General features: G+C 36.0%; 52 protein-coding genes (1 of these 52 running past the window's edge). 33 read left to right on the top strand and 19 right to left on the bottom strand.

What is annotated here, in order from left to right; all coding sequences use genetic code 11:
- Positions 1-98: 98 nt before the first annotated feature.
- Positions 99-314: a hypothetical protein gene (locus BW932_RS11085; RefSeq protein WP_076387576.1), complete on the bottom strand. Its 216-nt coding sequence runs from the start codon at positions 312-314 to the stop codon at positions 99-101.
- A gap of 208 nt (positions 315-522) precedes the next feature.
- Between BW932_RS11085 and BW932_RS11090 the strand changes: the two genes are divergently transcribed.
- The 4 genes from BW932_RS11090 to BW932_RS11105 all read left to right on the top strand — a co-directional run bounded on the left by BW932_RS11090 (position 523) and on the right by BW932_RS11105 (position 5,339).
- The gene (locus tag BW932_RS11090) at positions 523-1,140 is read left to right on the top strand and encodes a TetR/AcrR family transcriptional regulator (RefSeq protein WP_076387577.1); all 618 of its coding nucleotides are present in this window, start codon (positions 523-525) and stop codon (positions 1,138-1,140) included.
- The gene (locus BW932_RS11095) at positions 1,124-2,437 is read left to right on the top strand and encodes a TolC family protein (protein WP_076387578.1); all 1,314 of its coding nucleotides are present in this window, start codon (positions 1,124-1,126) and stop codon (positions 2,435-2,437) included. Before BW932_RS11090 ends, BW932_RS11095 begins: the two co-directional genes overlap by 17 nt.
- A gap of 89 nt (positions 2,438-2,526) precedes the next feature.
- The gene (locus tag BW932_RS11100; protein ID WP_076387579.1) at positions 2,527-3,645 is read left to right on the top strand and encodes an HlyD family secretion protein; all 1,119 of its coding nucleotides are present in this window, start codon (positions 2,527-2,529) and stop codon (positions 3,643-3,645) included.
- A gap of 113 nt (positions 3,646-3,758) precedes the next feature.
- Complete coding sequence (locus BW932_RS11105) at positions 3,759-5,339, top strand: DHA2 family efflux MFS transporter permease subunit (protein WP_076387580.1); 1,581 nt, start codon at positions 3,759-3,761, stop codon at positions 5,337-5,339.
- Between the two features lie 126 nt (positions 5,340-5,465).
- Here BW932_RS11105 and BW932_RS11110 read toward each other — a convergent pair whose 3' ends face one another.
- From BW932_RS11110 to BW932_RS11125, 4 genes are read right to left on the bottom strand one after another with little or no spacing between them, the layout of a single operon-like run.
- Positions 5,466-7,049 (bottom strand): patatin-like phospholipase family protein, encoded by a 1,584-nt coding sequence (locus tag BW932_RS11110; RefSeq protein WP_084566510.1) that lies wholly within the window; start codon positions 7,047-7,049, stop codon positions 5,466-5,468.
- Entirely contained in the window at positions 7,046-8,119 is a 1,074-nt protein-coding gene (locus BW932_RS11115; protein ID WP_076387581.1) for a hypothetical protein, read from the bottom strand. The genes BW932_RS11110 and BW932_RS11115 overlap by 4 nt, the downstream gene beginning before the upstream one ends.
- 11 nt (positions 8,120-8,130) lie before the next feature.
- On the bottom strand, positions 8,131-9,726 hold the full coding sequence (locus tag BW932_RS11120; RefSeq protein ID WP_076387582.1) for a S8 family peptidase: 1,596 nt from the start codon (positions 9,724-9,726) through the stop codon (positions 8,131-8,133).
- A 12-nt stretch (positions 9,727-9,738) separates the two neighbouring features.
- On the bottom strand, positions 9,739-10,614 hold the full coding sequence (locus BW932_RS11125; RefSeq protein WP_076387583.1) for a caspase family protein: 876 nt from the start codon (positions 10,612-10,614) through the stop codon (positions 9,739-9,741).
- A gap of 230 nt (positions 10,615-10,844) precedes the next feature.
- Here BW932_RS11125 and BW932_RS11130 point away from each other — a divergent pair, with 230 nt between their 5' ends.
- The gene (locus tag BW932_RS11130) at positions 10,845-11,408 is read left to right on the top strand and encodes a YitT family protein (RefSeq protein ID WP_245820726.1); all 564 of its coding nucleotides are present in this window, start codon (positions 10,845-10,847) and stop codon (positions 11,406-11,408) included.
- A gap of 214 nt (positions 11,409-11,622) precedes the next feature.
- Here BW932_RS11130 and rlmF read toward each other — a convergent pair whose 3' ends face one another.
- Together rlmF and BW932_RS11140 are read right to left on the bottom strand one after the other, a co-directional pair.
- Positions 11,623-12,591, bottom strand: coding sequence for a 23S rRNA (adenine(1618)-N(6))-methyltransferase RlmF (rlmF, locus tag BW932_RS11135; protein WP_076387585.1), 969 nt, complete (start codon positions 12,589-12,591; stop codon positions 11,623-11,625).
- A gap of 148 nt (positions 12,592-12,739) precedes the next feature.
- The gene (locus tag BW932_RS11140) at positions 12,740-13,642 is read right to left on the bottom strand and encodes a magnesium transporter CorA family protein (RefSeq protein WP_076387586.1); all 903 of its coding nucleotides are present in this window, start codon (positions 13,640-13,642) and stop codon (positions 12,740-12,742) included.
- A 91-nt stretch (positions 13,643-13,733) separates the two neighbouring features.
- On the opposite strand from BW932_RS11140, the gene BW932_RS11145 reads away from it, so the two are divergent.
- Positions 13,734-14,756 carry a 3-oxoacyl-ACP synthase III family protein gene (locus tag BW932_RS11145; protein ID WP_076387587.1) on the top strand — a complete coding sequence of 341 codons (1,023 nt, stop codon included), beginning with the start codon at positions 13,734-13,736 and terminating at the stop codon, positions 14,754-14,756.
- Positions 14,757-14,784: 28 nt separating this feature from the next.
- Here BW932_RS11145 and BW932_RS11150 read toward each other — a convergent pair whose 3' ends face one another.
- Positions 14,785-14,973 carry a hypothetical protein gene (locus BW932_RS11150; RefSeq protein WP_076387588.1) on the bottom strand — a complete coding sequence of 63 codons (189 nt, stop codon included), beginning with the start codon at positions 14,971-14,973 and terminating at the stop codon, positions 14,785-14,787.
- Positions 14,974-15,190: 217 nt separating this feature from the next.
- Between BW932_RS11150 and ppdK the strand changes: the two genes are divergently transcribed.
- Entirely contained in the window at positions 15,191-17,941 is a 2,751-nt protein-coding gene (gene ppdK / locus BW932_RS11155; protein WP_076387589.1) for a pyruvate, phosphate dikinase, read from the top strand.
- 63 nt (positions 17,942-18,004) lie between these two features.
- On the opposite strand, the gene BW932_RS11160 is transcribed toward ppdK, so the two are convergent.
- Positions 18,005-18,847 carry an isoaspartyl peptidase/L-asparaginase gene (locus BW932_RS11160; RefSeq protein ID WP_076387590.1) on the bottom strand — a complete coding sequence of 281 codons (843 nt, stop codon included), beginning with the start codon at positions 18,845-18,847 and terminating at the stop codon, positions 18,005-18,007.
- An 88-nt stretch (positions 18,848-18,935) separates the two neighbouring features.
- Positions 18,936-19,823, bottom strand: coding sequence for a cyanophycinase (locus BW932_RS11165; protein WP_076387591.1), 888 nt, complete (start codon positions 19,821-19,823; stop codon positions 18,936-18,938).
- Positions 19,824-20,030: 207 nt separating this feature from the next.
- Here BW932_RS11165 and cphA point away from each other — a divergent pair, with 207 nt between their 5' ends.
- From cphA to BW932_RS11200, 7 genes are all read left to right on the top strand, one after another.
- Positions 20,031-22,661, top strand: a complete 2,631-nt coding sequence (cphA, locus tag BW932_RS11170) for a cyanophycin synthetase (protein WP_076387592.1) — start codon at positions 20,031-20,033, stop codon at positions 22,659-22,661.
- 155 nt (positions 22,662-22,816) lie between these two features.
- The gene (gene dnaX, locus BW932_RS11175; RefSeq protein WP_076387593.1) at positions 22,817-23,902 is read left to right on the top strand and encodes a DNA polymerase III subunit gamma/tau; all 1,086 of its coding nucleotides are present in this window, start codon (positions 22,817-22,819) and stop codon (positions 23,900-23,902) included.
- A 107-nt stretch (positions 23,903-24,009) separates the two neighbouring features.
- A complete protein-coding gene (locus BW932_RS11180; protein ID WP_245820728.1) occupies positions 24,010-24,495 on the top strand; it encodes a hypothetical protein in 486 nt (161 codons plus the stop codon).
- 41 nt (positions 24,496-24,536) lie between these two features.
- Positions 24,537-25,604: a chorismate mutase gene (locus BW932_RS11185; RefSeq protein ID WP_076387594.1), complete on the top strand. Its 1,068-nt coding sequence runs from the start codon at positions 24,537-24,539 to the stop codon at positions 25,602-25,604.
- Between the two features lie 9 nt (positions 25,605-25,613).
- Positions 25,614-26,390, top strand: coding sequence for a Fic family protein (locus BW932_RS11190; protein ID WP_076387595.1), 777 nt, complete (start codon positions 25,614-25,616; stop codon positions 26,388-26,390).
- Position 26,391: 1 nt separating this feature from the next.
- Positions 26,392-27,318 carry a ribosome small subunit-dependent GTPase A gene (rsgA, locus tag BW932_RS11195; protein ID WP_076387596.1) on the top strand — a complete coding sequence of 309 codons (927 nt, stop codon included), beginning with the start codon at positions 26,392-26,394 and terminating at the stop codon, positions 27,316-27,318.
- 179 nt (positions 27,319-27,497) lie between these two features.
- Positions 27,498-27,917 (top strand): nucleoside-diphosphate kinase, encoded by a 420-nt coding sequence (locus tag BW932_RS11200; protein WP_076387597.1) that lies wholly within the window; start codon positions 27,498-27,500, stop codon positions 27,915-27,917.
- Positions 27,918-28,194: 277 nt separating this feature from the next.
- Here BW932_RS11200 and rpe read toward each other — a convergent pair whose 3' ends face one another.
- The gene (gene rpe / locus BW932_RS11205; RefSeq protein WP_076387598.1) at positions 28,195-28,845 is read right to left on the bottom strand and encodes a ribulose-phosphate 3-epimerase; all 651 of its coding nucleotides are present in this window, start codon (positions 28,843-28,845) and stop codon (positions 28,195-28,197) included.
- Positions 28,846-28,892: 47 nt separating this feature from the next.
- Positions 28,893-29,969: a M42 family metallopeptidase gene (locus BW932_RS11210; RefSeq protein WP_076387599.1), complete on the bottom strand. Its 1,077-nt coding sequence runs from the start codon at positions 29,967-29,969 to the stop codon at positions 28,893-28,895.
- 56 nt (positions 29,970-30,025) lie between these two features.
- Here BW932_RS11210 and BW932_RS11215 point away from each other — a divergent pair, with 56 nt between their 5' ends.
- A complete protein-coding gene (locus BW932_RS11215; RefSeq protein ID WP_076387600.1) occupies positions 30,026-30,733 on the top strand; it encodes a DUF4294 domain-containing protein in 708 nt (235 codons plus the stop codon).
- Between the two features lie 2 nt (positions 30,734-30,735).
- On the top strand, positions 30,736-31,527 hold the full coding sequence (locus tag BW932_RS11220) for a S1/P1 nuclease (RefSeq protein WP_076387601.1): 792 nt from the start codon (positions 30,736-30,738) through the stop codon (positions 31,525-31,527).
- Here the strand turns inward: BW932_RS11220 and BW932_RS11225 are convergent.
- Together BW932_RS11225 and mnmD are read right to left on the bottom strand one after the other, a co-directional pair.
- The gene (locus tag BW932_RS11225) at positions 31,522-31,938 is read right to left on the bottom strand and encodes an NUDIX domain-containing protein (protein ID WP_076387602.1); all 417 of its coding nucleotides are present in this window, start codon (positions 31,936-31,938) and stop codon (positions 31,522-31,524) included. The two genes, BW932_RS11220 and BW932_RS11225, sit on opposite strands and share 6 nt — an antisense overlap.
- Positions 31,939-31,992: 54 nt before the next feature.
- The gene (gene mnmD, locus BW932_RS11230; RefSeq protein ID WP_076387603.1) at positions 31,993-32,679 is read right to left on the bottom strand and encodes a tRNA (5-methylaminomethyl-2-thiouridine)(34)-methyltransferase MnmD; all 687 of its coding nucleotides are present in this window, start codon (positions 32,677-32,679) and stop codon (positions 31,993-31,995) included.
- Positions 32,680-32,763: 84 nt separating this feature from the next.
- Between mnmD and BW932_RS11235 the strand changes: the two genes are divergently transcribed.
- The 3 genes from BW932_RS11235 (at position 32,764) to BW932_RS11245 (ending at position 35,580) form a co-directional block, all read left to right on the top strand.
- Positions 32,764-33,837, top strand: a complete 1,074-nt coding sequence (locus tag BW932_RS11235) for a branched-chain amino acid aminotransferase (protein WP_076387604.1) — start codon at positions 32,764-32,766, stop codon at positions 33,835-33,837.
- Positions 33,838-33,934: 97 nt separating this feature from the next.
- A complete protein-coding gene (locus BW932_RS11240) occupies positions 33,935-34,444 on the top strand; it encodes an FKBP-type peptidyl-prolyl cis-trans isomerase (protein WP_076387712.1) in 510 nt (169 codons plus the stop codon).
- 83 nt (positions 34,445-34,527) lie between these two features.
- A complete protein-coding gene (locus BW932_RS11245; protein WP_084566511.1) occupies positions 34,528-35,580 on the top strand; it encodes a peptidylprolyl isomerase in 1,053 nt (350 codons plus the stop codon).
- Between the two features lie 333 nt (positions 35,581-35,913).
- Here BW932_RS11245 and BW932_RS11250 read toward each other — a convergent pair whose 3' ends face one another.
- Positions 35,914-36,741 carry an ion transporter gene (locus BW932_RS11250; RefSeq protein ID WP_076387606.1) on the bottom strand — a complete coding sequence of 276 codons (828 nt, stop codon included), beginning with the start codon at positions 36,739-36,741 and terminating at the stop codon, positions 35,914-35,916.
- A 59-nt stretch (positions 36,742-36,800) separates the two neighbouring features.
- Between BW932_RS11250 and BW932_RS11255 the strand changes: the two genes are divergently transcribed.
- The gene (locus tag BW932_RS11255; protein ID WP_076387607.1) at positions 36,801-37,898 is read left to right on the top strand and encodes a Nif3-like dinuclear metal center hexameric protein; all 1,098 of its coding nucleotides are present in this window, start codon (positions 36,801-36,803) and stop codon (positions 37,896-37,898) included.
- Between the two features lie 4 nt (positions 37,899-37,902).
- Positions 37,903-38,682, top strand: a complete 780-nt coding sequence (locus BW932_RS11260; protein ID WP_076387714.1) for a zinc ribbon domain-containing protein — start codon at positions 37,903-37,905, stop codon at positions 38,680-38,682.
- A gap of 364 nt (positions 38,683-39,046) precedes the next feature.
- Here BW932_RS11260 and BW932_RS11265 read toward each other — a convergent pair whose 3' ends face one another.
- Positions 39,047-41,266, bottom strand: coding sequence for an NADP-dependent isocitrate dehydrogenase (locus BW932_RS11265; RefSeq protein WP_076387608.1), 2,220 nt, complete (start codon positions 41,264-41,266; stop codon positions 39,047-39,049).
- Between the two features lie 280 nt (positions 41,267-41,546).
- On the opposite strand from BW932_RS11265, the gene tpx reads away from it, so the two are divergent.
- The 11 genes from tpx to gcvP all read left to right on the top strand — a co-directional run bounded on the left by tpx (position 41,547) and on the right by gcvP (position 50,393).
- The gene (tpx, locus tag BW932_RS11270) at positions 41,547-42,044 is read left to right on the top strand and encodes a thiol peroxidase (protein WP_076387609.1); all 498 of its coding nucleotides are present in this window, start codon (positions 41,547-41,549) and stop codon (positions 42,042-42,044) included.
- Between the two features lie 122 nt (positions 42,045-42,166).
- Complete coding sequence (locus BW932_RS11275; RefSeq protein WP_076387610.1) at positions 42,167-42,583, top strand: SRPBCC domain-containing protein; 417 nt, start codon at positions 42,167-42,169, stop codon at positions 42,581-42,583.
- A gap of 11 nt (positions 42,584-42,594) precedes the next feature.
- Positions 42,595-42,939 carry an iron chaperone gene (locus tag BW932_RS11280; RefSeq protein WP_076387611.1) on the top strand — a complete coding sequence of 115 codons (345 nt, stop codon included), beginning with the start codon at positions 42,595-42,597 and terminating at the stop codon, positions 42,937-42,939.
- 22 nt (positions 42,940-42,961) lie between these two features.
- Positions 42,962-43,825 carry a VOC family protein gene (locus BW932_RS11285; protein WP_076387612.1) on the top strand — a complete coding sequence of 288 codons (864 nt, stop codon included), beginning with the start codon at positions 42,962-42,964 and terminating at the stop codon, positions 43,823-43,825.
- A gap of 10 nt (positions 43,826-43,835) precedes the next feature.
- Positions 43,836-44,258, top strand: a complete 423-nt coding sequence (locus tag BW932_RS11290) for an SRPBCC family protein (protein ID WP_076387613.1) — start codon at positions 43,836-43,838, stop codon at positions 44,256-44,258.
- 12 nt (positions 44,259-44,270) lie between these two features.
- The gene (locus tag BW932_RS11295; RefSeq protein WP_076387614.1) at positions 44,271-44,711 is read left to right on the top strand and encodes an SRPBCC family protein; all 441 of its coding nucleotides are present in this window, start codon (positions 44,271-44,273) and stop codon (positions 44,709-44,711) included.
- A gap of 155 nt (positions 44,712-44,866) precedes the next feature.
- Positions 44,867-45,421 (top strand): RNA polymerase sigma factor, encoded by a 555-nt coding sequence (locus BW932_RS11300; RefSeq protein ID WP_143745554.1) that lies wholly within the window; start codon positions 44,867-44,869, stop codon positions 45,419-45,421.
- 11 nt (positions 45,422-45,432) lie between these two features.
- A complete protein-coding gene (locus tag BW932_RS11305; protein WP_076387616.1) occupies positions 45,433-45,765 on the top strand; it encodes a hypothetical protein in 333 nt (110 codons plus the stop codon).
- Positions 45,766-46,004: 239 nt separating this feature from the next.
- Positions 46,005-46,274: a hypothetical protein gene (locus BW932_RS11310; RefSeq protein ID WP_076387617.1), complete on the top strand. Its 270-nt coding sequence runs from the start codon at positions 46,005-46,007 to the stop codon at positions 46,272-46,274.
- Between the two features lie 298 nt (positions 46,275-46,572).
- Complete coding sequence (locus BW932_RS11320; protein ID WP_076387619.1) at positions 46,573-47,223, top strand: J domain-containing protein; 651 nt, start codon at positions 46,573-46,575, stop codon at positions 47,221-47,223.
- A 308-nt stretch (positions 47,224-47,531) separates the two neighbouring features.
- On the top strand, positions 47,532-50,393 hold the full coding sequence (gcvP, locus tag BW932_RS11325) for an aminomethyl-transferring glycine dehydrogenase (protein WP_076387621.1): 2,862 nt from the start codon (positions 47,532-47,534) through the stop codon (positions 50,391-50,393).
- Between the two features lie 90 nt (positions 50,394-50,483).
- Here the strand turns inward: gcvP and BW932_RS11330 are convergent, their stop codons facing one another.
- Entirely contained in the window at positions 50,484-51,584 is a 1,101-nt protein-coding gene (locus BW932_RS11330; RefSeq protein ID WP_076387623.1) for a hypothetical protein, read from the bottom strand.
- A 464-nt stretch (positions 51,585-52,048) separates the two neighbouring features.
- On the opposite strand from BW932_RS11330, the gene dgt reads away from it, so the two are divergent.
- Complete coding sequence (gene dgt, locus BW932_RS11335; protein WP_076387625.1) at positions 52,049-53,404, top strand: dGTP triphosphohydrolase; 1,356 nt, start codon at positions 52,049-52,051, stop codon at positions 53,402-53,404.
- Here dgt and BW932_RS11340 read toward each other — a convergent pair whose 3' ends face one another.
- A complete protein-coding gene (locus BW932_RS11340) occupies positions 53,405-55,195 on the bottom strand; it encodes a hypothetical protein (protein ID WP_076387627.1) in 1,791 nt (596 codons plus the stop codon).
- A gap of 2 nt (positions 55,196-55,197) precedes the next feature.
- On the bottom strand, positions 55,198-57,671 hold the 3' portion of the coding sequence (locus BW932_RS11345) for a S8 family serine peptidase (protein WP_076387630.1). 373 nt of this gene lie beyond the right edge of the window; the window shows 2,474 of its 2,847 coding nt (coding positions 374-2,847); the start codon falls outside the window, past its right edge; its stop codon occupies positions 55,198-55,200.

Here is a 57,671-nt window from a genome sequence, read left to right on the forward strand (position 1 = left end):
GAAATTCATAAACAACTATCTGATTATCAATCATAAATATACAAATTATCACCATAATAACCAAAAAAAATCCGCCTCAGTTGTGAGACGGATTCATTTTATGCTGCTTTTTTAGAAGCCTTTTTCTCTTTGCAATCTTTCTTATCCATTTTGCAATTTTTGTGATCTTTCATATCGCAAGTTTTTGCCATTTTTTTATCGTCCATTTTGCATTCCTTTTTATCTTTTCCGGCGCAGCAATCTTTTTTTGGAGTCTCTTGAGCAAATGCGGCGGTGAACGCTGTAAATGCAATCACTGAAAGTATTTTTTTCATATCGTTTTGATTAATATTGGTTTAACGTCTTTCAAAGTTAAATTATTTTTTGAAATTTCGAGGCTTTTTACAATAAATTTCACCCAATAAAATATATGATCAGATTATTCGATGAAAAATTTAGTCAGAAACAATCCAAAAAAATCAAACGTTTGATTGATTTTTTTGGATAATAGTTTACCTTTGCACCTTCAAAATCATCAAAATCATGATTTCAAAAGAAGAAAATATTTTATTTAATGCTGAAAAACTCTTTGCTGAAAAGGGTTTCGACGGAACTTCGATTAGAGAGATTTCAAAAGAAGCCCAAGTAAATGTTTCGATGATCTCTTACTATTTTGGTTCAAAAGAAAAACTGTTTGAAAAAATTTTTGAATATCGAATGAACGAAAGTCTTTCATTTGCCAAAGATGTTTTGGCTGATCAAAAGATGAATGAATGGGAAAAATTAATTGCGGTGATCAATCGGTACATCAGTCGTGTCAAAACGCTTAAGACATTTTACCTCATCATGCAACGAGAGCAACTGACAAACAAAAATGAACATATTGTAAAGTTTTTGAATGAATCTAAAATGGGATTTCTGGAGATTTACAGACAGTTGATCGCATCGGGTATTCAAAATAAAGTTTTCACCAAAGCTCCACGCTTAGAATTTATTCATTCTACCATTTCGGGAACAATTTTCAGTGCCTTAAATTCCTTACCGATTTACAAGAACTTTTATAAAGGTGACGAGGAATATGAGAATCTTTATTTTGAAGACCTCAACAATCACATTAAAAACGTTTTAAAATACCTTTTAGGTTATGAAGAAAATATATAAATCACTTTTTTCACTGTCATTTTCAGTCCTTGCGATTACTTTACAGGCTCAGGAAAAGAAATCACTTACTTTGGATGAAGCCGTGATGCTCGGAATTCAAAATTCAAAAAATTTAAAGATTGATGAAGCAAAAATTCAAGAGGCGACCGCCAATTATTTGGAAGCAAAAAACAATCGTCTTCCCAGTTTAAAAGTTTCGGGAAGTGCTTTGGCTCTTGCAAATGCAAATGTAGATTTGAAAATTTTGCCACCTTCTGCAGGTGGAAGTTCGCCGAAAGCAAATTCGGCATTTTACGGAAATGTTGCTGCTTCGTTACCAATTTTTGCGGGTGGAAGAATTAAATACGGAATTCAATCTGCACAATACTTAATTGAAGCTTCGAAATTGAGCAGTGAAAATAATAAAGTCGCGATCGCCTATAATGTTTCGCAAGCCTACAACAATCTTTTCAAAGCCAACCAAGCTATTAAAGTTTTAGAGGAAAACCTTTCTGCGTCTCAAAAAAGAGATCAGTCTTTTCAGAAACTTGAAGACAATGGAATTATTCCTCGAAATGATAAGTTGAAAGCTAACTTGCAAACATCAAACATAGAATTGCAGCTGCTTGATGCTCAAAATAATTTCAGCATTGCAAATATCAATATGGATTTGCTATTGGGACTTCCCGAATCTACAGAAATTCAAATTGACGAAAATTATATTGCGGAACTTTCAGAAAATCGTCCCGTTACCTTTTACCTCGATCAAGCTACAGGCAACCGAAAAGATTTGCAGGCGATCAGCTATCAAAGAAAAGCCGTCGAACTTGGGATTAAATCTGCAAAAGCCGAAAATCTTCCGACCATCGCTTTAACAGGAGGTTACTTTGCAGCCGACGTTCCGAAAATTCTTACGATTTATAATGCTGCCAATATTGGAGTAGGAGTACAGTATAATATTGACAATCTTTGGAAGAAAAACTCAGCTTTGCTAAAAGTACAAGCTCAGAAAAAAGAACTTTCTGCAACCAACGATTTACTTGCCGATCAAATTAAACTGGAAGTCAATAGAGATTACCAGAATGCCCAATTTGCGAAGAAAAAAATTATAGTTTATGCAAAAGCAGCAGATCAGGCAAATGAAAATTACCGCGTGACCAAAAATAAATTTGATAACGGTTTGGCGACCATCACCGAACTTTTAGATGCAGATGCCGCTCAAATTACAGCCAACGTAAATGTTGTCAATGCAAAAGCAGATGCCGCACTTATGCAAAGGAAATTGCTGCAAACTTCGGGAATACTCATTCTAAAATAGAAACAGCGGAGTTCCTTTTTAAAAATTAAGAACAAAAGCAGTCTTTAATGTTTCAAAAAAAAATATAAATAAAAACAGAAAATTATACAATGGACGATCATAACACCCAAGAACAACCCGAACTTTTCCCAGAATCTAAGAAAAAGAAAAGCTATGTTTTTCCTATTATTTTAGTAGCAATATTAATTGTTGGAGGATTTTTCGGATACCGATCTTATTCCTTCGGCCAAACTCACGAATCTACTGATGATGCACAAATTGCCTCTAATATGAGTCCTGTAATTTCAAAAATTTCTGGTTATGTAACAGAAGTTCATGTGAAAGATAATCAGTTTGTAAAAAAAGGTGACACATTGGTGATTTTAGATAACAGAGATCAAAAAATGGCGCTAGAATCGGCACAAGCTGCATTGGGAACGGCGAGAAGTAATATTTCTACCGCAAAAGCAAGCACGAATGCTGCGTCCCAAAACATCAATTCTACAAATGCTGCCATTGCAACGGCAACTGCACAAATTGAAGCGGCAAAAGTAAATGTTTGGAAAACTTCGCAAGATTTAAAAAGATACAGCAATTTGGTAAAAGATCATACCATTACACAACAGCAATATGAAACTGCTTTAGCAGCGAAACAATCTGCTGATCGGCAATTGCAGGTTTTGGTTGATCAAAGAAATCAGGTTTCCCAGCAAACAGGAATTGTCAATTCTCAAACCGCGGCAAGTTCCGAGCAAATCGGTGTGGCTAGTTCGGTCGCGAAACAGAGAGAAGTAGATGTTGAAAATGCTAAATTGATGTTGTCTTATACCATTATTTTAGCACCAGAAGACGGCTTTGTTTCAAAAGTTTCTACTCAAAAAGGACAGTTTGTTCAAGCAGGATCTCAATTATTTAGTTTGGTGAGAGACAACAGTGCGTGGATTGTCGCTAATTTTAAAGAAACGCAGCTCGCTAAAATGGTTGAAGGACAAAAAGTTGATGTAGAAATCGATGCTTTTCCCGATCATCAATTCGAAGGTGTTGTAAGTTCTTTTTCGCCCGCAACTGGATCCACGTTTTCTATTCTTCCTCCTGATAATGCAAGTGGAAATTTTGTGAAAGTCGTTCAAAGACTTCCGGTAAGAATCGATTTCGAAAAACTCGATCCTAAAATTGCGAAGAAACTTCGTGCAGGAATGAATGTGAAAGTCACCGTTAATTTAAAATAAAAGAGAAACCGACAAGATGTTGTAAGGCAAGAGATTATAGATTTTTTATATTAATTGATCTTAAAGTCTATCGAGTACAAATTTATCATCTTTTCATCTCTAATCTAAAGTAAATGCAACAGGATTCATTAGTCGAGTACGGCTCCAGACGGCTTATCATCACCATTACCGCAATAATGTGTGCCTTGTTAGAAATTGTAGATTCCACGATCGTCAATGTAGCTTTGAATGAAATGAAGGGGAATTTAGGAGCGACATTGTCTGAAGTTGGTTGGGTAATTACCGCGTATGCAATTGGGAATGTAATCATCGTACCGATGACAAGCTGGCTTTCTGCGCAGTTCGGACGCCGAAATTATTTCGCTGCCTCTATTATTATCTTTACCATCTTTTCTTTTCTTTGTGGAAATGCCACCAATATTTGGGAGCTTGTATTTTTCCGATTATGTCAAGGAATCGGGGGTGGAGCACTCTTGGTAACTTCGCAAACCATCATCACCGAATCTTATCCGCTCGAAAAACGCAGTATGGCTCAAGCGATTTATGGATTGGGAGTAATTATTGGTCCCACTTTAGGGCCGCCTTTAGGTGGTTATATCGTAGATAATTTTAGTTGGCCCTATATTTTTTATATTAATATTCCCCTCGGAATTGCTGCTGCAATAATGACTTTGCAATTTGTAAGGAGTCCGAAATTTGCCGAAAAACGAAAAGCTAGAGACGTCGATTGGTTCGGAATTGTACTGCTTGCTGTTACGGTCGGCTCGCTGCAATATATTTTGGAAAGAGGTCATGAGGAAGATTGGTTTGATAGCAAAGTAATTATTTACCTAACCGCTTCTGCAGTCATCGGATTAATCCTTTTCCTTTGGCGTGAACTGACTTATAAATATCCCATCGTGGAATTGCGGGTTTTGAAGAATGGTAACTTACGAATCGGAACGGCGATGTCTTTTATCTTAGGTTTCGGTTTGTATGGATCAACTTTTATTGTTCCTCTTTACACGCAAAGTATTTTGGGTTGGACCGCCTTGCAGTCGGGAGCTTTGATGATACCTGCAGCTTTGACTACTGCAGTGATGATGCCTATTATTGGAAGGTTACTAACAAGAGGTGTTAAGCAGCAATTATTGGTTTCTTTGGGTTTACTTATTTTCTTTATTTATAGTTTTTGGGGTTATAAAATTATCGGTCCAGACACCGGAAAAAGTGATTTCTTTTGGATGCTTATCGTTCGAGGAATGGGATTAGGTTTATTATTTATTCCGATTACATCTTTGGCTTTAAGTACTTTGAAAGGGCAGGAAATTGGTCAGGGAGCAGCTTTTACTGGAATGATGCGTCAATTAGGCGGTTCATTTGGGATTGCGGCGATTACGACGTTTATTGCAAACCAGACCTCAATTCATAAATTAAATCTTGCTCAACATTTAGATGCGAATAGTTTTGATGTACAACAAAGACTTGCAGGATTAAAAGCCAGCTTTATCTCGAAAGGTTTTGCACCCGACGTGGCTCTGCAGTCCGCATACAAGCTTTTAGATTTTAGTGTTTTAAAACAAGCATCTGTTTTGGCCTATATGGATGTTTTTCTCTACCTCGGAATTTTATTTTTAATCTGTATTCCGTTTGTTTTATTTGTAAAAGAAAGGAAGGGAAGAGATCCCATTGATGTGAGTGACGCAATGCATTAATGCAATACATATTTTCTAAAAATATCATTCATTTTTAAGCATTATTGAAAAAGCCACGGATCAATTTCTGTGGCTTTTTTGAAAATTATATTTGAAATAAAGTTGGAACGATTTTATGGCAAAGAATTATCCAACATTAGGTTTCGCTTCTTGTTTTAAAATTCCTTTTTCTTTCAATGCTACCAACATTCGTTCATATTTGTAGTCTTCCCAATCAAATTTCTCCAGGAAGTCTAATCCAGCCCTAAAACCTTTGTTGAAAAGGATCGTTTTTTCGTCATCCTGCATGAAGAAATTCAGCCAGTTACTGGGACTGCAATCTACATACTGAATGCTGTGAGTGCTATAGAACGTATATTTGGTTAAAAATGTTTTATCATTATAACCTTTTAAAGTATCGAAAATAGCACCCAGAAAACTTCCGGGACTTTTCAGGATGTTTTCACTACCGGGACCTCTCGTTTCGCCCATTTCGGCTTGATCGACGAGGCGCACACCAAACACGGGAATTCTGGGATAAAAGATATCGCTTTCATGAAAAATATCGATTGGGAAATTAGAAATACTTCCACCATCCACGAAAACGCCTTCTTCAAAAATAGCAGCAGGTTCGGCATTCAGCCAGAATTTCCAAGCTTGTACAATCGAATCTTTCGCAATGTCGATTTTTGTAATCATCGGTTCGAAAAAATACGGAACCGACATCGAAGCACGTACAAATTTTGCCGGACTTATTATTGACAAATCAGTATTTGTCCAGTAAAGATTTGCCATTTTGGGCAGTTCAACTTTTATTTTCGCATTGATGTCGGTGGCAATAATCGTATAATCCGACCGAAGAAGGGTAAATGGATTTTCTTTATAGATATCGCTACTTTGTGCAGCGTTCAAAAAATAATTAAACTTTGGAATATCGATATTCGCCAATTCTTTTTGATGAATATTTTTGATGTTTTCAATCGCATTATTGTAGTATTCTTCACCATTTCCGAAGCGGTAATTCAAATTTAATTTTCTTCCATTTTGATTGTATTCTTCGTTGAGATTGCTCACACTTTTTATATTAAAATGATCGAGTGCACTTTTCAGTTTATTTTCAAAGGCATTCCCAGGATTCAGACCGATATGATTTACCTTGAAAAGATGATAATAATGCAGGATTACATAAATGAGCAAGCTTAAACCCAAAAAAGGAATGCTGTAATACCACGGATTTATTTTTAAGAAAAGAATCAAAAAAGGAAAAATTATGATGAGAAGAAATAGAAAAAAGATCGATAAACCAATTCTTTTCATGTAGTTTTTACTTTTCAGAATTCGACTTGCCATCTGCTTTACAATAGATTTTCCATCCATGAATTCTTCAAATTTCCATTGAAATAAGAGGTCTTTGATTCGGGTACTTTTATTTTTTGATCGGTCGCCCATTGCTGCGATTAGCATTGTGTTTATCGCACCTGCGCTCGTTCCTGCTATTCTCAGAAAACGGATTCCAAAACTTTCGAGCGCATACAAATATCCCACGAGTGCGACTCCCCAAACACCACCTCCTTCCTGCACAAAGTTGACGTACTGATTCCCGGAGTGATCCAAAATATCTGAAAATTCTTTCGACGCAATTTTTTCGTAAAGCGATTTCAGTTTTTCTTTTGAAGCTGAATCAAGTTGTTGATCTGCAAGAACTTGTTCAAATTGTTGTTGAGTGATCATATTTTTTGTTCTGGGGATTTAGGGTTTTCTTCCTGCCGGGAAATATATTTTTTTCTTAAGAAATTAAAAAAGAAAAGCGCTAATGGAATAATAATCAGTGATAATATTTCTTTGAAATGAGCATCAAAAAAATTATATATTTTCTCACCAAAGGTTGGAGCTGGCTGATCAATTCCAATTTTGATCTTAATTTGGCGTGCTGCCAACTGAAGTTTTTGTCCTGCAGGTGTTTCAGCTTTAATGATTAAAGTGACCGTTCCCACATGTTGAGATTTTGCGATTGCTTTTACTTTCCAATGCCAATAATTGCCATTGACGAAATCCAAAATCTGTTCATTCGGATCGAGCAAGTTTTCGGCTTCTAATCCATCATCAACTTTGGTAATTCTGAAATCATCGTAATCATAAAATGGTTTGATGGATAATTTTTTGAATGCTTCTATATTTTTGACAATACATACAATACTGCTGTCATCAGTTTTTGTAAATTCAAGATCTTCTTTTTCGATCGCTTTCAATTTTTTGGCGACTTGTTTTCCATCACCTTCAATTTTTACAAAAACTCGCAAATCCCGTTCTTCATTAAGCGGAATCTGCGGAAAATAGGAAAAACCGAGGACTGCATTTTTCGGCTTTTCTATTTCTTCTGAAGTTTTTATTGGTGGCTCAACTGGTGCAGTGTTGTTTTCCTTTTTTTCAAGGAGAGCCGGAAGATTCGCATTGATAATTTCGGTATGTTGATTAATAAGATTTGGTTTGATCTTCTTAAATGCTGCCTGAACCGAATCATTAGCGGCGGTTGTTTTTTCGAGAGCAATCTGTGGTGAAGACGCTTTTGTTTTCAATTCGATAAGATTTGCAACCGTGTCCTGTTTTCCTTCGGTCTGCGTTTCAGGTTTATTCTGATCCACATTTACAGGCAGTTCTGGCGATGTCAAACCCGCGGTATCGTCAGAAACCGAAGAAGTAACTTCATTATTTACACTTTCTGCAGCCGCTTCATTAGTGCTTTTCGAACAGGAAACTAGGAAGAATAGTAAAATGATGGTATAAATTGATTGTGTTTTCATGGCTTTAAATTTTACTCAGATTTCAAATATTCCTTCAGTTTATCCGAAACCGTGTCGGATTTCAAAAGTTCCTGTCTCATCAATTCACGGTCTGTATCTGACCAAATATCGGTTTCTTCATAATCTAAAAATTTGTGAAGATTCGGATTAGCGTGCATTTGCTGCAGAATTTCAGTTTGAAACATTTCAGCTCTTACTTTATCGGCTTCATCATCACCTTTCAGTCTGAGAAGGAGTCCCAATAAATCCAGTATTCCCCAAAGATTTACATTCGCTTCTTTTGCTTTGGTTAAATTTTCTGCAGATGGAATTATCGCAAGTGCTTGATCAGCTTTTAAAATTCCTCTTCCTAAATAGATTTTGTACAGCGGATAAGAATATCTTTCGGCAGAATTGAAGAGTGCATTTTTTACCATTTCTACTTTTCGCCACCTTTCGGCGGGATATTTTTTTAATATTTCATTGATTTCATCTCGATAATAAGTGAGCCATATCGCTGCAGCCGCTGCAATTTGCGGGGTTGCAGAAGAAGTTCCGCCACCATCCAGACGGAAATATTTTCCGTGATCATTCATGGTTCCCCAAATAATATTTGGTGTATAAGCTGCCAAAGCATGGGTCATCACATCTTCTGGTCCAAAATTTCCCTGCATTGTTTCACCTCCTTCTGATTTTTTTTGCAGTCGCGCTTCCAAGACATAGGGTAAATTGTCGCATGCAACTCCGGTTGCAGCAATAACCCGTTCCCATCTTGCGGGATATAGAACCCTTTTTGGTAAAGCTTTTTTTGCGCCTTCAAACCAAGAATTTCCAGCTGCAGTTACTACCGTGATTCCCGCTTCGTATGCTTTGTTCACCAAATTTGCCCACGCTTTTGACGGTGCTCCTGCCATCGACATGCTGATGACTTCACAACCTTCAGAGATTGCATATTCTAATGCGTCAACAAAAGCGGAAGTTTGAATTAATGCTACCGTTTCAGAAATTCTCATCGGAATTATTTCAGCAAAGGGTGCAGCTCCGATAAAGCCTTCGTAGTTATCATCGGTATCACTTTTTTTAACAGAATTTCCTGCCAGTAAAATCATCGTTGCAGTGCCATGACCGTCTTGTTCCAAACTTTTTCCAGAAGCGATATCAATTGCTTGTTTTCCTTCTTCACCTTTGATAAAACTTTTGCTTTTCTCTTTATTTAAATTTTTCGGAAGCGCAGGATGACCGGGTTGAAATCCAGTATCGATATGGCCGATTTTGATGGTCGGATTTGGGGTTTTTGCCAATAATTTCCGATTTGCCTTTTTAAATTCAGAAAATTGATCATTAAGATGCCACACAAAACGATCGGTCTGTAATTCAGGTTTTGGCCAGTTTTTCAGATATTCATTTTCATTAAAAGTTTCGAGTGCCGAAACTGCTTTATTTTCAACGCTACCCGGATCTTCAGCGGAGAAAATTTGATTCGGCAAATTGGGTTCTACATATTCAACACTTCCCGTAGATTTTACTTCTTGATCTACATAATGGTGTGCGATATCCCAAGGTTTTTGATCATCTCCTTTGGTAATCATTTGTGGAATTATTTTTCCGTTTTTGTTTAAAATTTCCATGATTTGTAGTTTTTAAATTTTGTTATTGTAATTTTTGATAAAATCGATCCTTTCTGCGGAATTATCGATAAAAAAATCTTCCAAATCTTTTTGTACAGGTTTATAATTGCCATTTCGGCAGACAAAATAATCTGGAGAAAGATTCTGAACTTCAGAAATAATCGGACGTTGGATATGGTGGAATGGCAACACTCTTTTGGGAACTTCTTTGATCACGTAATACATTAAATCGACCACACTCACGAATTCATCGTTTGGGGACAGTTTTCCGTCAAAAACTTCGAGGCAAACCTCCGTGAAGAGGCTGTTTTTAGAGCCCGGCAAAATCACAGACTCTTCATTGTCATCACAGGCGGAAATAAAAACCCTTCCTTCGCCGGAATCCAGTTTTTCTAAAAGTCCGCGGTTCGATGGTTTTTCTTCGATCATCATTCCTTCCAACTCGGAAATGTTTTTGTATTTCATTCCATCTGCGTGACAGCAGTCGAGAAGGATGAGTAATTTATCAGCTTTAATTTGTTTGATTTTTTCAGAAAAAAGAGCACCATTGAGCATGGTTTCTTCTTTTTTAAGTTTGTCGGCACCAGAAGTTTTCAGGAAATAATCTGTTTTTTCAGGATCTGTATCATTTGGGATTTGCAGACCATGTCCTGAATAGTACACTAAAACGGTTGCTTTATCTAAGTTTTTAGTTTTCGATATGATGGTTTCGAGCGAATCGATAACATTTTTTTTGGTAGAATCATCGTTGACCAAAAACGCTATATTTTCTGGTAAGTAACCTCCTTTATTGGGATCACAAAGAAGGTTTTTGATGGCAGTTGCATCTTCTGCAGTAGCGGCTAAATCTCCGCCAACTCCAATAATGAGGGCAAAGAAATTTTCCATGGTATATCTTATTTTATCAATTATAAATAATTAAAATACAGTAGATTGCGAAAATTTCTTTGAAGGAAGTGGAATTTTTTTTCATGGTATGTGTTCATTGGTTAATCATCAAAATTAATAATAATATTCAAACCATAATAGTTTTAAGGTAAAAAAGGGTGATTTAACCGTGTAACAAAATTCTTGACGTTTAACTTTTAATGTTAAGCGATTTTTTACATGAATATTTTTTGAAACTTTCAATAATTGTCGCCGTTTTTGGAGGCGCTTTTTTAGGAATTGGGATTGGCTTGGTAATGAGAGCTGGTGCGGCTTTAGACGGTATTGAAGTCTTGGCGCTTTATACTTTGAAAAGAACTTCGTTTACCATCACCGAAATTATTCTTGGGATTAATATCATCATTTTTAGTTTCGCAGCTTTAAAATTTGGTATTGAAACTTCGCTGTACTCGGTTCTCACGTATTTCGCAGCGACCAAAACCATCGATTATGTCGTGGAAGGAATTCAGGCGTATACAGGAGTGACCATTATTTCTGCCAAAAGTGAAGAAATTAAGCATCAGTTAGTAAACAATTTAGGACGAGGAATTACCGTCTACAAAGGCGAACGCGGCTTTCTCCCGGGAAAATTTGATGTGAGTGCCGATTGTGATATAATTTACACCGTTGTCATGCGGCTAGAAATGCGTAAACTGAAAAATTTAATTTATGAAATCGATTCTGAAGCGTTCGTTTTTGCCAATACGATCAAAGAAGCTTCGGGTGGAATTATTAAAAGCAGAGTAAAACATTAAGAAAAAAACATAATTTTTAATGAAGAAGCGAGCGATTGGCAACATCAATTGATTAGGAAGCATGAATCTTTTAAACGATAAAGCATTATTAACTTTCCTCCAGAATTATTTGCAGCATCCGTTTAAAAAGACGCTTGTAATTATGCGATATCCTAAAAAAAACTCTCCAAAATTTCTTTGAGAGAGGTTTGCTTTTTTATAAAATTCTGATGCTTTATTTGGATATTTTCCATCGAGTTTCGCGCCAATCATTCTGTTCTTTTTTAGAAAGAAAAGACCATGCAACTATTCGGCTCGATTTGTTGCCAGTTCCCGTAGGAATTGTTTTGATCTGGGTTGCTTCAGCTGCTCCTAATGCTTTATAAACTCCTTTTAGATTAGATTCTTTGGAGACTAATGTGGAAAACCAATAACAGTTTGCAGCGAAATTTTTGCTTTCATTAATCATATTGTGGATGAAAGTATGTTCGCCACCTTCGCAAATTAATTCGTCACTGATGCCAGCAAAATTGAGTTCTACCTTTTTTACTTTTTTACCGGTAAGGTTTTTTACTTTTCTGCGGCTCGTTTTCTGCGCTTCTTCTGTTGAGGAGTAAAAAGGCGGATTACAAATAGTTAGATCAATTTTTTCATCTTCACTAATGATTCCGCTGAAAATAGATTTCGGACTTTCTTGTAGTCTAAAATGAATTTTTTCCTTCAACGATTCATTTGCATCTGCAATTTTTTTTGCAGCCTCGATTGAATCTGGATTGATATCGGATCCTATAAAATTCCAGCCATATTCGGTAACGCCAACAATAGGATAGATGCAGTTTGCACCCACACCGATATCGAGTACTGATATTTGATGACCCTCTGGAAGCGTTCCAAAATTACTTTGCGTTAATAAATCTGCGATATAATGCAGATAATCTGCTCTTCCGGGAATTGGCGGACAAAGATTACCATCAGGAAAATCCCAGTTTTCAATGCCATAATAATGTTTAAGCAAAGCTTTGTTGAGAAGTTTCACCGCAACCGAATTGGCAAAATCTACAGAATTTTCGCCGTATTTATTAGGTTTGATATGTTCGGAAAGTTCAGGAATCGCAATTGCTAAAGCTTCTAGATCATATTTTTCTCGGTTCTTATTGCGGAGATGAAGTCTGGTTTTTTCTTGAATATTTTTTTCGATGGACATCTTTTTTAAATAATTTCTATTGTGGATGCAAATTTACGGTTTTTTTAAACGACGAAAGTGAGAAAACAATTTGTTTACTTGAAGATCACATTGCAGTGTACGGTCTAAAATTTGTCCTGAAAATTTTAATCGAGCCCCGTTAAAAAATCTACCACCGTTTTTTTCTTACAAAAATGAATGTCAGAAGCGAAATAAAACCCATTAAACCTAAAGTTAAAAAATAGCCGAGAGGTTGATGAAGTTCAGGCATATTGTCGAAATTCATCCCATAAATCCCTGCAATAAAAGTAATCGGAAAAAAATACATGGAGTAGATTGCCAAAACTTTCATGACCTGATTGGCTTTTTGATCACTCATCGCCAAAAACATAGAAATTAAATTGGTTACTTGAGCGTTCAAATGTTCGAAATCGGTGATGACGTCTTTATGTTTGTCTTTTAGATCAGTGATTTCGGCATCATCCAATTTTAAAAGTTTGAATTTATCGATCCAGTCTGAAGAAACATTTAAAATTCTTGCATTGAGTCCTGATTTTCTTTTCAACTGATAAAGTCTTCGGATTTGGTTAGAGTTATTCGTGTTTTTAAGAAAAATTTCATTCTCTATATTATCCATTGTTTCCATGAGATTTTTAGACTCATCATCGAAAGATTTCATCACCTTTAAAGCCAAATTCAACGCTATTTTTTCAGAATTTATTTCCGTGTTTTCAGATCCTTTAATTTCTTTTTTGAATTCGAAAATGCTTCTGTTTTTCATGCGGTGAACGGTGATAATGACATCTTTCACCAAGAAAATCCCCAACTTTGTAGAAATATCACTGATTGTATTAAGATTTGCACGTTCTAACTCTGTGTTTTCCCGCATTAGAAAGAATTTAACCAAATGGTCCTGCTCAAATTTCGGGAGGTGATTGGGATCAATCGTGTCTTCCAGTAAAAGCGTGTTGATCTCGTACCGATCATGTAAAAAATTAAGATCTTCCTCGGTCGGAGCTTCTACATCGATCCATTCACAGTGGTCGTTTCGGTAAATAATTTCTATTGCCATTTCACAAATTTAATACTAATTTTATGTAAAAATTAAACTTTTTTACAATGTTTCAAATATAATTTATCTTTGCCTTCAGTAAAAAAAATTCATGATAAAAAGTATAATAAAAGGGATCGGTCATTATGTTCCCGAAAATGTAGTCACCAACGACGATCTATCTAAACTGATGTCGACCAGCGATGAGTGGATTACCGAACGCACAGGAATTAAAGAGAGGCGTCATCGAAAGAATAGGAATGATGCGGAAGAAACCACTTCCTATCTAGGATTCAAAGCTTCTCAAAACGCTTTGAAAATGGCAGGTTATACTGCAAAAGATATCGATTTTATTGTTTTCGCCACGCTCTCACCAGATTATTACTTTCCTGGTTGTGGTGTTTTGCTACAAGAAATGTTAGGTTGTGATACGATTGGAGCACTTGATGTGAGAAACCAATGTTCTGGTTTTGTGTATGCAATGAGTGTTGCAAATGCTTTTATTAAAGCAGGACAGTATAAAAATATTCTGGTAGTTGGTGCAGAAATTCATTCTTTTGGTTTAGATTTTTCCGATGAAGGAAGAGGAGTTTCCGTGATTTTCGGCGATGGAGCAGGAGCGGTTATTCTTTCGGCTTCAGAAGAAGAAGGTGCAGGTGATATTTTAGCGTTCAACATGCATTCGGAAGGGAAATATGCCGATGAACTGTGCACGAAATTCCCTGGTTCCAAATATGGTTGGAGCGATAGAATGCGTTTGGAACCGGAAAACGTAACCAATGATGAAGTTTATCCAATTATGAATGGAAATTTCGTGTTCAAAAATGCAGTAACAAGATTTCCTGAAACGATGATGGAAGCTTTGAATTCTGCCGGGAAAACAGCAGAAGATTTAGATTTATTCATCCCACATCAGGCGAATTTGAGAATTGCACAGTTCGTGCAAAAAACGTTCAATTTACCCGACGAAAAATTATACAATAATATTCAGAAATACGGAAATACAACCGCGGCTTCTATTCCTTTAGCGCTGAGCGAAGCCATTGCAGAAGTGAAAATTAAAAGAGGAGATCTGGTGCTGCTTTCCGCCTTTGGAAGTGGATTTACGTGGGGATCTATCTTATTTGAATACTAATGAAAAATGCGTCAATCGACGCATTTTTTTATTTGGATGGTACAGCGAGCGAATCTTCTTTTTGCGCTTCATTTTGAAAAGCTGCTGAATCAACTCCAGCATTTCTTTTTTCTTCAACGCTGTGATTGTCTTTAAATTCATCTCTTTTTTCCTCTTTTTGAGCGCAACTCGCCAACAATAATGTTCCGAAAATTGCAAAAGCCATTAATTTTTTCATACTATTTTTTTATTTGAAATGGTGTTAATCAAAAATCATGCAACGCGATTCAATTCCAAAAAATCTATTCTTTAATTTAAGCATTTTTGATCAATATTTGTTAAGAAATGATTCTTATCAAATTGATTCTTATCATTTACAGCATCATTTTTACAGCCTAAAATCTTTTTAATTTTACTATAAATTAAAGATATAGAAATTAAATACCCTGACAATTATGGCAATTAAAAGCAAAGTAGATGCGAAATACATCTATTCTTTCGGCGGAGGAAAAGCCGATGGAAATGAATCCATGAAAAACCTTTTAGGAGGAAAAGGAGCCAATCTTGCAGAAATGGCAGGTCACAAAAATTTAAAACTTCCCGTTCCACCTGGATTTACCGTAACAACCGAAGTATGTACTTATTACTACGATCATCAAAAAACCTATCCCAAAAATTTAGAAAAAGACATCAAAAAAGCCCTTTCTGAAGTAGAGCAATTGATGGGTAAAAAATTTGGCGATGTAAAAGATCCATTGTTAATGTCGGTACGTTCGGGAGCAAGAAAATCAATGCCCGGAATGATGGATACCGTTTTAAACATTGGTCTGAATGATGAAACCGTTTTAGGTTTAATCCAAAATTCGGGTGATGCCCGATTTGCGTACGATGCGTATCGAAGACTCGTAATGATGTATTCCGACGTGGTCATCGAAAAAGCCGGGGGAATGGAACCTGCAAAAGGAAAGGGAATCCGTAAATTAATGGATGAACGGTTGGAAGAAGTTAAAAAAGAACGGGGTGTTTCTTTGGACACTGAACTTTCAGCAGAAGATTTGAAAAAATTAGTTAAAGAATTTAAATCCTTAACCAAAAAATATTTAAAAGTTGAATTTCCCGAAAATCCTTGGGATCAATTAATGGGCGGAATTGGAGCTGTCTTCGCTTCCTGGAACGGAAAACGCGCTATTGAATATCGTAAAATTGAAAGGATTCCCGATGATTGGGGAACTGCAGTAAATGTTCAGGCAATGGTTTACGGAAATATGGGAGAAGATTCTTGCACCGGAGTTGCCTTTACCAGAAATCCCGGAAATGGCGATCATTATTTTTACGGAGAATATTTGGTAAATGCTCAAGGAGAAGATGTTGTAGCCGGAATTAGAACTCCATCACCGATTAATAATGAATCTAAAAATGATCATTCAAAAGACTTGATCACTTTAGAAAAATTTATGCCTTCTCAGTTTAAAGAATTGGACGAAATTCAGCAGCGTTTGGAAAAACATTACAAAGACATGCAGGATATCGAGTTCACCATCGAAAAAGGTAAACTTTTTATGTTGCAATGCAGAGTGGGCAAAAGAAACGGAATTGCTGCAGTGAAAATGGCAGCAGAGATGTACCAGGAAAAATTAATTGATGCAGATACCGCCGTAATGAGAGTCGGTCCCAATCAATTAATTGAATTGTTGTTACCAATGATCGATCCCGAAGAAGAAAAGAAAAACAAACCCATTGCAAAAGGTCTTCCTGCAGGTCCAGGTGGAGCGGTTGGAAAAGTAGTTTTCTCTTCCGAAGAAGCAGTAGAATTAGGATTGAAAGGGGAGAAAGTGATTTTGGTGCGCGAAGAAACTTCCCCAGAAGATGTCGATGGAATGCATAAAGCTCAAGCGATTTTAACCACAAAAGGAGGTATGACTTCTCACGCAGCTTTGGTTGCAAGAGGTTGGGGAAAATGCTGTATTGTTGGTTGTAATGATATCGAGATTTTCGAAAAAGAAAAATATTTCTTAACCAAAGAGGGCAAAAAAATTCATGATGGCGAATGGTTAACGATGAACGGAACCACCGGAATGGCTTACGAAGGTGTTTTAGAACTTTCTAACACTGATTTAAATAAAAACACCTCTTACAAAACCTTGATGACTTTGGTCGATAAAGCCAAAAAATTAGGCGTCCGTACCAATGCAGATACTCCAAAAGATGCTGAACAAGCTGCTTATTTTGGAGCAGAAGGTATAGGATTATTCCGAACTGAGCATATGTTTTACGGAGAAGGAAGTGAGAAACCTTTGTTCCTTTTGCGAAAAATGATCATGAGCACCACCGTAAAAGAGCGTAAATCTGCTTTAAATGAGCTTTTCAAATTTGTGAAAAAAGATATAAAAGCGACTCTAGAAGTAATGGATGGAAAACCAGTAACGATTCGCTTGCTCGATCCCCCATTACATGAATTTGTTCCTCACGATAAAGAAAAGTTACAGGAATTAAGCAAAGAATTGGGTGTGAGAATGAGTGTTTTGAACCGCAGAATTCTTGCTCTACACGAAAATAATCCGATGCTCGGTCACCGCGGTGTTCGTTTGGGAGTTTCTTATCCCGAGATTACAGAAATGCAGGTTCGCGCTATTTTTGAAGCGGCTTCCGAACTGATTAAAGAAGGTAAAAAAGCTTTCCCCGAAATTATGATTCCGGTCGTAATGGGAAAACACGAACTTCGCCATCAAAAAGAAATCGTAGATCAGGTTTATCTAGAAGTATGCGAAAAAATGAATGTACAATCGATTCCATACCTTTATGGAACCATGATTGAAACTCCAAGAGCCGCATTGAAAGGTGATTCTATGGCAACCGTGGCAGATTTTTTCAGTTTCGGAACTAATGATTTAACACAAATGTGTTTCGGTTTTTCGAGAGACGATATCGGTGGATTTTTGCCAAAATATTTAGACTTGAAACTTTTGCCAGAAGATCCATTTGTTTCGATCGATCAAAGCGGAGTAGGTGAATTAATCCGAATCGGTGTTGAAAAAGGTCGCGGAATAAAACCAAAATTAAAAGTTGGTATTTGCGGTGAACATGGTGGTGATCCAGAATCGGTGAAATTCTGTCATCAACTAGGATTAAATTATGTGAGCTGTTCTCCTTTCCGAGTTCCTATCGCAAGATTAGCTGCAGCACAAGCTGCTATTGAAGAAAAGTAAATTTCAGACTTCTATTTTTTTAATGGAAACTGCCTCGAATCTTAGAGGCAGTTTTTTTTTATTTTATCTAAAGATTTCAAATTCCCTTCCGTCATAACTGGCGAAAACCATCGTAGGATGAGAATCCTGATGATAAATATTGCCGTTTTTATCAATTCCTATTGCTCCTGCAAATCCATCAATTTCTTGCAGTTCGGTAAAAGTTTTCTCGAATGCTTTTTCAATGCTCATTCCATCCGTAACACGAATGACAATTTTTGCTGCAGTGGCGTTGCTCACGATATCTTCGCCAACTCCTGTGCAACTTACTGCGCAGTATTGATTGGCAAAATTCCCTGCAACTGTTGCAGAATCTGAAATTCTTCCGACCAACTCAAAACCTTTTCCACCAGTTGAGGTAGCGGCGGCTAAATTGCCGTGTTGATCGAGGGCTACACAACCCACCGTTCCTTTTCCACCGTTTATGCGCTTCTCTTCATATTCTTTTCTGCGCTGCGGAATTTCGGTAGAGAAATCTTTAAATCCATATTCTTCTGCATATTTTTTTGCGCCGATTCCGCCTAAAACACGATCATCTTCTTTCATTAAAACTTGCGCGACATCAATAGGATTTTTTACATTTTCGATATTGATGACCCCCGAAAATTTCTGGTTTTCGCCATTCATTAAAGAAGCACTCATGCGGATTTTTCCATCACTTTGAATCTGGGAACCTATTCCTGCATTGAAAAGTACATCGTCTTCCAACAAAGAAACGGCATAAACTACAGTTTCTTCCGAAGTATGATTTTGCAAAAACTCAAAAGCCTTTCTGGCGATTTCTTTTAATGAATTTTGTTTGGCAGTTTTTACTTCGTGGCTTTGATCGCTTTCCGAGAAAAACCCGCCATGGATGATTATTTTCATTAAATTTAATTTTAAAAGAGGAGGTTTATTGACCTAAAACGTCAAATAATAGTTGGTGGAAATAGTTACTTTCGGGTGGGTAAAGAATTTAGTGATCCTGTGGAATTGGATTGTACTGAGAATTTACAATGGTTAAATCTTTAGTCTTCAAATCGTAAACATCATTTTGCGATAAAACATGCACAATTAAATTATCGATTGAAATAGGTTGGCCAAGTTGAATATTGGTAAGATTGGTGTCTTTTATGAATCGACCATCTACTAAAATGACAAGTCCGGAACCAATGGCAGTCATGATGTCACCATCAATATAAAGTCCGGTATCTTCACCCAGACCGATCCCTAAAGTTCGGGGATTGTTGACCACTGCCTGAAACAACCTTCCGATCCTTCCGCGCTGCACAAAATGCGTGTCTACAATGACATTTTCTATGAAACCCAAACCTTGGGTAGTTTTGATTTCTCCTTTTAATAATGCTTCACTACTTGATCCCTGATAAATCATATTTTCAGAAGCTGCAGCGGCTCCTGCAGATGTTCCGGCATAGATAAAATCTTGTTCCACATATTTGAGTAAAATCGTATCATGAAACCGTGTTCCTCCTAAAATCGAGGTGAGGCGAAGTTGATCTCCACCCGTGAACATTACCACATCTGCAGCATTTGCACGTGCAACAATTGCATCACTATTGGCTTGTTCGCGATTTTGAATATCTAGAATATTCACGTTTTTGGAGCCTAAAAATTCGAAAGCCTTCTTGTATTCCGGTCCCACAATCTGCGGGATTTGCGAAGCAGTGGTAATGATTTCGATGATAGAATCTTCCTTTAATCGAGATTCGTTGATGATCTTCCGTAATATTCCTCGCTCAAAAAAGTTGAGGTTTCTTTCTACATTCTGGTCGTATTCGGTTTCTGCAAAGCTGCCTTTATTTACAGCCCCACCGATAATCATTAATTTTCCAATTGGTCTCATAGGTTGCAAATTTAGAAAAAATATTAAATTCTAGTAAAAGACTTGATATAAACTTGATAAAAATATGAAATCTTTTAACTTTCCTCATTTGCTTGAGTTTGACTTTAAAATGATCATTTTAAAAGAAATATTTCAAATTATTAAGCATTTCTTTTATCTTTGATTTTCATAAAAAATAATTAGCCATCAAAATTAGAAGATCACCATATGAAAATTGTAAAAATACAGGTTTTACGAGGTCCAAATATCTGGAGTATTCGTAGAAAGAAATTAATTCAAATGCGCCTGGATTTAGAGGAAGTGGAACATTTACCCACCAATAAAATTGATGGTTTCCGGGAAAATTTAGAAAAGCTTATTCCTTCGCTGATTACACATCGCTGCTCAGAAGGAGTTGAAGGTGGTTTTTTTCAAAGGGTAGAAATGGGAACCTGGATGGGACACGTTATTGAACATATTGCTTTAGAAATACAGACTTTGGCAGGTATGGATGCAGGGTTTGGCAGAACGCGCGAAACAAAAACTCATGGTGTTTATAATGTTGTTTTCAGTTATATCGAAGAAAATTCAGGAATCTACGCAGCTGAACAATCGGTAGAAATTGCTCAGGCGCTCATGGAAGGTAGAGATTATCCCATTCAAGAGTGTATTCAAACTTTAAAGGAGAAACGCGAACGTGAAAGACTCGGTCCTTCAACTGGAAGTATCGTAGAAGAAGCAGTGGCTAGAAATATTCCTTGGATTCGTTTGGGAAGAAACTCTTTGGTGCAGTTAGGATATGGTATTAATCAACAGCGTTTTCAAGCGACCATTACAGGAAAAACAAGTTCTATCGCAGTTGATATTGCCTGCAATAAAGAACTGACAAAAAAAATGCTCGATGATGCGGCAATCCCAGTTCCCACAGGTGATCTCGTGACCGATGAAGAAGGTTTGGAAAGTGTAATCCGCAAAATCGGTTATCCCATTGTTTTAAAACCTTTAGATGGCAATCATGGAAAAGGTTCCTCCATCAATGTTAATGATTGGGAAGCTGCTAAAATTGGTCTGCAGCATGCGCAAAATTACGGTCCAAAAGTGATTGTAGAAAGATATATTACCGGCTATGATTTCCGGGTTTTAGTCATCAATCACAAAATGGTTGCTGCGGCGAGAAGAGTTCCCGCGCACATTGTAGGGGATGGTGAAAAAAATATTCAGCAATTAATTGACAAAGAAAATCTTGATCCACGAAGAGGATATGGACATGAAAATGTGTTAACAGAAATTTCTGTGGATAAAGACACCAACGAACTTTTAGAAAAATTAAATTACACCCTTGAGAATATTCCACAAAAAGGAGAAATTGTCTATTTGAAATCGACAGCAAATCTTTCTACAGGTGGAACTTCTATCGATGTAACCGATATGATTCACCCAGAAAACATTACGATGTGTGAAAGGATCTCAAAAATTATCGGTCTCGATGTTTGTGGAGTTGATATTATGGCAGAAAACCTCACGCAGCCTTTGAAAGAAAGTGGCGGTGCGATTTTAGAAGTCAACGCTGCTCCTGGATTTAGAATGCATCTTGCACCAAGTGAAGGATTACCGAGAAATGTTGCGGCTCCAGTTGTTGATATGTTGTATCCGCAAGGAAAAGCGTTCAGAATTCCAATTATTGCCGTGACTGGAACAAATGGTAAAACCACGACCACGAGATTAATTGCACATATTGTAAAAAATAACGGCTATCGAGTAGGATTCACCACTTCTGATGGTATTTATATTCAGAATACCATGTTGACGAAAGGTGATACAACAGGTCCACTTTCTGCCGAATTTGTGCTGAAAGATCCCACCGTAGAATTTGCAGTTTTAGAAACCGCAAGAGGTGGAATTCTGCGTTCAGGATTAGGATTCAGTTATTGCGACATCGGTGTTTTAACCAATATTAAAGAAGATCATCTTGGAATTAGCGACATTCATAATTTAAAAGACTTAACTAAAGTAAAAAGAGTCGTATTAGATGCGGTGAAAAAAGATGGTTGGAGCGTATTAAATGCAGACGATGCTTATTCTATGCGATTAATGCCTGATTTAGATGCTAAAGTGGCAATTTTTAGTTTGGATGAAAATAATCCGCACATTAAGAAATTTGCAAAAGAAGGAAAAATCACCTGCGTTTACGAAGAAGGTTTTGTGACCATTAAAAAAGGGGATTGGAAAATTAGAATCGCCAAAGCCAACAACATTCCGATCACCATGGAAGGAAAAGCGAAATTTATGATTTCTAATGTTCTGGCTGCAAGTTTAGCAACTTATCTGTACGGTTTTGAAATTGAAGATATCGCCAATTCATTGCGGACTTTTATTCCAAGTGCCGCTTTGACTCCAGGAAGATTGAATATTTTTAAATTCAAAAAATTCAATGTGCTTATCGATTTTGCGCACAATCCTGCAGGATACGAAGCCATAGAAGATTATCTGAAAAATATTGAAGCCACCAAAAAAATTGGAATTATTTCTGGTGTTGGTGATCGCAGAGACAAAGACATTCAGGAATGTGGGAAAATTGCGGGAAGAATGTTCGATTATATTATTATTCGCAACGAAAAACACTTGCGCGGAAGACCTGAAGAAGAAATTAATGGTTTACTGATTTCCGGAATTCAGGAAGCAGGAAAAGATGTGAGCTACGAAATTATTCCGAAAGAAATTGAAGCACTGAAACATGCGATGAGCATGGCAGAAGAAGGAACTTTTATCACCGCTTTAAGCGATGTCGTTTCGAACGCAATCGATTTGGTTCAGGAATACCAAAACAAAGAAATCCTGGAAGAAGGGAAAATCATGTAATTTGTTTTCTGAAATGAATAAAACTCCCAAAGTCTATTATTTTGGGAGTTTTTTATTGATATGTTCTTCGTAGAAGAAGATTTTAAGTTCATTTTTAAAGCCATTAATTTTCCGCAAGTATTTTATCTTCTAATTAATTTCCCTATTTTTGACCAATGGAAAATTTCGTTGTTTCTGCAAGAAAGTACCGTCCGCAAGAGTTTGAAACTGTTGTCGGACAATCCCATATTACAGATACTTTGGAACACGCCATTGAAGAAAATCAATTGGCTCAAGCGCTTTTATTTTGTGGTCCGAGAGGCGTGGGTAAAACAACTTGCGCCAGAATTCTCGCCCGAAAAATCAATGAAAGAGACGGTTCAACTTCGGAAGACGGTTTTGCATATAATATTTTTGAACTCGATGCGGCTTCCAACAATTCAGTGGAAGATATCCGGGAATTAACCGATCAGGTTCGGTTTGCGCCACAGGTTGGGAAATACAAAATTTATATCATTGATGAGGTTCACATGTTGTCTTCAGCGGCGTTCAATGCTTTTTTGAAAACGTTGGAAGAACCTCCTGCTCATGCCATTTTTATCTTGGCTACGACAGAAAAACATAAGATTATTCCCACGATTTTATCAAGATGTCAGATTTATGATTTCAAAAGAATCACCATTGAAGATATTCAAATTCATTTAAAGAAGATTGCGGAGAAAGAATCCATCCAATATGAAGAAGACGCACTTTATTTAATTGCACAAAAAGCCGATGGAGCGCTTCGGGACGCCCTTTCTATTTTCGATCGATTGGCTACTTTTACGCAGAAAAACATTACCCTTGCAAAAGCAGCCGAAGTTCTGAATATCCTCGATTACGACCAATATTTGAATATCGTCGATTTAGCGCATCAAAATAAAATTTCAGAAACATTATTTGCCTTTAATGAAATTGTAAAAAAAGGTTTTGATTCGCATTTATTTATCGCTGGTTTAGGAAATCATTTCCGAGATTTGATGATGGCGCAGAATCCTCAGACTTTAAGCTTAATTGAAGTTGGTGATCAAACCAAAATTAAATTTTCTGAGCAAAGCAAAAGCTGGAATGTTCAGCAATTAATTGATGCCATCGAAATTTGTAATCACGCAGACATTAATTATAAAAATTCTAAAAATCCTAGATTAACGGTAGAAATTGCCTTAATGCAACTTTCATCATTAACTGCTGTAGGAGTAGAATCTAAAAAAAAAAATTCCTGATTTTAGCACCGCTTCTTAAAGTTAGTGCACAAGTTCCTCAAGTTTCCAAGTTAGAAATAAAGACTGAAGTCCCTGAAAATTTCCCCAAGGAAATTCCAAAAGTGATTTTGAAAACCGCTGAACCACTCGGAAAGCCAAAAATTCCTTCAAAATTTAGTATTTCTGCGGCGTTGCACAAAACTGAAACTGAAGAGGAAGTAAAAACACATTCCGAAAAAGAAGAATTACCAAGCAATCACTTTACCGATACAGATTTGCAGGTCGAATGGAAAAAGTTTTTGGTAGAATTACAGGGAAAAGAGGTGCTGATTTACAATGCAGTTAACTCTTTTAAACTTTATAAAAAGGAGGAGGATGTGGTAGAAATTACCTATCCATCAGATTCCGCAAAGAGTGAGTTTGAGAAAATCCGGAGTGATTTTTTTAATCATTTTATGCACAAAGTGAATCATTATAATATCAACATCATCTATAAAAACGATATTTCTTTGAAAAAAGAAATTATGACCAAACGAAAGATTTTCGATAAATTTGCCGACGTCAATCCTGTTTTGCGGGATTTAGATGATTTGTTCAAATTTGATTTTAATTAATATATAAAGCAGTTAATCAAAAGTTAACTCGTTCGAAAGAAATGGATTTAAAAAATTTAGAAAATAATTGGGTGAAAGAATTCCCAAAACCGATAATCATTGCAGGACCTTGCAGTGCAGAGAGTGAATCTCAAATGCTTGAAACAGCAAAAAGAATTAAAGAAAGCAATGCCGAAGTTCCAATTTTCCGGGCAGGAATTTGGAAACCAAGAACCAAACCTAATGGTTTTGAAGGCGTGGGAACGATCGGTTTAGGCTGGTTAAAAAAAGTGAAACAAGAATATGGTTTTAAAACTGCAACAGAAGTCGCCAATGCGCATCACGTTGCTGCAGCTTTAGAAGCAGATGTTGATATTTTGTGGATCGGCGCACGTTCTACCGTAAATCCTTTTACTGTTCAAGAAATCGCGGAAGCTTTAAAAGGAACTGACAAACCTGTTTTTGTAAAAAATCCTGTAAATCCAGATTTGGCTTTATGGATCGGAGCTTTAGAAAGACTTTTGGGACAAGATGTGAAAAATTTAGGCGTTATTCATCGAGGTTTTTCCACTTACCAAAAAACAAAATACAGAAATATTCCAAACTGGCAGATTGCTTTAGATTTCAAAAATCAGTATCCGAATATTCCAATGCTCGTTGATCCATCACATATTTGTGGGAACAGAACTGGTTTAGCAGGAATTGCGCAAGAAGCGATGAATGTTGGTTACGAAGGAATGATTATCGAAAGTCATTGCAATCCCGACGAAGCTTGGAGTGATGCTTCCCAACAAATCACGCCGGAAGTTTTGGCAGAATTGATCAACAATTTACAGATCAGAAATTCTGATATTTCCGTTTTTGATGATGAAATGGGACGTCACAGAACTTTGATTTCTGATCTCGATTTCAATTTGATCGAACTTTTATCACAAAGAATGAAAATTTCTGAGAAAATTGGAACTTTAAAAAAGGACAACAATATTGCTATTTTTCAACCAGAACGTTGGAAGATTATCACCGAATATGCCCTTCAAAAAGCTGACGAAACGGGAATGTCTTCAGAATTTATCGAGAAAGTTTTCAAGGCCATTCATGAAGAATCGATCGAGGTTCAGAATAATATTTAATCCGAATTCATGAATCTTCTTCCCTCCATATTGCTCAATGATTTTAAAGAAAATATCGATTTTTCTCCAGTAAAATCAATGAATAATTTGGCGGAAGAAGATATTGATCTCGATTATTTTGAATTTTATAATTCCGTTTCCTCTGTCTATTCATCGAGGATTGAAGGCGAAAATATAGAACTTGATAGTTATTTGAAACATAAATTTCAGCATGTAGAATTTTTGCCCGATCTTACGAAAAGGGTAGATGATCTTTTTGATGCCTATCTTTTTATTAAAAATAATAAGCTCAATCTTTCTAATTTTTTTAATGTTCATCAAATTTTGAGCAAGAATATTCTTCCTGAAAATCAACGAGGCAGGGTTCGAAATAATTTGATGAGTGTCATTAATGAAAAAGGAAAAATAGTGTATGTCGCTGTAAATCAATTTCAAGTAACGGTAGAATTAGAAAAATTATTTTCGGATATTGAATATTTATTGCGAACAGAAATTACCGAAACAGAAATTTTTTATTATGCGGCTTTTATTCATTTAGCTTTTGCTAAAATTCATCCGATGAATGACGGAAATGGTCGATCAGCAAGACTTTTAGAAAAATGGTTCCTCTTGGAAAAGTTGGGAATAAATGCGTTTGCAATTCCTCTGGAGAAAAATTACTACAAAAATATTTCCGATTATTATTTCAACTTGCAAATAGTAGGTTTAGAATATAGTGAACTTGACTATTCGAAAGCTTTGCCATTTTTACTAATGACTGTAAATTCTTTAAAAAATCCCATCTAATTTGAAAGGACTCATCATAAAATCGACAGGAAGTTGGTACCAAGTTTTAGAACAGGAATCGAATAAAATTTTCGAGGCTAGAATTCGGGGGAAATTTAAATTGATTAAAACCAGATTAACCAATCCTCTTGCTGTAGGAGATTTGGTGGAGTTTTCTTTGGAAATTGACAATGTTGCATGGATCACTAAGATTGAACCGAAGAAAAATTACCTTATTCGAAAATCAACCAATCTTTCGAAAGAAGCCCATATCATTGCATCAAATATTGATGTTGCCTGTTTTATTTACACCTTAAAGCATCCGGAAACTTCATTGGGTTTTCTTGATCGGTTTTTGGCGTGTTGTGAAGCTTACAATATCAAACCACTCATTTTGTTTAATAAAATAGATGTTTTGAGCGAGGATGAGATGGAAGTGGTTAAGACAATTGAAGCACTTTACCACCATATTGGTTACGATACTTTAGAAATTTCTTCTTATTCTAAAGTGAATTTAGAAGTTTTACAGAAAACGATTACCGATAAAGTTTCTGTCTTTTTCGGACATTCCGGAAGTGGAAAGTCGACTTTGGTCAATGCATTACAACCTGCATTAAATATCAGAACGTCTGAAATATCCGAAAAATTATTAAAGGGAAAACATACTACAACCTTTGCTCAGATGCATTTTTGGGATTTTGGAGGCAGCGTGATTGATACACCTGGAGTTCGGGAATTTGCAATGATCGATGTGCAGAAAGAAGAAATTCAGCACTATTTCCCTGAAATTTTCAGCATTGGAAGAGGTTGTAAATACCATAACTGCATGCACATCAATGAACCAAAATGTGCAGTTGTAGAAAACATCGAAACCGGAGAGATCGAGGAAACACGATATATGACCTACTTAAAACTCATGGAGGAAGCCGAAGAAAATACGGCGCAATAAAAAACCCAGCCGAAGCTGGGTAAAAACTAATAACCATGAAAACTCAAATTAAACATGAGAATCGGAAAATTAATTACAATTTCCGTGCCAATTAAAAACTGACTACTCAATTATTATGAACTTCCAGTGCAAAGGTAGGAAACTTTTTTGTATTTTTGCAGCACAATAAAACAAGATATATGTCAGGTAAAATTACATTCACCATGATCAAACCAGATGCAGTTGCAGATGGCCATATTGGTGCTATTTTAGGAAAAATTGCAGAAGCAGGTTTCAAAATCAAAGCTTTAAAACTAACGCAACTTACCGTTGCAGATGCGCAGAAATTTTATGAAGTGCACGCAGGAAGACCATTCTATGGGGAGTTGGTAGATTTTATGTCTTCTGGTCCAATCGTAGCTGCAGTTTTGGAAAACGAAAATGCTGTTGAAAGTTTCAGAACTTTGATTGGTGCTACAAACCCTGCAGATGCAGCGGAAGGAACCATCAGAAAAATGTTTGCAAGATCAATAGGAGAAAACGCAGTTCACGGATCTGATTCAGATGAAAATGCGCTGATCGAAGCTCAGTTTCACTTTTCTGGAAGAGAAATTTTCTAAACTATTCAATATTTTGAAAAAAATGCTCAGTTTTACTGAGCATTTTTTTTAGGTCTTTTTTAATTTAAGAATAATGAAAAGACCATCTTATTTTTCAATTTCGATTTGAATTTTGGGTTGGAAGAAACAATGGTACTTTATCAAATTTACCGTGGAAACACTCTTTTTTGATACAGGTTTACTCTTTAATAAAAGAAATTAAAAGAGTAAGGTGAAGCAAGAGCTAATCTAAATATTGTCCCGTCAGATTTTTAAGTTTACCAAAAAATCTTTTCTTTTAAATTTTCAAAAGTTCAATGGTTCGTTCAGGATTTTCTGTTGAAAAAACTGCATTTCCGGCAACCAAAACATCTGCACCTGCCTCGAAAAGTTTGGATGCATTTTCTAAATTTACACCGCCATCAACTTGTATGAGAGCTGTAGAATTATTAGACAAAATTAAATCTTTTGTTTCTGCGATTTTTTTGTAGGTGTTTTCAATAAATTTCTGTCCCCCAAATCCAGGATTTACGCTCATCAATAAGACCAAATCTACATCGGCGATGATATCTTCCAACATTAAAACGGGACTTGACGGATTGAGAACAACACCAGCTTTTGCGCCTTTTTCTTGGATCAGATTAATCACTCGATGAAGATGAACGCAAGCTTCATAATGCACAGAAACTAAATCTGCACCGTGATTAATAAATTCTTCTACATATTTTTCAGGTTCAACAATCATTAAATGTACATCGACAAATTTTTTCGAAAATTGCTGTACCGTTTTCATCACTGGAAATCCGAAGGAAATATTGGGAACAAATCTTCCGTCCATCACATCAACATGAATCCAGTCTGCTTGTGATTGATTCAGCATTTCGATATCCCTTTGAAGATTCCCAAAATCTGCAGAAAGTAGGGAAGGAGCAATCATTTTTGTTTTCATTTTTACTTTTTATATGTTGTTTTTTGGGCAGAAATTAGCGTAGTATTTTAATGGTATTTCAAATTCATTTCAGGTTTGATCTGCAATAAAGTCTCGTAGATCAAATCGATAACGTTTGCTACATCTTTCTTAGAAACCATTTCCACCGTGGTGTGCATGTATCTTAAAGGAAGAGAAATCAAAGCCGATGGAACTCCGCCGTTGGAATGTGCAAATGCGTCGGTGTCGGTTCCTGTTGCTCTGCTGGAAGCCGCTCTCTGGAAAGGAATTTTATTTTCTTTTGCAGTTTCTACAATCAGGTTGCGAATGATGTGGTGAATACTTGGTGCAAAATAAATTACGGGACCATCTCCACATTTCAAATCGCCTTCTTTTTTCTTTTCGATCATCGGCGTAGAAGTATCATGCGTAACATCTGTAACAATCGCAATATTTGGTTTGATGGTATCTGCAATCATATCTGCACCGTATAAACCAACTTCTTCCTGAACAGAATTGGTTATATATAAACCAAACGGAAGATTTTTTTTGTTTTCCTTTAATAGTCGTGCAACTTCAGCAATCATAAATCCACCAATTCTGTTATCCAAAGCTCGGCAAACAAAATAGCGATCATTTAATTCGAAAAATTCATCAGGATAGGTAATCATGGTTCCTACAAAAACTCCCAAATCTTCTACTTCTTTTTTGGTTGTGGCACCACAATCGATGAAAATATTGTCGAGTTTCGGTGTAGTTTCTTTCTCCGCTCCAATTCTGGTATGAATTGCAGGCCAACCGAAAACTCCTTTTACAATTCCTTTTTCACCATGAATATTGACAATTTTCGAAGGAGCGATCATTTGATCAGATCCTCCGTTTCTAATGACATAAATGAGTCCGTCATCGGTAATGTAGTTCACATACCAAGAAATTTCATCCGCATGGGCTTCGATAACAACTTTAAATTCTGCTTCAGGATTAATGATGCCATAACAAGTGCCATAATGGTCAAATTCAACTTTATCTACATAAGGTTTGATGTAATCCATCCAAACTTTTTGTCCGTTGTGTTCGTAACCTGTTGGCGATGCAGTGTTTAGATATTTTTCTAAAAATTGAAGAGATTTATTTTTAAATTTCATAGTAAAGGGAATGATTTTTGGTGTACTAAAATTTGATTTTATAGGAAGTAAAAGTAATGAAATTTAACAAACTGATCTTAATTTTTCTACTATTCACTGCACTTTTCGTGAATGCACAGAAAGATTCTCTTGTAATCGCAAAGCCAATCAGTCAATATCCAGCAGAAATGTTAAAAACGGATGATGTAGGAAATAAATATTATTACGACGAGGCTCAAAAAGCGAGGATTTACGAGATAAATGGTGAAAATGTGGTGGTAATGGATGAATTAATTTTATTCAAAAAACCCAAGTTCAACAATCAACTCGACCAAAATTATTACTATTTTCTTAATAAAAAATTAAGTCGCGTTTATCCACTTTTTGTTACCGCATTGGAGCAATATGAGGATATACAAATTGAAAGTAAAAATTTAGACAAGACCTCGCGCAGACAATATGTCAGTACCCGACAAAATGCTTTAGCGGATCAATACGAAAAACAACTGCGAGATCTTACCACGACTGAAGGACGCGTTTTTGCAAAATTAATGAATCGCGCGACCGGTAAAACCGTGTACGAAATTGTAAAAGAATTGCGTGGTGGTTGGAGTGCATTTTGGTGGAATGTGAAAGGAAATATTGCTGATGTCGATATCAAAGAACCTTTTGATCCACACAAAAATAGAACGGATGAATTTCTCGAAGCGCTGCTTCAAAGTAACTGGAATGCAGGATATTTGCAGCCTTATCCGGGTTACAAAAATTTTAAAATTAAAAGATAATTGTGAAAAAAATTATAAGTAACCTCCTCTTAATTGTATTCCTTCTGAGTTTTAATTTTGCTTATTCTTGGGGAACAACCGGTCATCGAGTCATTGCAGAAATTGCCCAAAACCATCTTTCTGGCAAAGCAAAAAGACACTTGAAAAAAATAATTGGACAGGAAAAGTTAGCCTACTGGGCGAACTGGCCAGATTTTATTAAAGCTGATACAACGGGAGTTTGGAAGCAATCCGAGCAATGGCATTATATCAATAGTGAACCGAAAACCAATATTCAAACTTTTACGGAAAGTATCAATTCGCAGCAAGCACCAAACATTTATACCCAAATAAAAATTTTTTCGGCACAGATCAAGGATAAAAACACTTCTTTAAAAGACAAAGAAATAGCCCTTCGATTCCTCATTCACTTAATGGGAGATGCAGCTCAACCGCTTCATGTAGGAAGAGCAGAAGATCTTGGCGGAAATAAAATAAAACTCAAATTTTTTGGAGAAAACACCAATCTTCATTCTTTATGGGATACCAAATTGGTTGATTTTCAGAAATACAGTTACAAGGAGTTTGCTGGTGTTTTAGATGTGAAATCGAAAAAAGAAGTAAAGCAGATCCAGTATGGTACTTTAGAAGATTGGCTCTACGACAGTCAAAAACAAGCAAACAGCATTTATTCAAATTCTGTTGCTGATGCTTCTTATTCTTACGATTACAATTACAAATTTGAGTCTTTGCTAGAACGTCAGTTGTTATACGGCGGTCTTCGTCTGGCTAAAATTTTAAACGAAATTCTATAAAAATCTCTTTTTTAGCAAATCGAAAACAATTTTGTCCACAGGCAAAGGAAATGGGTTTTCGTCGGTTTCCAAAGAAATCCATTCTACCTTTTCAATACAAGAGTCACGAATGATTAAATCATCTTCATCTACGATTTCTGCCAAATAATAAATGGTTAAAAGTTGTTCATTGTCTCGGAATTTTGATACTAAAAAATCTTCCTGCGTATAAAAATGCTCGAGATTTTTGATTTTTAAATTAAGCTCCTCTTCAAATTCACGGTGCAGACATTCCACGATGCTTTCCCCAAATTCTAAACCGCCGCCCACAAATTTCAGCAGATATTCTCCCACATATTCTTCATGAAGGGATAAGATTTTTTTGTCTTTAAGGACTGTAGCGTAAACTCTAACATTTATTTTATCAATCATATTTTGTAGTATTTAAAAAGAGCAATTCCAAATTTAGCGTTTTTTAGTCATCGTTTAGTACTCATGGCTCCGTTTTGTCGCAATCATCATTTCTCTTTTTCCTGGAGGTCCTGCTTTTTTTTCTACCTCAAAGTTAAGGTCTTTCAAAATTCTCCGAACACTCCCTTTAGAGGAATAGGTGGTAATTAATCCTTCATTTTCCATTGTATTAGAAACAATTTTAAATATTTTCTCTTCCCATAAATCAGGCTGAACTCTCGCTCCAAAACAGTCATAATAAACAAGATTAATTTTTGGAAGGGTTAAGCTTTCGATATCAAAAAAATCACACTGAAATTTAGTAAAGAAAAAACCGGACAAAATTTCTGTTTTTTCATTCCATGGGCATTGATGCAATTTTTCGTAAAAATCTTTGATTTCTGGGTGCTCAAAAGAAGAGCCGTAATCCAATTCTGATACTTCTTCTATATTTACGGGATATTTTTCAACTGTAAAATAATTAATTACATGATTTTTGTCATTTTTCAAAAAATCATTAATTGTAACTAAAACATTTAAACCTGTACCAAAACCGAGTTCTAAAATGTTAATTTCGTAATTATTAATTAAATTTAATCCATTTTTAATAAAGACGTGATTGGCTTCTTGTAAAGCACCGTGATGAGAATGATAGTTCTCATTTAAATCTTTAATATACAGTGTTTTACTGCCGTCTTGAGTGGTTCTAATTTCTCTTTCCATCTTAATTTTTTCCAAAATTAATTTAAAATTTTGATATTTAAAAAATTATATTAATTTTGTAGAACATCAAAAATAATTTTTAAAATGATAATTCATAAATCTACCAATCCACGAATTTCAAGTTTTGATCCCGAAAATTTTTCTTTTGGAAATACTTTTATCGATCACATGATAATCTGCGAATTCGAGGACGGAAAATGGGGCGATGTTCAATTGGTTCCTTATGGTCAACTTCCGTTTTCTCCTGCAATGATGGGAGTAAATTACGGACAAGCCTGTTTTGAAGGAATGAAAGCTTATAAAGATAAAGATGGAAAAGTATTTCTTTTCCGTCCTGAAAAGAATTTTGCGAGAATTAATAAGTCGGCTTCTCGTCTTGCAATGCCGGAAGTGACTGAAGAAATGTTTTTGGAAGGCTTGAAAGCACTTGTTGATATCGACAGAAATTGGATTCCACAAGGTGAAGGAATGTCTTTATATATTCGTCCACTTATTTTTGCTACGGAAGAAGCGTTGAAAGCTAGAATTGCTAATAAATATATGTTTGCAATCGTTGCAACACCCGCAAAAAGTTACTATACCGAACCTGTTTCAGTGAAGATTTCTGATTTTTATTCCAGAGCAGCAAACGGAGGTGTAGGTTCTGCAAAAGCAGCCGGGAATTATGCAGCTTCTTTTTATCCTACAAAATTAGCGATGGAAGAAGGTTACGATCAGATCATCTGGACCGATGATTCTACCCACGAATTTTTTGAAGAAAGTGGTACGATGAACGTTTTTGTAAGAATCAATGATAAGATTTATACGCCGCCAACTTCAGAAAAAATTCTCGACGGAATTACAAGAGACAGTTTTATTGCGCTCGCAAATAAGAGAGGTATTGAAATGAAAATTGAACCGATCTCTGTAAAAGCAGTTGTTGAAGCTCAGAAAAATGGAACTTTGAAAGAAGTTTGGGGAGTTGGAACTGCAGTGGTAACAAGCGTTTTTCAAGCTTTAGGCTACAAAGGTGAAAAATTAATGCTTCCTATTCTAACTTTAGAAGATAGTTTCGCTTTAACACTTCAAAAAGATTTGGTTGATATACAAACCAATAATGCTGAAGATCCTTTTGGTTGGAGAGTTTTGGTAGAAAAAAATATTTTGGAAACCGTTTAATTTTTCGATTAACAAATACTAAAAACCGGGAAAATTTTTTATCCGGTTTTTTCTTTTTATAATGTGGCGCGAATTTCTTATTTTCGCAAAAGTTTTTATGAAAAAAATAATTGTAATTTCTTCGCTACTGCTTCTTAGTTGTGCACAAAATACACAAACTCATCCTCCTGTTGGTGGATTTTTGAGTGAAAAAGATATGAGCACTTCCAAAAACAGAGCCAAAAGTCTGAACGTTACAGAAAGGATACAAATTCAGGATTGGATTAGAAGTCAAAACCAAAAATTTTATCCGATGAGCTTAAATTATTGGGTAAACATCGAAAATCTACAGAAGAATCCTAGAAAAATTGATGGTGATATCATTTCTTATAAGTATGATATTTTTGATTTCGATCAGGTAAAACTTCTTGATAACTCCAAAGAGAGAAAAAATGTTCAATTTGGGCGTTTTGAAGAGTTAAAAGCAGTTGAAGATGCGTTGAGATATTTACAGAAAAACCAAGAAGCAACCCTTTTGGTACCATCAGTTTTAGCTTTCGGAACGTATGGCGATAGCAAAAAAATTTCAAATGATATGCCTTTAATTATCAAAATAAAAGTACTTTAAATCTTATAGTAATGCTAAAGAAAAATTTTTTAATCGCAATAGCGGCGCTTTCGCTCACTAGTTGCAACTCAATTTATAAAAAAATGAACGTAGACAAAGAAACTTACGAAGGTCTGAAAGAAGGACTTTATGCCAATTTCCAAACTTCAAAAGGAAATATGATTGTGAAATTCGAAGACAAAGATGCGCCGGTTACGGTTGCTAATTTTGTTGGCTTGGCTGAAGGAAAAATCGACAACAAAGCAAAAGCGAAAGGAGTTCCTTTTTACGACGGAACTATTTTTCACAGAGTTATTAAAGATTTTATGATTCAAGGTGGTGATCCACTTGGAACAGGAATGGGAGATCCAGGATATAAATTCGATGACGAAAAAAACAGTTTGCAGCACACTGGGAAAGGTATTCTTTCTATGGCAAACTCGGGACCGAATACCAATGGTTCTCAATTTTTCATTACTGAAGTTGCGACACCTTGGTTAGATGGAAGACACACTATTTTTGGTAAAGTAGTAAATGGTTTAGACGTAATTGATGTAATTGCTAAAGTTGACAAAGGAGCACAGGATAAACCTAAAACCAATGTTGTTTTAGAAAAAGTTTCTGTTTTTTCTAAAGGTGACGAGTACAAAGGTTATGATGCCGCTAAGATTTTCGCTGAAGGTAAAGCCAAAATCACAGAAGGCAATAAAGCAATAATGGCAAAAATAGAAGCTGATAAAAAGAAAAAAGAAGAAGAATTTGCAGCCAATCAACAAAAGTTAGTTGATGATTTAAAAGCTACCATGCAATCCACTCCATCTGGATTGTATTATAAAATTACGAAAAAAACAGAAGGTGTTGCACCCAAAAAAGGGGAAGATGTTGCCGTACATTATGCAGGTAAACTTGTGGATGGTACCGAATTCGATTCTTCTTTCAAAAGAAATCAACCGATCGATATTCCAATTGGTGTAGGTCAAGTGATCAAAGGTTGGGATGAAGGAATTATGTTGTTAAAAGAAGGCGAAACTGCAACTTTGCTAATCCCTTCTGAATTAGGATACGGCGCAAACGGAGCTGGAGGAGTAATTCCACCAAACGCTTGGTTGATTTTTGATGTAGAACTTGTAAAAGTAAAAAGTATTCTATCGAAATAATTGAAATGCGATCGTAGATTTCTCATTTACAATGGGCATTTAAAAGCAATATTCCTAATTAGGAGTATTGCTTTTTTTTTTAACCAGCCCTTTTATTTCAGTCAACGAAAAAAAATATCATATTTTTTTAAAAAAAAGGGTGATTTAACGGTAAAATATGAAAAGAATATCTCCTATCTTTGACCATCGGAAACGATAAAAAAACACAAATGATGAAATAAAATTAACGAAATGGTTTGGTATTAGTGAAAAACTGTGAAGTGAAATTCTGACAGAAAAAAACACAAATGATGGAATTTCTAGTAAAGGTGCATTTTTACAATGCATCTTTTTTTATACTACCTTTTCACCACAAATTTTACAGAACCTTGCATCATCGTCGATATCGTCATTTCCACAGCGAGGACAGGCTTTTTCTAATTCTTGCCGTTTGTTCCGCATCTCTGCAGTTACAATTCCAGTTGGGACCGCAATGATGGAATAACCAGCCAACATTAATAAAACAGACAAAAATTTACCTAAAGGTGTTCCCGGCGAAACATCACCATAACCAACGGTAGTTACAGTTACAACCGCCCAATAAATACTTTGAGGGATGCTTTCAAAACCTTCGCGATGTCCTTCTACCATGAACATCAAAGAACCCACAATGACCGAAAAAATAATAAGAAACATAAGGAATATGTAAATTTTCCGGGAGCTATTTTTTAATGCGGTTACAATAAATTTCCCATCATTCATAAAATCCAGCAGATTGAAAATCCTGAAGACTCTCAACATTCGTAGCATTCTGAGGATCAAAAAGTATTTGGTAATTGGAAAAAACAAACTTAAGTAAAATGGTAAAATGGCTAAAAAATCAATGATTCCAAAAAAACTAAAAATATAGGCTTTCTTATTCCGAAGCGTAATGATCCTTAAAGCATATTCTACTGTAAAAATTACCGTTATGATAATTTCTAAAATCACGAATAGCGAATGCAATTTCGCATCGAAATTACTTACACTTTCCATCATTACGATGAAAGTACTGAGTAAAATAAGAAAGAGAAGAATCAGGTCAAAAGCTTTTCCATTTTTCGTATCTGATTTAAAAATAACTTGGTAAACCGAGCGTTTCCATTTTGTTCTTTCTGGGATAAAATCGTGTTCTTTTTCCATTTTTTCTTAAAAACTAAATTTAAAGAAATAATCCTTAATTTCGTCACAAACTTAAGTAAATGACGATTGAAAAAGCAATTTTTGAAATTGAAAAGAAAATTTCTATAAAACAAGCTGAAGATTTTGACAATGTAGGATTATTATGTGGAAACCTTAATCGGGAAGTATCGGGAATTCTAATTTGTCATGATGCCCTGGAAAAAGTAGTAGATGAGGCAATTAGCAAAAATTTTAACTTGATCATCACGTTTCATCCTGTTATTTTTTCTGGTTTAAAATCGCTGACCGGAAAAAATTATGTGGAGCAATCTGTGATCAAAGCCATCGAAAATAAAATTGCGATTTATGCCATTCACACCGCATTTGACAATGATTGGTTTGGAGTTAATTATGGAATCTGCGAACAGTTAAGATTGAAGAATCAACAAGTTTTAATGCCAAAACCTAACAATTTAAAAGCTCTTGAATTTTATGTTCCGGCAGAATTTTCGGCAACACTAAAGGAAGCTTTATTTTCAGCAGGCGCCGGAAATATCGGTTTCTATGATGAATGCAGTTTTACCATTTCAGGAAAGGGAACTTTTCGACCGATTGAAGGTTCTAATCCATATTCCGGAACCAAGAATATTCGTGAAAATACCACCGAGGAAATGATTTCTGTTACTTTTGAATCGTATAAACAAAATCAAATTCTTGCAGCAATGAAAGCTGCACATCCTTATGAAGAGGTTGCTTACAAGATTATCAGTTTAGAAAATAATAATCAATATGCAGGATTAGGACGTTTTGGTGAATTAGAAAACGAAATGGAGGAAGCCGATTTTTTAAAAATGGTCCAAAATGCATTTAATTTAAAAATAATCAAACATTCCGATTATAATGGTAAAAAAATTAAAAGAGTAGGAGTTTTAGGTGGAAGTGGAGCAAGTGGAATAAAAGCTGCCATGTCAAAAAATTGCGATGCCTATTTGACAGGAGATCTGAAATACCACGACTTTTTTCAGAACGAAGGTAAAATGATGATTTGCGACATCGGTCACTTTGAGTCCGAGCAATTCGTCACCCAACAATTATTTGAGATTTTATCGGAAATTTTTCCTAAATTTGCAATCTCAAAATCTGTTGAGAAAACCAATCCTGTTAATTATTTTTTATAAAAATATGGCTAAGAAAACTGTAGAAATCTCCGTTGAAGATAAATTAAGAGCACTTTACGATTTACAAATAATAGATTCTAGATTAGATGAAATTCGTAATACCAGAGGCGAATTGCCGATTGAAGTTGAAGATTTAGAAATCGAAATCGAAGGTCTTCAAAAAAGATCAGAAAAATTTGCTGCTGAAATTAAAGAGCAGAATGACGAAATTAATACAAAAAATGAAGTTATTAATCACGCAAAATCTCTGATCGACAAATACAAATCTCAACAAGATACTGTAAGAAATAACAAAGAATTCGAAGCTTTAGACAAAGAAATCGAATTTCAAGAACTTGAGATACAGCTTTCTGATAAAAGAATAAAAGAATTTTCTGCAAAAATTGCGCACAAAAACGAAACTTTTGAAGAATTAAACAATAAAATTTCAGAATTAAAAAGCCACCTTAAATTCAAAAAAGAAGAGCTAGAAAATTTAGTTTCTGAAACTCAAAAAGAAGAAGATTTTTTAATTCAAAAATCAGAAGAATTTGCTCAAAATATCGATGCAAGATTGTTGGCTTCTTACCAAAGAATTCGTACCAATTCACCAACTGGTTTAGCGGTAGTTGGTCTGGAAAGAGGAGCACCGAAAGGATCGTTCTTTACTTTGCCTCCACAAAAACAAATGGAAATTGCGCAGAGAAAGAAAATTATTATCGATGAGCACAGTGGTAAAATCTTGGTTGACGACGATATGGTCAACGAAGAAAACGAAAAAATGAAAGAAATTATTAAGTTTTAATACTTAATAGTCAAGAGAAAAAGTTAGTAAAATCACCTAAATCCTATTTAGTGATCGGTGTTTTAGAAAGTTTATTGAATGGTATTTCAATAAACTTTTTTTTTGAACTTTTAAAAAAAAACTTTTTAGGATCGTTGTATTATTAAAGTGAAAACAAAAAGGAATCATTAGAGAAATAAAACTTAAGTAGTTTGCATAAATTTCGTGCGGTCTCAAGGTGAAAGTAATTAGTCATTTTTGTTACAGGAAATGAAAATTACACTAACGTAAATAAATGTATTGTTGATTACTTTTTTAGATGAATTTTACCAAAAAAAAACGCTTCAAATTATTTGAAGCGTTTTTTTTAAATCTCAATTTTACCTTAGATAGAATTGATAATGGTATTCAAAGTTGTTGAAGGTCTCATTGCCTCATCGGTTTTCTCGAAATTCGGTTGGTAATACCCACCAATATTCTGCGCTTTTCCTTGAGCTCCAATTAATTCCTCATTGATTTTAGTTTCATTTTCTTGAAGTGATTTCGCGATTGGTGCAAATTTTTGAGCTAATTCTTCATCCTTGGTTTGAGTTGCCAAAGCTTCTGCCCAATACATTGCCAAATAAAAGTGGGAACCACGGTTATCAATAGATCCAACTTTTCTAGAAGGCGATTTATCGTTTGCCAAAAATTTCTCATTTGCTTCGTCTAGAGCATCTGCTAAAATCTGCGCTTTATCATTATGCTGTGTTTGAGCCAAATGTTCCAAACTCGCTTGCAATGCCATAAATTCGCCTAAAGAATCCCAACGCAAATACCCTTCTTCAATAAACTGTTCGATATGTTTTGGCGCTGAACCTCCTGCTCCTGTTTCAAACAAACCACCACCATTCATCAATGGAACAATAGAAAGCATTTTTGCAGAAGTACCCAACTCCAAAATTGGGAATAAATCGGTCAAATAATCTCTCAAAACATTACCAGAAACAGAAATCGTATCTAAACCTTGACGAATTCGATCTAAAGTGAAATGCATCGCATCTTCAATATTTAAAATCTGGATGTCTAAACCTGTAGTATCGAAATCTTTTAAATAAAGTTCAACTTTTTTAATCATTTCACGATCGTGCGCTCTTTGGTTATCTAACCAGAAAATTGCAGGAGTATTTGATAATCTTGCTCTGTTTACCGCCAATTTTACCCAATCTTGAATCGGAGCATCTTTGGTTTGACACATTCTGAAAATATCACCATTCTCTACCTCTTGCTCTAAGAAAACATTTCCTTCTTCATCGGAAACTTTTACTTTTCCTGCTGCAGTCATTTGGAAGGTTTTATTGTGAGAACCATATTCTTCTGCTTGTTGCGCCATTAAACCTACGTTAGGAACAGAACCCATCGTTGTTGGATCGAGTGCACCATGTTTTTTCATGTCGTCAATTGCAGCTTGGTAAAAACCTGCATAGTTACGATCTGGAATCATTGCAATGGTGTCTTCTTCTTGTCCTTCTTTATTCCACATTTTTCCGCCACCTCTGATTAATGCTGCCATTGAAGCATCTACGATAACATCGGAAGGAACATGGAAATTGGTAATTCCTTTGTCGGAATTTACCATCGCAACAGCTGGTCCGTTTTCTAAGGCAGCTGCAATAGCTGCTTTGATATTTTCTTCTTCTGAATTTCCTTTTATTTTTTCTAATAAATTTTGAAGACCATTATTTGGATTAATGTCTAATTCATCAAATAAACCGGCATACTTTTCAAAAATTGCTTTAAAATAGACCTGAACCATCGCTCCAAAAATAATGGGGTCAGAAACCTTCATCATCGTCGCTTTTAAATGGCCGGAAAGTAGAACATTCGCCGCTTTCGTTTCTGCAATTGCGTCGGTAACAAAATTTTTCAATGCAGAAAGACTCATTTTCGAAGAGTCAATAATTTCTAAAGCTTTCAACGGAGCAAGCGCTTTCAATTCTTTTACAGAACCGTCGTTTCCGAAAAATTCAATTTTAAACTGCGAATCTTTTTCTACCGTTACTGAATTTTCGGTGCCATAAAAATCACCTTGCGTCATGTGCAAAACTTTGGTTTTCGAATCTGCGCTCCAAACTCCCATTCGGTGTGGGTTTGCTTTGGCGTAATTTTTTACTGCTTTTGGCGCTCTTCGGTCAGAATTTCCTTCTCGAAGTACAGGATTTACTGCACTTCCTAGAACTTTCGCATATTTTGTTTTAATGGCTTCTTCTTCAGCATTTTTTGGTTCTGCAGGATAGTTAGGAACAGCAAAACCATGTTCTTGCAGTTCAGCAATCGCACCTTCCAACTGTGGTGAAGAGGCAGAAATATTTGGAAGTTTGATGATATTGGTATCAGGTTTCGTCGCCATCTCTCCAAGTTGTGCCAAAGCATCTTCCACTTTTTGATCCTCGTTCAAAAACTCCGGGAAATTGGCTAGAATTCTTGCTGCTAATGAAATATCTTTTGGTAAAATTTCAATAGATGCCGTTTTGGTAAACGCTTTAACAATAGGTAACAAAGAATGCGTTGCCAACATCGGCGCTTCGTCGGTCAAAGTATAGACGATTTTTGAATTTTCTGACATTATGCTATTTTTTTATTTAAAAATTTAAGAATCACAAATTTACTGAAAAATTTAAGTTTTAGCGCAATCAAATTCATGATTTTCCTTCCATTAAATAATCTGAGACTTCCTCCTTTTTTCATGAAAATCTTAATCTGAAGTTTGCAATTCGTTTAAACTCATATATAGTTAAGACCTATAAATTTTGATTTCAGCAGGATGATTTAAGATTAATTTAACTTTAACCCTCTTATTAAACTCTAAAAAAATCAGTAAATTTGAATCAATTTAAAAATAAATTATGGCAGATATTACATTACATGGCAGTGCAGTTCACACAATCGGATCATTGCCGGAAGTTGGAAGCACAATAAAGAAATTCACTTTGATCAGTAAAGATTTAAAAGAAAATACCAATGATGATTTCTCTTCGAAAAGAATCATTTTCAATATTTTTCCTAGTATTGATACTGGAGTTTGCGCCGCTTCTGCACGCAAGTTTAATGAAGAAGCATCTAGCTTAGAAAATACAGTCGTTCTGAATGTTTCGAAAGATTTGCCTTTTGCTTTAAGCAGATTTTGCGCAGCTGAAGGTTTAGATCAGGTAGTGAACTTATCAGATTTCCGTGGAACATTTGGCGAAGATTTTGGAGTTACAATCACCGATTCCCCAATGCAAGGACTTTTGAGTAGAGCAATTATCGTTGTCGATGAAAACGGAACAGTTCTTTACACAGAGCAAGTCCCAGAAATTGCGCAAGAACCTAACTATGAAAAAGCACTCAATGCTTTGAAATAATATTTTTAAAATATAACATTAACCTTGTCAAGAATTCAAAATTTGACAAGGTTTTTTATTTTAAAAATGATAATTTTAAAAAGTAGTTTTAGAATTTTGTACCTTAGTGAAAATGAAAAATTATGGAACCTATTAGAATTGAAATTACCATTTTGGAACCCACTCAAAAAGTTTGGGATTTGATGACAACTCCAAACCATATTGAAAAATGGAATTTTGCCCATGAAACTTGGCATTGCCCGAAAGCTGAAAATGATTTGAGAGTCGGAGGAAAATTCACGTACAGAATGGAAGCAAAAGATGAAAGTTTTGGCTTTGATTTGTCGGGAATATATGACGAAATTATTCCATTGAAAAAAATAAAATATCATTTGGAAGACGGAAGATTGGTAGAAGTTTTTTTTAATGAAATTGATCCTACTACCACGGAAGTTGTAGAAATTTTCGAGCCAGAAACGCAAAATTCACGAGAAATGCAACGCGATGGATGGTACGCAATTTTGAATAATTTCCACAAATATGTTGAAAATTATAAATAAATTTAAGAGAAATGAATCCTGATATTGAAGCGTATATCTTGAAGTTTCCTGAAAATATTCAGATAATTTTGATTCATATTCGAACTCTTATTTTGGAATTAGCGCCCGAAGCTCAGGAAAAAATAAGTTACGGAATGCCGGGATTTTATTTGAATAAAAAACCATTGGTCTATTTTGCTGCCTACAAAAATCACATTGGTTTTTATGCAACGCCAAACGGTCATGAAAAATTTGAAAAAGAGCTTTCCGTGTACAAACAAGGAAAAGGTTCGGTCCAATTTCCGTTGGCTAAAGAAATTCCTTATCTATTAATTAAGGATATCGTTAAATTTAGAAAAGAAAACGTCTTCCAATAACCATCTCAAAAAAAACATAAAAATGAGAAACAATATCTTTCCATGTCTTTGGTTTAACGGCGACGGAAAAGATGCTGCGGTTTTTTACACCAAAATATTTGGCGGTACAATCACCACCGATACTCCTGTCGTAATCAACCTCAATCTTTTTGATCAGCAATTTATGATTCTAAACGCTGGTCCGCAATTCGAAAAAAACGCTTCTGTATCATTCATGATTTTATGCGAAACCGAGGAAGAAGTGCAGAAATACTGGGAAAAATTAGCAATGGATGGAATTGTTTTAATGGAGTTGGGAGAATATCCATGGAGCAAAAAATATGGTTGGGTTCGTGATCAGTTTGGCGTAACGTGGCAAATTTATCTTGGGGAAAAACAGGGAGACCAAAAAATTGTTCCGACCTTGATGTTTATTCACGAAAATAATGGGAAAGCCCAGAAAGCGATGAACCTTTACACCTCAATTTTTCCCAATTCAAAAATTAGTGGCATCTTGAAATATGGTGAAGGAGTCGGAAACGAAACTCATGAAATCCCGCAAAACATTCAACATGCTGCTTTTGAACTGGATGGTTACACTTTTTTTTGCATGGATAATTCTTTTGACCATCAGTTTGATTTTAACGAAGGAATTTCAATGGTTGTCATGACCGATGATCAAGAAGAAACCGATCATTTATGGAATTCACTCATTGCAAACGGCGGCAGAGAATCGATGTGCGGTTGGTTGAAAGATCCATTCGGCGTCAGTTGGCAAATTGTTCCCAAAAAATTACTGGAATTAATGAATGGTTCAGATCGCGAGAAAGGGACCAAAGTAATGAACGCAATGATGCAGATGAATAAAATCGTGATTGAGGATTTAGAAAATGCTTACAATTCCTAAAAAGTAGAATATGAAATTTTTAGAATTTGAAATACAAATCAATGCAACTCCAGAAAAAGTTTGGGAAACGCTTTTCACCCAAGATTCCTATAAAAAATGGGCATCTGCAATGAATGAAGGAACTTATTTCGAGGGAAATTGGGAAGTTGGTAGCATTATGAAATTTCTGGATCCGCAGAATAATGGAATGTATAATTTGGTAACAGAAAATATCCGGTTCAAAGTATTAGGAATGAAACATTTAGGTTGGATTTTGAAAGGCGAATTAAGCCCACAAAATTGGGAAGATTCTACTTTAAATTATATTTTAGAACCCAGTGAAAATGGTACTTTGTTAAAAGGAACCGTGAATTCCTTAGATGAATTTGTAGAATTTTTCAACTCAAAATATCCGCAAAATTTTGAGCATATTAAAAGACTTTCAGAAAAATAAAAATGAAAAATTATGGAAACACTGGAGTACGAAATCAGCATAAAAGCATCGGTTCAAAAAATATGGGATTTGCTTTGGAATCAAGAAACTTATCCGCAATGGACGCAGTTTTTTATGGAAGGTTCACAATTCAAAACAGATTGGGAAGTGAATGGGAAAACCTACTTTTTAGATGCCCATGGAAACGGAATGGTTTCCACTATTTTGAGTCTGGAAAAACCGCGCGAAGTTATTTTTAGCCATTTAGGAATGTTCAAAGACGGTGTAGAAGATACCAAAAGCAAAGAAGTCATCGAATGGAGTGGTGCGCAGGAAAAATATTTTCTACGAGAAATTGATGAAAATACGACTGAACTTCGAGCGATCGTTCACACTTCCAAAGATATGGGAGAATTGATGAATAAAGGTTTTATTCAGGGATTTGAGGTTTTGAAAAAATTAGGAGAAGCTTAAAGCAGTAGATTTTTAAGATGTTTAAAAGGCGGAAGTATTTCCGTTTTTTTTATTTCAATGGACTTAGATTTTGTTTTTTTAGAAATAATTGTAAATTTTTAAAGTATAATCATTTTCCGCACGTCTTCAACTTTATGGACGGGGAAATTTTCAAGATGTCACAGCGTGAAAAGGAGAATATCATTGCACAGACCGTAAAAAATTACGGCGGCAAATTGCTGTCTTTTATTCGTCCAAAAGTAAACAATTCCGAAGATGCAGAAGATATTTTGCAGGAAGTTTGGTACCAATTCAGCAACCTGACCAATATTTCAGAAATTGTGAATGTGAGTGCGTGGTTATACACGGTTTCCCGCAACAAAATTACCGACAGTTACCGTAAAAAAAAGACCGAAAATCTTGAGGATTTCGTGTACGAAGATGAAGACGGAACATTTTCCATCAAAGATATTTTATTGCTGGATGATTCAGAAAATCCGGAACTTTTGGCTTTTCGGGAAGAAGTTTGGAAAGCGCTCTTTTCCGCGTTGGATGAACTTCCGGAAAAACAGAAATTGGTTTTTACAGAACACGAAATTGAAGGCAAGAAACTCCAGGAAATCGCAGATGAACAGGGAGAAAATTTAAAGACGATCATCAGTAGAAAAAATTATGCAATCAAACATTTAAGAAAGAGAATGACGGTTTTGTATAAAGATTTAAACAGTTAAAAAAGTAGAAAATGAAAAATAGATTTAAAGGGAAAATTGTACTTTTTGTATTGCTTGCAATTGCCATGTTTTTCGCGGTTTCAGCAATCGTAATGGTGCTTTGGAATCATTTGCTTCCCGAAATTTTGGGGGTGAAAGCGATTACATTTTGGCAAGCTTCCGGGATTTTAATTTTATCTAAAATTCTTTTCGGAGGATTTCACGGCAAAAAAGGTTTCGGCAGAGAAAAATTCCAGAAATTAAAAGAGGAAAGAATGAGCGGAATGACCGAGGAGGAAAAAGAAAAATTCAAGGAAATGTGGAAAAAACGCTGCGAACGCGGATTTTTCCGAGATCAATGTTAGAGAAATTATAAAATATCATTAGAAGCGGGCTTTAGCCCGCTTTTTTATGGAGTCTTGCGGTGGCTTTAGCCAAAAATTATTATCAGTTATAATATAAAATTTAAAGTAAAAACCCGTTGTACCCGTCTTCATTAAAAAGAGGCCATCACAAAATTTGAATCTAAAAATTTTTAAAGTAAAATTCAAATTCAGTCGTCTTCATTTATATAACAAACGTTAAAATTAAAATTTAAAAAAAAATGAAAAATTCAAGGTTAAAAGGAGTATTCGGAGTTTTAGCAGCAGTAGGAATTGCGGTCGCCGTAAAAAAAATGGCAGACCGCAAAAAAACCATGAAAGACATTTTCGAGGAATATGACATCAAAGAAAGATCGCCATTTGGTTTTGCAGACAAGATCCGCGAAATGGATGATGAAAAATATGCAGAAATGAAAGCGAAAATCAAAGAAAAATTTGCCTCAAAGCATTGCTGCAAAAGACATTCGGGACGAAAATTTGCAGAAGCATAAACCATTTTCGACGAACTCAATTATTTGTTGAAACGGAAAGATTTTTTCTTTTCGTTTTTTTTATTTTTTCTGAGGCGCCTTTTTGACATCGTCGAAAAGGTAATTGTTATTTTCTGGGGCGCCTTTTTCCGCCCTCCATTCCCGCTTTTTTTGTTCCGCTGCGCTCCACAAAAAAGAGCTCCATTCAGGTCGGGGCGCAATTTTGATTCTTAAATAAAGTCCGGATTAATCGAAAAGTCCTATTTTTGCAGGAAGAAATTACATTGTACATTTTACAAGCTACATTTATACATTTTAATTGAAAAACTACTATTATTTTCTCGGCATTCAGGAAAACGCTTCCGGAGAAGACATTAAAAAAGTTTATCGAAAATTATCATTAAAATACCATCCGGATAAAAATCCCGGTGATGATTATTTTGAGAACCGTTTTCGCGAAGTTCAGGAAGCGTATGATATTTTGGGCGATCCAGAAAATCGCAGAATCTACGACGCAAATTTAGGCCATCAACAGAGAAGTTACCGCCCGACTTTGCCGCCATTTATCAAAACTTTTTCAGCGAACAAAATCAGAGTTCAGAAAGGCGAGGAAGTCATCATTAACTGGCAAACGAACAATGCAGACATTGTGAAAATTTTGCCCTTTGGGTTAGAAAAAGCGTACGGAGAACGGACTTTTAAAATTACGGAATTCAAAGACGGAAAATTTCAGATTCTGTGTCATGCCACCAATTCTTTGCTCAATAAAACAGTCGTTCGTGCGATTACCATTACAGAAACTTTTGAAAATAAAGGAGAGGAGATCCGTAGTGAAGTTGAAAAGATCTTCAAACCCGCAAAACCGACTTTCCAAAATCCGGCGGGATTTTCAGGAAAAGTGCAAATTATTTTTGCCCTTGTTTTTATTCTGATCTTAATTTTAATCCTGATCAGAAATTTTAATCAATAAGGTGATTTTTGCTAAAAAATATTAAGCCATTTTCAGACGACCCGGACATTTCTTGCAGCGTTTCCCTTTTTTAAATTTCTTACAACACTTTTTCTTTAAACATAATAACTCCTCAGAATCACCATTGAAAGGCAACAAGGGCGCAATTTTAAAAGGGATGATTGGTAAATTCATGCTGCAAAGATAATACTTATTTAGAATTGTTCAAAATTATAATATTCCATTTAGGTGATAAATGTCAATTGTTCGTTTCGCAAAAAATTGTATTTTTACGAACCTCTATTTCTAATAAAATCTACAGTAAAAATATGAACACCACCCAATTTGTAAACCGTCACATTTCTTTGAATGAAGCTGATAAAGAAGCAATGTTGAAGAGAATAGGCGTTTCTGGCATTGATGAACTGATTGATCAGGCGATCCCGAAATCAATTCGTTTAGAGAAAAATTTAGAGATCTCACCCGCACTTTCGGAGTATGAAATGTTGGCGCATTCCAAAGATCTGGCTTCGAAAAATATCGAATTCGAAAATTATATCGGGTTTGGTTATCACAGCACCATTTTGCCAAGTGCAATCCAAAGAAATATTTTAGAAAATCCATCTTGGTACACCGCTTATACGCCTTATCAAGCAGAAATTGCGCAAGGTAGGCTAGAAGCATTGTTGAATTTTCAAACCGTAGTTTGTGATTTAACCGGATTTAAATTAGCGAATGCGTCACTGCTCGATGAAAGTACAGCAGCTGCGGAGGCGATGCACATGTTTTTCGAAAGCAGAACCAAAGACCAGAAAAAAGAAGGAGCCATCAAATTCTTCGTTTCGGATCTTGTTTTGCCACAAACCATTGCAGTGTTAAAAACTAAAGCAGAAGGTTTAGGAATCGATATCATCATCGGGAATTATAAAAATCACCAGTTCAATAATACGTATTTCGGGATCTTGTTGCAATATCCAGGAAAGAACGGAATCATTATCGATTACACCGAAAATATTAAATATTACAAAGAGCACAACTTACAAGTTGTGGTTGCATGTGATCCTTTGGCGTTGGTGAAATTGAAATCTCCTGCAGATATGGGTGCAGATTGCGCAGTCGGAACAACACAAAGATTCGGAATTCCGATGGGTTACGGTGGTCCTCACGCGGCATTTTTCGCCTGTAAAGACGATTACAAAAGAGATATTCCGGGTAGAATTATCGGAGTTTCCCAAGATGTTTACGGAAAACGTGCCTTGAGAATGGCGCTTCAAACCCGCGAACAACACATTAAAAGAGAAAAAGCAACTTCAAACATCTGTACTGCACAGGTTCTCTTGGCTGTAATGGCGGGAATGTACGCTGTATATCACGGACCAAAAGGTTTGAATTTTATTGCTGATCAAATCCACTTCAAAGCAAATGCATTGAGCGATGGCTTAAAAACTTTAGGATACGATGTCGTAGAAGAAGCGATTTTCGATACAGTGAAGTTCCGCATTCATGAAGATGAGAAAAATGCTTTGTTGATTGTGATGAGAGATCATAAGATCAATCTGAATTATTTTTCAGAAGGAGTTGTAAGCATTTCTATCAACGAAACTTCTACCAAAGAAAAATTGCAGACTTTATTCGATGCTTTTGCGCAGTTCAAAGACAAGCAAAGCTTCAAACTAATCATCAAGGAAGAAGTTCATATTCCGGCAGAATCATTAAGAACAGATGCTATTCTAAAAGAAGAAGTTTTCCATAAATACCATACTGAAACCGAATTAATGCGCTACATCAAGCGTTTGGAAAGAAAAGATTTATCCTTAACTCATTCCATGATTTCCCTCGGTTCATGCACCATGAAACTCAATGCAGCCACGCAAATGTTGCCGCTTTCTTGGTCAGAATGGGGAAATGTTCATCCATTTGTACCTACCGAACAAGCAGGAGGTTATCAATTCTTAATTAAAGAGCTGGAAAAAGATTTAGCAGAAATCACCGGATTTGCTGGAACTTCTTTACAACCCAATTCTGGTGCACAAGGAGAATATGCAGGTTTAATGGTGATCCGTCAATACCACAAATCACGTGGCGAAGCGCATCGAAATATTGCCTTAATTCCACAGTCTGCACACGGAACCAATCCGGCTTCTGCAGTAATGGCGGGAATGAAAGTGGTTGTAGTAAAAAATCTGGAAAACGGAGAAATCGATTTCGAAGATTTGAAAGCGAAAGCAGAATTGCACAGTGAAAACCTTTCTGCAGCGATGATCACGTATCCTTCAACTTACGGATTGTTCGATGAAAATATTAAAGACATCACGAAATTAATCCACGAACATGGTGGACAGGTTTATCTGGACGGTGCCAATATGAACGCACAGGTTGGATTTACCAGTCCCGGAAATGTAGGAGCCGACGTTTGTCACCTTAATCTTCACAAAACTTTCGCCATTCCTCACGGTGGAGGTGGACCTGGAGTTGGACCGATCTGCGTTGCCGCACATTTGGTTCCTTTCTTACCTTCCAATCCGAATATTAAAATTGGTGGAAAAGAATCGATTGATGCTATTTCCGGAGCGCCTTACGGATCCAGTTTGGTGCTGAATATTTCTTATGCCTACATCAAAATGCTCGGAACAGCAGGTTTGATGAAAGCTACGGAACACGCCATTTTAAATGCCAATTATCTGAAAGTAGTTTTGGGAGAACATTTCCCGATCTTATACGCCAACAAAAATAACAGAGTTGCGCACGAATGTATCGTCGATTTCCGTCCGTTTAAAGCGGTTGGAATTGAAGTTGCCGATGTTGCCAAAAGATTGATGGATTATGGTTTCCACGCACCAACAGTGAGTTTCCCGGTTGCCGGAACCATGATGATCGAACCTACAGAATCTGAAAATAAAGCAGAACTCGACCGTTTCGCAGAAGCGTTAATTTCTATTAAAGGAGAAATTGACGAGATCGCAAACGGCGATGCAGACGAAAAAAACAACGTGTTGAAAAACGCGCCACACACCGAACAAGTGGTGATTTCTGATTCCTGGGACAAACCCTACAGCCGGGAAAAAGCAGCCTATCCTTTGGAATGGGTTCGCGAACACAAATTCTTCGCTACCGTTTCCCGCGTTGATGAAGCGTTTGGCGACCGAAATCTGATCTGTACCTGCGCTCCAATCGAGAGTTACATGGACTAATACATTTTTGAAATAGCAAATCCCCTTCAATTTTGAAGGGGATTTTTTTTGATTTAAAGCTCAAAGTCGGAGACTTTGCCAGCTGATAATTTATAAGTCACCTGGATTACCTGGATTGTTTTTTAATTGGTGGCTGTCATAATATGCATGTATTTGATTGTTCAACGCAAGTTCATTTAATTTTGATTCAATTCCTTTTATTACATTTACTTTCTTAGTAATATCGTAAAATTCAAGTTCGCTAATACTTTTATTTAAAATTCCGATTTTATTATCTAAAATAAAATTTCTATCATTTAAATCATCTTGTCTCGTTAAGTCGATTTGAATCACTTGGTCATTTTTGTTTATTGAATAAAGCATTTTTCGAAATAAATTTCCTTTTCTACCCCATATCAAAGCAAATAGCAATTTCCTAGTTTCTAAAGAGGTGTTTTTCAAAAATTGTTCTGAAAAATTGATTTCACTATTTGCATCTATAAATTTATATAGTATATTAAATAATTCATCATAATTAATGCTTTTGTTAATCAACTCATCATCCGTATAGATAAATCTTAAATTTTGTCTCTCTTTATCGAAAAGATCATTTTTTACTTTATTATAATTCTGCGCTAAATCACTATTCGTAGTCCGTAAATTTTCTAATTCAGAAGTTAAGTTTTGTATTCTCTGTTTATTTAGTACATCTGAATTTCGAATTCTTTCTTCATACGATCTTTTTAAATCCTCCATTGATGAATTATATTCTTCAATCTCTTTTTTTCCAGATAATATTTTTTCTTTGTCATACTTGTGTTGTGTAGATGCTAAATCATGTTTCCAATCTATGTTTTTTGAATCATTTAGGAGTACTTTCCTTCTATTGTTCGGTACTCTCAATAATGCCTCGATTCCCCACATTAAAATAGGGAACAATGTTGAAATCAAAAAACTTGCAGCAACAAGCAAAATTAAATTCCAAAAATGATCCCAGAAAGTCCAATTTCTATATAAATAAGTAATATTATTTATTTTGCCCTCTACTGATGATTTCGAAAATAAATAAATGGAAATCGGCTTCCAATAATTTAATATTACCAAAGTAATATAAAAGGGAATTATTGGTAATTTTAGTCGCTCCTTTGCAGCATCTTTTGTTTCCTTGTAGTAGTCTAAAATGTATTTAAAAGTATCGGTATTACTAATCATAGGTTATTTAGTTTTATGAATGATTGTAACTTATTTTTGAGAATATTTAAAAATAAATTTTGATATTGATCTTCATTCTTAATTAATCAAATATACCAATAAACTTCAAACCTCACCACAGAATTCACTTGCTACCTAAGATTATTCTTCAACACAAATAATCCCGAACCAGTCGGGATTATTTTTAGTAAAAATTTTAGTTTAAGGCTTTGGTGCGTTCTTCGATTTCGGAGTATCATCAATACTGATTCCCCAATCTGCGAGCTTTTTCGGGTTTCTGCCGGTAACCTTGTCAAGGTTTCAAACCTTCACAAGGTTAGAAAATAATGGCTCAAAGTCAGGAGACTTCGCAGCGGGAGCTTTCTTGTAATTATAGATTTTGCTCCATAAAATGATGGAGCAATAAAGTTTCGGAGCAAAAATTTTTATTCCTTACTTTTAAGGCTTATTTTTGGGTTCCTATTATGATTTTAAACAGCCTTTATACGCATCAACGCACCGGTAAAAACCTTGCAACTTCTGCATCCAGAACCGATTTCCAACGGGATTTTGACCGCATTATTTTTTCTGCCGCTTTCCGAAGACTGCAAAATAAAACCCAAGTTTTTCCGCTTCCGGGAAGTGTTTTTGTTCACAACCGATTGACGCATTCGCTCGAAGTTTCTTCTGTAGGACGAAGTTTGGGAAGTGTCGTCGGCGATTTTATCTTCAAAAACTACGAAAAAGACCTCGATGAAAATGCGCGGAATTTTTATCAACACCAACTTCATAATGTCATTGCTGCAGCATGTCTGTGTCATGATGTGGGCAATCCTGCGTTCGGACATTCCGGTGAAGATGCCATTGCGAGTTATTTCGAAAAAAATGAACGTGATCTGAAGCAAAAATTCTCCGAAAAAGAATGGGCAGATCTCGTCAATTTTGAGGGAAACGCCAATGCGATTCGGGTTTTGACCCATCAGCAAAAAGGCAAAGATGATGGTGGAACGCAACTTACGTATTCTACTTTGGCGAGTATTGCAAAATATCCTTGTGAAGCCATTGCAAAGAAAAAAGGCGTAATTCACCGGAAGAAATTTGGCTTTTTTCAAAATGAAAAAGATACTTTTCTGGAGATTGCAAGATCAGTGAATATGCTTCAGGAAAACGAAGAACCAACCATCTTTAAAAGACATCCTTTTGTTTGGCTTGTGGAAGCTGCAGATGATATTTGCTACAACATTATCGACATGGAAGATGCGCACCGCTTGGGAATTGTCTCCACTTCGGATTGCGAAAATCTCTTTTTTGAACTCATTAAATCGGAAAATCAAAACACGAAGAGGGTAGAAGACAAACTGGCGGTTTTGACGAATGCAAACGAGCGGATTTCTTATCTGCGCGCAAAAGTCATCAATGCTTTGATCAATAAATCCCTCGAAATTTATGAGGCTAATTTCAGCAAAATCTTAGAAGGCAATTTCGAAACTGCTTTGCTGGATCTTTATAAAAGCGAAAACAAATCTCTGCAGGAAATCGAAAGTTTTTCCATCGAGAAAATTTACGGTCACAAAGCCGTGGTAGAAATAGAAAACGCCGGTTATAATGTGATGAATGAACTGCTGAATCATTTTATTCCGCCCATTTTGAAGGAGAAATCAATACATAAATCCTACGATAAAATGGCTTTGAAATTATTGCCACAACAGTTTTTATATGAAGACGGAACGGATTATCAAAAGGTTTTGGGCGTGATCGATTTTGTCTCCGGAATGACCGACAATTTCGCCACCGATCTTTACCGAAAAATTAAGGGAATCGATATTGGAATGACGATGTAATCAGCCAGCAAAATTGTTTAGCCACCGATCGATAAAATTTTTTCCGTTTTCATACATGATTCCGCGGACGATTTTTTTCAACTCAGCGGTCGATTTTCCGAAGAGAATTCGGGTGCCGCCATTTTCATTTACATAGGCTTTTTCTGCCACCGGAATCCATTTGATCATATTAGCTTCTAGTTCTTCTAAGGAGGAAATGTCGGGCGAGATTTTCAAGGGTTCGATCAGACCATCAAAATCGCTTCCGAGACAGATCTGATTCCACGGTTCGGCGATATCGGTTTTGAGCAGACCGACCTGAATAATGTGAATAATATTGAAACAGAAAGATAACGGATGTCGGTCTTCTTTGGTAGGAATCAGCCAGCTTTCGTTCTCAACGATCATAGATTCCATCGTATTTAGAGGTAAGTTCTTCACGGTGATTTGGGGGAAGTGGGTGTGGAAATCGGCGGTACTCAGATATTCGTTTTCGCTCGTTAAGCTGATTCCATATTCGGATTGAAAGCCTAAAATCCTTACATCCAGACTCATTCCTATGATTCCGTTGCTGTTTAAAATTTCTGTGATATCTTCATCCATTAAATTGATCGACCAAGGATTAAAGGTGAAATCATTATTAACAAAGGAACCCCATTTTCCACAGATTTTTTTCTCCATTTCTATAGAAACCGCGCGCGTTCCTTCATAATTATAGACGGTACAGCTGTTTCTTTTCAAAGCGTTTTTCCACTCATTCACCGTATAACCTGTAACTCCTATATGAGAAGCGATGATTGGGATTTTTTCGTATTTTTTTTCTTTCTGAATTAATGTTTTTCGGAAGTCGTAGTAATCTTGGCGGGATTTTAATCCTAAATGTTTCACATCAATTAAAACCGGGCGATACTCATTTTTATGGTTGGTCATCGAGTAGCATTTTTCGATCACATCATATCCCAAAGAGGAAATTCCGTTTCCGAACGGATAGAAAGAAGGGTGTTTCAGCATTTTCATACCAAAAGCATGGGTGGCTAGAAATTGTTCGTTGATGTGCGTGAGATGAGTGAGGGTAAGATAAAGAAGATCCATATTTTCTTTGGAGAGGCTTTTGTAAAATTTCTCCAGATTAACCGCCGGATTTTGGTTGTAATTCGCGGTCGGTTCTTCACCGTTTTCGGTATCTATAATCATTTCTCGCCAAAGGTGATCTGCATCCTGCGATATTTTTTTGAGTTTCTTAAGGTCGGTGAAACGGTCTTCGATGTAATCGATTTGAAGAGGATTACCGATTAATAATTTACTGAAATTATGGGAACCTTCTAGACTTAAAATAATATTTAGGCCATTTTCCAGGGCTTTTTTGTTGCTATTTCTAGATAGAATCGCGATGGTACTTTCCTGATGATCGCGCAATTTTTTGTAGAGACTTAGTTCCATTAGCATCAAGCGGTAGTAGGAGATTTCGCCATTGCGAACTTTTTCAAAGAAAATTTTATCAAGCGGATTAGAAAATTTACTTTTTAAAACAGTACCGAAAAATCCGCGGCTGTCTGCAAACCCAAATTCAAGATTTACAATGGCAGCGACGGCATAATTTACATTTCCTTTTTTACATTGCTGAATGCTGCTCTGGCTTTTTAGGATGTGAATGAAAAGTTCATCGACAACACTCGTAAAGACATTAGACATTCTCACCGGTTGCGTGAGATCTTCGAATGTTTGGATGGATGGTGGAATCGAACCATCGTAGGAACTGAGGAAATTTTTGAACAATGGATGCAAATGCAGATCGAAATATTTTTTTTCCATGGCTATATTTTTTTATAACTGTCAAAGTACATTTTTAAGATTTTTTCGGAATCGGTGACTGCGTTGATACTGTCTGATTCAAAAATACTCGAAACGGGATTTCCGGTCATGGCCGAAACCGCAATTCGTGATCGCTCGGTCATCGCCATTTCTTGACTGGATTCTTGCGCAGAAATGTTTTTTTTGAGCAGGGCTTTCCAAAGAAAATGGACGGCTTCCCGAACTCCCAAATCCCATTCCTGACGAGGATCATTGGCGTAAGCATATTTTTTGTCATCGACATCAGGTAATTCACATTTCAGGAGTTCATAAACATTGAGTATTCCGGCGCCATAATTTTCGGTGTCCCAAACTGGAGGTTTCGTTGCAGATTCTTTCAAACAAATTCTGAATGCTTCCACCATTTGCCACGGAAATTTATATTTCTCTAAAATTTTTTCACGGTACGTGGCTTTCCAAAGTGCTGCAGCCGCTGCAACATGTGGTGCGGCGTAACTGGTTCCGCTTCCATAGACCATAATTTCATTATATTTCTCATCCATCGAGGGAACATACACATCTTCGCCGGGTGCAGAAATATCGACTTCAGTTCCGTAACAGCTTCCACGCCATGGTTTTTGATTGGGATTGGTGGCAGAAACAGCTATTGTTCCGGGATATAGCGCAGGTGAAACAACCATTTCCACTTCATTTCCCGAAGCACAAACCCAGATGATTCCGTTGTCGTACGCTACTTTTGCAGCTTCTGCAATCATCGGTCGCGGATAAGTTCCCATGCACATAAACATCACATCAGCATTGGTATGCACCGCTTGATTCACGGCATCAACGATATTTTTTCCTCTGTTGATCAGGACTACAGATTCTGAGATGCGATACGGAATAATATTTACTAAAGTGTTTTTCTTTTCATCGCATAAAAGTCCGTAATTTCCATCGCTTTTAAAGACCGCACTCATGTCACCACCAGTTATAATACTTGCTGTTCTGGTACCGTGTCCCGGATGTTTCAGAAAACCTGTTCTCATGTCATCGCGTGCATCAGAACCATCGACGAAATCTTCGTCACAGTCAAAATTAAATCTTCCTTTCACCTTTGCATGATCGGTATAACCGGTATCGAGTTGAACCAGATTTATTTTTTTAAGATTTTCAATGATGGTATTGATTTCCAAATCAAGCGCTTTTTCGTCGTGATCATGAACCGAATTTTTTTCTTTTACGATGGACATCAGCAATGAATGGACACCGTTTTCTGTGCTTTTTTCTGTTGGTAAACCTACCGCGGATCTGTTCCAAAGACGTTGATTGAGTACATCGGAATCATCGATTTTAAAATAAGTAGAGGCGCTCCATTTTGTTTTAAAGTCATCTTGTCTTCCTGCGGCGTTGCTGGTTTTCATATTTTCCAACATGTCGGATTCTGTGAGTTGATTGTGGGATTTGCTTTTTTTGAGGAGATCGGTTTCCATTTCCAGATCAGGAGTCGCGGTTTTGATTTGGGGTAAAGCTTCTAGTTTCGCCGCAAGTTCCCAAGGATTTTCGCTGGTTCGTAAGGTGATATACTGTATGATTTTTTGCGAAGGAATGGTAGAAAGAGGAAACAAAGGTTCTGAACTGATTGCGGTTGGAACAAGTTTTTTATAGTTTTCTTTCCAATCTTCTTGCATCGTCAGAATATTCGAAAGTTCTATTTCAAAATGCAGAATGGGAACATTGTCTTTTGTGGAATTATTCTGAATCATATTCACTGCTTGATTTAAAACCGATTCTTTGGAATTTTTCATTTCGTTTATTGGTTTTTCTTTATTGAATTCTGAGGAGGTATTTTGAATTTTTTCTGACTGCTCTTTGCCGAGAATTGTATTTTTCAAGGAGGTCATCTCCTCGGATAATTTTATATTTCTGATGCAGCGAATGAGGGAACTAACGCGGATGCCTTCATTTCCGAGCCAATCGATCGTTTCATCGGCGTCGCCTTCTTTATATACACCGCCATCTTTTCGTAACCACTGTCCTTGCGGATTTTTATTGGGAATGCTGCTGTGATGCAGTGCAACAACTTCACCAGTTCCTAAACCGATCACCACAGCTCCTGATGAGCCAGGAAGCGTGTCGGATTCATAAATTAAAAAATCATCTTTCAGCGTTAACATTCGGATGTCCTTCATGACGGTTTTTTTGTAATCCCCTTTTGGATGTTGAATGACCACACAATTTTCACCTTCAATTATTTTTCCCAAAGTTTCATCCAAAATGGTACACGGAATATCACTAATGTTTTTACCTTCTTTCGCCTTATCGGAAACGGCGACAATTGTAAAATCTAAACCGCTGTTGGGGTTGCCTGCATCTGGTTCGTAAGAAGAAGTCATGAATAATTTTTCGGGCACAAAACCGAAAGTTTGCACTTTTTTAGTTTCATTGTTTTCGTCGAGTTCGTAGTAGAACTGAACCATGGAGTTTTTGGCTGTTT

The organism is Kaistella chaponensis, assembly GCF_900156725.1.
Lineage (GTDB): Bacteria > Bacteroidota > Bacteroidia > Flavobacteriales > Weeksellaceae > Kaistella > Kaistella chaponensis.

Excerpts from the sequence above, each read along its gene's own strand:
- BW932_RS11330 (WP_076387623.1), bottom strand. The coding sequence starts at position 51,584 with ATGATTAGTAATACCGATACTTTTAAATACATTTTAGACTACTACAAG.
- BW932_RS11290 (WP_076387613.1), top strand. The coding sequence starts at position 43,836 with ATGAAATTTTTAGAATTTGAAATACAAATCAATGCAACTCCAGAAAAA.
- BW932_RS11295 (WP_076387614.1), top strand. The coding sequence starts at position 44,271 with ATGGAAACACTGGAGTACGAAATCAGCATAAAAGCATCGGTTCAAAAA.
- BW932_RS11255 (WP_076387607.1), top strand. The coding sequence starts at position 36,801 with ATGACGATTGAAAAAGCAATTTTTGAAATTGAAAAGAAAATTTCTATA.
- BW932_RS11145 (WP_076387587.1), top strand. The coding sequence starts at position 13,734 with ATGATAAAAAGTATAATAAAAGGGATCGGTCATTATGTTCCCGAAAAT.
- dnaX (WP_076387593.1), top strand. The coding sequence starts at position 22,817 with ATGGAAAATTTCGTTGTTTCTGCAAGAAAGTACCGTCCGCAAGAGTTT.
- BW932_RS11100 (WP_076387579.1), top strand. The coding sequence starts at position 2,527 with ATGGACGATCATAACACCCAAGAACAACCCGAACTTTTCCCAGAATCT.
- cphA (WP_076387592.1), top strand. The coding sequence starts at position 20,031 with ATGAAAATTGTAAAAATACAGGTTTTACGAGGTCCAAATATCTGGAGT.
- BW932_RS11240 (WP_076387712.1), top strand. The coding sequence starts at position 33,935 with ATGAAAAAAATAATTGTAATTTCTTCGCTACTGCTTCTTAGTTGTGCA.
- BW932_RS11190 (WP_076387595.1), top strand. The coding sequence starts at position 25,614 with ATGAATCTTCTTCCCTCCATATTGCTCAATGATTTTAAAGAAAATATC.
- tpx (WP_076387609.1), top strand. The coding sequence starts at position 41,547 with ATGGCAGATATTACATTACATGGCAGTGCAGTTCACACAATCGGATCA.
- BW932_RS11265 (WP_076387608.1), bottom strand. The coding sequence starts at position 41,266 with ATGTCAGAAAATTCAAAAATCGTCTATACTTTGACCGACGAAGCGCCG.
- ppdK (WP_076387589.1), top strand. The coding sequence starts at position 15,191 with ATGGCAATTAAAAGCAAAGTAGATGCGAAATACATCTATTCTTTCGGC.
- BW932_RS11200 (WP_076387597.1), top strand. The coding sequence starts at position 27,498 with ATGTCAGGTAAAATTACATTCACCATGATCAAACCAGATGCAGTTGCA.
- BW932_RS11285 (WP_076387612.1), top strand. The coding sequence starts at position 42,962 with ATGAGAAACAATATCTTTCCATGTCTTTGGTTTAACGGCGACGGAAAA.
- BW932_RS11225 (WP_076387602.1), bottom strand. The coding sequence starts at position 31,938 with ATGATTGATAAAATAAATGTTAGAGTTTACGCTACAGTCCTTAAAGAC.
- BW932_RS11185 (WP_076387594.1), top strand. The coding sequence starts at position 24,537 with ATGGATTTAAAAAATTTAGAAAATAATTGGGTGAAAGAATTCCCAAAA.
- gcvP (WP_076387621.1), top strand. The coding sequence starts at position 47,532 with ATGAACACCACCCAATTTGTAAACCGTCACATTTCTTTGAATGAAGCT.
- BW932_RS11245 (WP_084566511.1), top strand. The coding sequence starts at position 34,528 with ATGAACGTAGACAAAGAAACTTACGAAGGTCTGAAAGAAGGACTTTAT.
- BW932_RS11235 (WP_076387604.1), top strand. The coding sequence starts at position 32,764 with ATGATAATTCATAAATCTACCAATCCACGAATTTCAAGTTTTGATCCC.
- mnmD (WP_076387603.1), bottom strand. The coding sequence starts at position 32,679 with ATGGAAAGAGAAATTAGAACCACTCAAGACGGCAGTAAAACACTGTAT.
- BW932_RS11115 (WP_076387581.1), bottom strand. The coding sequence starts at position 8,119 with ATGAAAACACAATCAATTTATACCATCATTTTACTATTCTTCCTAGTT.
- BW932_RS11210 (WP_076387599.1), bottom strand. The coding sequence starts at position 29,969 with ATGAAATTTAAAAATAAATCTCTTCAATTTTTAGAAAAATATCTAAAC.
- BW932_RS11105 (WP_076387580.1), top strand. The coding sequence starts at position 3,759 with ATGCAACAGGATTCATTAGTCGAGTACGGCTCCAGACGGCTTATCATC.
- BW932_RS11340 (WP_076387627.1), bottom strand. The coding sequence starts at position 55,195 with ATGGAAAAAAAATATTTCGATCTGCATTTGCATCCATTGTTCAAAAAT.
- BW932_RS11150 (WP_076387588.1), bottom strand. The coding sequence starts at position 14,973 with ATGAAAAAATTAATGGCTTTTGCAATTTTCGGAACATTATTGTTGGCG.
- BW932_RS11305 (WP_076387616.1), top strand. The coding sequence starts at position 45,433 with ATGAAAAATAGATTTAAAGGGAAAATTGTACTTTTTGTATTGCTTGCA.
- BW932_RS11160 (WP_076387590.1), bottom strand. The coding sequence starts at position 18,847 with ATGAAAATAATCATCCATGGCGGGTTTTTCTCGGAAAGCGATCAAAGC.
- BW932_RS11250 (WP_076387606.1), bottom strand. The coding sequence starts at position 36,741 with ATGGAAAAAGAACACGATTTTATCCCAGAAAGAACAAAATGGAAACGC.
- BW932_RS11085 (WP_076387576.1), bottom strand. The coding sequence starts at position 314 with ATGAAAAAAATACTTTCAGTGATTGCATTTACAGCGTTCACCGCCGCA.
- BW932_RS11280 (WP_076387611.1), top strand. The coding sequence starts at position 42,595 with ATGAATCCTGATATTGAAGCGTATATCTTGAAGTTTCCTGAAAATATT.
- BW932_RS11165 (WP_076387591.1), bottom strand. The coding sequence starts at position 19,823 with ATGAGACCAATTGGAAAATTAATGATTATCGGTGGGGCTGTAAATAAA.
- BW932_RS11215 (WP_076387600.1), top strand. The coding sequence starts at position 30,026 with ATGAAATTTAACAAACTGATCTTAATTTTTCTACTATTCACTGCACTT.
- BW932_RS11120 (WP_076387582.1), bottom strand. The coding sequence starts at position 9,726 with ATGGAAATTTTAAACAAAAACGGAAAAATAATTCCACAAATGATTACC.
- BW932_RS11310 (WP_076387617.1), top strand. The coding sequence starts at position 46,005 with ATGAAAAATTCAAGGTTAAAAGGAGTATTCGGAGTTTTAGCAGCAGTA.
- dgt (WP_076387625.1), top strand. The coding sequence starts at position 52,049 with ATGATTTTAAACAGCCTTTATACGCATCAACGCACCGGTAAAAACCTT.
- BW932_RS11110 (WP_084566510.1), bottom strand. The coding sequence starts at position 7,049 with ATGATCACTCAACAACAATTTGAACAAGTTCTTGCAGATCAACAACTT.
- BW932_RS11090 (WP_076387577.1), top strand. The coding sequence starts at position 523 with ATGATTTCAAAAGAAGAAAATATTTTATTTAATGCTGAAAAACTCTTT.
- rpe (WP_076387598.1), bottom strand. The coding sequence starts at position 28,845 with ATGAAAACAAAAATGATTGCTCCTTCCCTACTTTCTGCAGATTTTGGG.
- rlmF (WP_076387585.1), bottom strand. The coding sequence starts at position 12,591 with ATGTCCATCGAAAAAAATATTCAAGAAAAAACCAGACTTCATCTCCGC.
- BW932_RS11260 (WP_076387714.1), top strand. The coding sequence starts at position 37,903 with ATGGCTAAGAAAACTGTAGAAATCTCCGTTGAAGATAAATTAAGAGCA.
- BW932_RS11140 (WP_076387586.1), bottom strand. The coding sequence starts at position 13,642 with ATGGCAATAGAAATTATTTACCGAAACGACCACTGTGAATGGATCGAT.
- BW932_RS11095 (WP_076387578.1), top strand. The coding sequence starts at position 1,124 with ATGAAGAAAATATATAAATCACTTTTTTCACTGTCATTTTCAGTCCTT.
- BW932_RS11300 (WP_143745554.1), top strand. The coding sequence starts at position 44,867 with ATGTCACAGCGTGAAAAGGAGAATATCATTGCACAGACCGTAAAAAAT.
- BW932_RS11275 (WP_076387610.1), top strand. The coding sequence starts at position 42,167 with ATGGAACCTATTAGAATTGAAATTACCATTTTGGAACCCACTCAAAAA.
- BW932_RS11125 (WP_076387583.1), bottom strand. The coding sequence starts at position 10,614 with ATGGAAAATTTCTTTGCCCTCATTATTGGAGTTGGCGGAGATTTAGCC.